The organism is Coleofasciculus sp., assembly GCF_046565525.1.
Lineage (GTDB): Bacteria > Cyanobacteriota > Cyanobacteriia > Cyanobacteriales > Coleofasciculaceae > Coleofasciculus.
The window spans coordinates 1-50,509 of sequence record NZ_JBKHUP010000061.1; the positions used below are offsets into that span (position 1 = coordinate 1).

At 44.3% G+C, this 50,509-nt stretch carries 51 protein-coding genes, 4 tRNA genes and 3 pseudogenes; 38 read left to right on the top strand and 20 right to left on the bottom strand.

Annotated elements, in window-relative coordinates:
• Positions 1 to 256: 256 nt before the first annotated feature.
• The gene (locus ACLGGO_RS21075; protein WP_446420782.1) at positions 257 to 526 is read left to right on the top strand and encodes a hypothetical protein; all 270 of its coding nucleotides are present in this window, start codon (positions 257 to 259) and stop codon (positions 524 to 526) included.
• Positions 527 to 617: 91 nt separating this feature from the next.
• Entirely contained in the window at positions 618 to 1,163 is a 546-nt protein-coding gene (locus ACLGGO_RS21080) for an EF-hand domain-containing protein (protein ID WP_446420783.1), read from the top strand.
• Positions 1,164 to 1,207: 44 nt separating this feature from the next.
• On the opposite strand, the gene ACLGGO_RS21085 is transcribed toward ACLGGO_RS21080, so the two are convergent.
• Positions 1,208 to 1,333 (bottom strand): hypothetical protein, encoded by a 126-nt coding sequence (locus ACLGGO_RS21085; protein ID WP_446335034.1) that lies wholly within the window; start codon positions 1,331 to 1,333, stop codon positions 1,208 to 1,210.
• Between the two features lie 112 nt (positions 1,334 to 1,445).
• Between ACLGGO_RS21085 and ACLGGO_RS21090 the strand changes: the two genes are divergently transcribed.
• The gene (locus ACLGGO_RS21090) at positions 1,446 to 2,426 is read left to right on the top strand and encodes an aldo/keto reductase (protein WP_446420784.1); all 981 of its coding nucleotides are present in this window, start codon (positions 1,446 to 1,448) and stop codon (positions 2,424 to 2,426) included.
• Positions 2,427 to 2,743: 317 nt separating this feature from the next.
• Here ACLGGO_RS21090 and ACLGGO_RS21095 read toward each other — a convergent pair whose 3' ends face one another.
• The 6 genes from ACLGGO_RS21095 to ACLGGO_RS21120 form a co-directional block, all read right to left on the bottom strand.
• Positions 2,744 to 3,088: a slr1659 superfamily regulator gene (locus tag ACLGGO_RS21095; RefSeq protein WP_446335036.1), complete on the bottom strand. Its 345-nt coding sequence runs from the start codon at positions 3,086 to 3,088 to the stop codon at positions 2,744 to 2,746.
• A 251-nt stretch (positions 3,089 to 3,339) separates the two neighbouring features.
• Positions 3,340 to 3,921 carry a slr1658 superfamily regulator gene (locus ACLGGO_RS21100; RefSeq protein ID WP_446420785.1) on the bottom strand — a complete coding sequence of 194 codons (582 nt, stop codon included), beginning with the start codon at positions 3,919 to 3,921 and terminating at the stop codon, positions 3,340 to 3,342.
• Between the two features lie 94 nt (positions 3,922 to 4,015).
• The gene (locus ACLGGO_RS21105) at positions 4,016 to 4,162 is read right to left on the bottom strand and encodes a hypothetical protein (RefSeq protein ID WP_446420786.1); all 147 of its coding nucleotides are present in this window, start codon (positions 4,160 to 4,162) and stop codon (positions 4,016 to 4,018) included.
• Positions 4,163 to 4,241: 79 nt separating this feature from the next.
• Complete coding sequence (locus ACLGGO_RS21110) at positions 4,242 to 6,062, bottom strand: SpoIIE family protein phosphatase (RefSeq protein ID WP_446420787.1); 1,821 nt, start codon at positions 6,060 to 6,062, stop codon at positions 4,242 to 4,244.
• Positions 6,063 to 6,228: 166 nt separating this feature from the next.
• Positions 6,229 to 8,736 carry an ammonium transporter gene (gene amt / locus ACLGGO_RS21115; RefSeq protein WP_446420788.1) on the bottom strand — a complete coding sequence of 836 codons (2,508 nt, stop codon included), beginning with the start codon at positions 8,734 to 8,736 and terminating at the stop codon, positions 6,229 to 6,231.
• Positions 8,737 to 8,901: 165 nt separating this feature from the next.
• A complete protein-coding gene (locus tag ACLGGO_RS21120) occupies positions 8,902 to 11,631 on the bottom strand; it encodes a hypothetical protein (protein ID WP_446420789.1) in 2,730 nt (909 codons plus the stop codon).
• A gap of 166 nt (positions 11,632 to 11,797) precedes the next feature.
• On the opposite strand from ACLGGO_RS21120, the gene ACLGGO_RS21125 reads away from it, so the two are divergent.
• From ACLGGO_RS21125 to ACLGGO_RS21155, 7 genes are all read left to right on the top strand, one after another.
• Positions 11,798 to 13,033, top strand: a complete 1,236-nt coding sequence (locus ACLGGO_RS21125; RefSeq protein ID WP_446420790.1) for a hypothetical protein — start codon at positions 11,798 to 11,800, stop codon at positions 13,031 to 13,033.
• A gap of 525 nt (positions 13,034 to 13,558) precedes the next feature.
• On the top strand, positions 13,559 to 13,789 hold the full coding sequence (locus tag ACLGGO_RS21130) for a hypothetical protein (RefSeq protein ID WP_446355510.1): 231 nt from the start codon (positions 13,559 to 13,561) through the stop codon (positions 13,787 to 13,789).
• The gene (locus ACLGGO_RS21135) at positions 13,786 to 14,055 is read left to right on the top strand and encodes a type II toxin-antitoxin system RelE family toxin (RefSeq protein ID WP_446420791.1); all 270 of its coding nucleotides are present in this window, start codon (positions 13,786 to 13,788) and stop codon (positions 14,053 to 14,055) included. The genes ACLGGO_RS21130 and ACLGGO_RS21135 overlap by 4 nt, the downstream gene beginning before the upstream one ends.
• Positions 14,056 to 14,386: 331 nt before the next feature.
• Positions 14,387 to 15,076, top strand: a complete 690-nt coding sequence (locus ACLGGO_RS21140) for a DUF488 domain-containing protein (RefSeq protein WP_446420792.1) — start codon at positions 14,387 to 14,389, stop codon at positions 15,074 to 15,076.
• A complete protein-coding gene (locus ACLGGO_RS21145) occupies positions 15,012 to 15,458 on the top strand; it encodes a DUF488 domain-containing protein (RefSeq protein ID WP_446420793.1) in 447 nt (148 codons plus the stop codon). Before ACLGGO_RS21140 ends, ACLGGO_RS21145 begins: the two co-directional genes overlap by 65 nt.
• Entirely contained in the window at positions 15,455 to 15,607 is a 153-nt protein-coding gene (locus ACLGGO_RS21150; protein WP_446420819.1) for a dual OB domain-containing protein, read from the top strand. Before ACLGGO_RS21145 ends, ACLGGO_RS21150 begins: the two co-directional genes overlap by 4 nt.
• Positions 15,555 to 16,106, top strand: a complete 552-nt coding sequence (locus ACLGGO_RS21155) for a dual OB domain-containing protein (RefSeq protein WP_446420794.1) — start codon at positions 15,555 to 15,557, stop codon at positions 16,104 to 16,106. Before ACLGGO_RS21150 ends, ACLGGO_RS21155 begins: the two co-directional genes overlap by 53 nt.
• A 109-nt stretch (positions 16,107 to 16,215) precedes the next feature.
• On the opposite strand, the gene hcp is transcribed toward ACLGGO_RS21155, so the two are convergent.
• On the bottom strand, positions 16,216 to 17,865 hold the full coding sequence (gene hcp, locus ACLGGO_RS21160) for a hydroxylamine reductase (RefSeq protein WP_446420795.1): 1,650 nt from the start codon (positions 17,863 to 17,865) through the stop codon (positions 16,216 to 16,218).
• Positions 17,866 to 18,078: 213 nt separating this feature from the next.
• Positions 18,079 to 18,258, bottom strand: a complete 180-nt coding sequence (locus ACLGGO_RS21165) for a hypothetical protein (protein ID WP_446420796.1) — start codon at positions 18,256 to 18,258, stop codon at positions 18,079 to 18,081.
• A gap of 152 nt (positions 18,259 to 18,410) precedes the next feature.
• Between ACLGGO_RS21165 and ACLGGO_RS21170 the strand changes: the two genes are divergently transcribed.
• From ACLGGO_RS21170 to ACLGGO_RS21180, 3 genes are all read left to right on the top strand, one after another.
• Positions 18,411 to 18,686: a hypothetical protein gene (locus tag ACLGGO_RS21170; RefSeq protein WP_446420797.1), complete on the top strand. Its 276-nt coding sequence runs from the start codon at positions 18,411 to 18,413 to the stop codon at positions 18,684 to 18,686.
• Positions 18,687 to 18,767: 81 nt separating this feature from the next.
• Positions 18,768 to 19,010 (top strand): hypothetical protein, encoded by a 243-nt coding sequence (locus tag ACLGGO_RS21175; RefSeq protein ID WP_446420798.1) that lies wholly within the window; start codon positions 18,768 to 18,770, stop codon positions 19,008 to 19,010.
• On the top strand, positions 19,007 to 19,456 hold the full coding sequence (locus tag ACLGGO_RS21180) for a type II toxin-antitoxin system VapC family toxin (protein WP_446420799.1): 450 nt from the start codon (positions 19,007 to 19,009) through the stop codon (positions 19,454 to 19,456). The genes ACLGGO_RS21175 and ACLGGO_RS21180 overlap by 4 nt, the downstream gene beginning before the upstream one ends.
• A 162-nt stretch (positions 19,457 to 19,618) precedes the next feature.
• Here the strand turns inward: ACLGGO_RS21180 and ACLGGO_RS21185 are convergent.
• Together ACLGGO_RS21185 and ACLGGO_RS21190 are read right to left on the bottom strand one after the other, a co-directional pair.
• Positions 19,619 to 20,647 (bottom strand): annotated as a pseudogene (locus ACLGGO_RS21185) (cysteine desulfurase family protein); the annotation flags it as partial.
• Between the two features lie 114 nt (positions 20,648 to 20,761).
• On the bottom strand, positions 20,762 to 21,304 hold the full coding sequence (locus ACLGGO_RS21190) for a helix-turn-helix domain-containing protein (RefSeq protein ID WP_446420800.1): 543 nt from the start codon (positions 21,302 to 21,304) through the stop codon (positions 20,762 to 20,764).
• Between the two features lie 88 nt (positions 21,305 to 21,392).
• Between ACLGGO_RS21190 and ACLGGO_RS21195 the strand changes: the two genes are divergently transcribed.
• Both ACLGGO_RS21195 and ACLGGO_RS21200 read left to right on the top strand, forming a co-directional pair.
• A complete protein-coding gene (locus ACLGGO_RS21195; protein ID WP_446420801.1) occupies positions 21,393 to 21,731 on the top strand; it encodes a hypothetical protein in 339 nt (112 codons plus the stop codon).
• Positions 21,732 to 21,749: 18 nt separating this feature from the next.
• Positions 21,750 to 22,349: a hypothetical protein gene (locus tag ACLGGO_RS21200; protein WP_446420802.1), complete on the top strand. Its 600-nt coding sequence runs from the start codon at positions 21,750 to 21,752 to the stop codon at positions 22,347 to 22,349.
• Between the two features lie 7 nt (positions 22,350 to 22,356).
• Here ACLGGO_RS21200 and ACLGGO_RS21205 read toward each other — a convergent pair whose 3' ends face one another.
• Both ACLGGO_RS21205 and ACLGGO_RS21210 read right to left on the bottom strand, forming a co-directional pair.
• The gene (locus ACLGGO_RS21205; protein ID WP_446420803.1) at positions 22,357 to 25,779 is read right to left on the bottom strand and encodes a hypothetical protein; all 3,423 of its coding nucleotides are present in this window, start codon (positions 25,777 to 25,779) and stop codon (positions 22,357 to 22,359) included.
• Positions 25,776 to 26,690 (bottom strand): DUF4007 family protein, encoded by a 915-nt coding sequence (locus tag ACLGGO_RS21210; protein ID WP_446420804.1) that lies wholly within the window; start codon positions 26,688 to 26,690, stop codon positions 25,776 to 25,778. Before ACLGGO_RS21210 ends, ACLGGO_RS21205 begins: the two co-directional genes overlap by 4 nt.
• A 417-nt stretch (positions 26,691 to 27,107) precedes the next feature.
• Between ACLGGO_RS21210 and ACLGGO_RS21215 the strand changes: the two genes are divergently transcribed.
• Complete coding sequence (locus tag ACLGGO_RS21215) at positions 27,108 to 28,079, top strand: GNAT family N-acetyltransferase (RefSeq protein ID WP_446420805.1); 972 nt, start codon at positions 27,108 to 27,110, stop codon at positions 28,077 to 28,079.
• 59 nt (positions 28,080 to 28,138) lie between these two features.
• Here the strand turns inward: ACLGGO_RS21215 and ACLGGO_RS21220 are convergent, their stop codons facing one another.
• Positions 28,139 to 28,276, bottom strand: coding sequence for a hypothetical protein (locus ACLGGO_RS21220; RefSeq protein WP_446420806.1), 138 nt, complete (start codon positions 28,274 to 28,276; stop codon positions 28,139 to 28,141).
• 241 nt (positions 28,277 to 28,517) lie between these two features.
• Here ACLGGO_RS21220 and ACLGGO_RS21225 point away from each other — a divergent pair, with 241 nt between their 5' ends.
• The 10 genes and pseudogenes from ACLGGO_RS21225 (at position 28,518) to ACLGGO_RS21270 (ending at position 35,194) form a co-directional block, all read left to right on the top strand.
• A complete protein-coding gene (locus tag ACLGGO_RS21225) occupies positions 28,518 to 28,718 on the top strand; it encodes a hypothetical protein (RefSeq protein ID WP_446420807.1) in 201 nt (66 codons plus the stop codon).
• A gap of 116 nt (positions 28,719 to 28,834) precedes the next feature.
• Positions 28,835 to 29,035 (top strand): hypothetical protein, encoded by a 201-nt coding sequence (locus tag ACLGGO_RS21230; protein WP_446335055.1) that lies wholly within the window; start codon positions 28,835 to 28,837, stop codon positions 29,033 to 29,035.
• Between the two features lie 41 nt (positions 29,036 to 29,076).
• Positions 29,077 to 29,144, top strand: a tRNA-Leu gene (locus ACLGGO_RS21235).
• Positions 29,145 to 29,236: 92 nt separating this feature from the next.
• Positions 29,237 to 29,304: transfer RNA gene (locus ACLGGO_RS21240), tRNA-Leu, on the top strand.
• A 497-nt stretch (positions 29,305 to 29,801) separates the two neighbouring features.
• A tRNA-Tyr gene (locus ACLGGO_RS21245) sits at positions 29,802 to 29,875 on the top strand.
• A gap of 50 nt (positions 29,876 to 29,925) precedes the next feature.
• Positions 29,926 to 30,315 carry a 50S ribosomal protein L7/L12 gene (gene rplL / locus ACLGGO_RS21250; RefSeq protein WP_446420808.1) on the top strand — a complete coding sequence of 130 codons (390 nt, stop codon included), beginning with the start codon at positions 29,926 to 29,928 and terminating at the stop codon, positions 30,313 to 30,315.
• Between the two features lie 396 nt (positions 30,316 to 30,711).
• Complete coding sequence (locus tag ACLGGO_RS21255; RefSeq protein WP_446420809.1) at positions 30,712 to 32,193, top strand: hypothetical protein; 1,482 nt, start codon at positions 30,712 to 30,714, stop codon at positions 32,191 to 32,193.
• A gap of 101 nt (positions 32,194 to 32,294) precedes the next feature.
• Positions 32,295 to 32,474: pseudogene (locus tag ACLGGO_RS21260) on the top strand (restriction endonuclease); the annotation flags it as partial.
• 830 nt (positions 32,475 to 33,304) lie between these two features.
• Complete coding sequence (locus tag ACLGGO_RS21265) at positions 33,305 to 34,249, top strand: ABC transporter ATP-binding protein (RefSeq protein WP_446335059.1); 945 nt, start codon at positions 33,305 to 33,307, stop codon at positions 34,247 to 34,249.
• Positions 34,250 to 34,414: 165 nt separating this feature from the next.
• On the top strand, positions 34,415 to 35,194 hold the full coding sequence (locus tag ACLGGO_RS21270; RefSeq protein ID WP_446335060.1) for an ABC transporter permease: 780 nt from the start codon (positions 34,415 to 34,417) through the stop codon (positions 35,192 to 35,194).
• Positions 35,195 to 35,309: 115 nt separating this feature from the next.
• Here ACLGGO_RS21270 and ACLGGO_RS21275 read toward each other — a convergent pair whose 3' ends face one another.
• Together ACLGGO_RS21275 and ACLGGO_RS21280 are read right to left on the bottom strand one after the other, a co-directional pair.
• Entirely contained in the window at positions 35,310 to 35,597 is a 288-nt protein-coding gene (locus tag ACLGGO_RS21275; RefSeq protein ID WP_446335061.1) for a small RNA NsiR4-regulated ssr1528 family protein, read from the bottom strand.
• Between the two features lie 64 nt (positions 35,598 to 35,661).
• Positions 35,662 to 35,733 (bottom strand) — tRNA-Lys (locus tag ACLGGO_RS21280).
• A gap of 201 nt (positions 35,734 to 35,934) precedes the next feature.
• Here ACLGGO_RS21280 and ACLGGO_RS21285 point away from each other — a divergent pair.
• The 11 genes and pseudogenes from ACLGGO_RS21285 to ACLGGO_RS21335 all read left to right on the top strand — a co-directional run bounded on the left by ACLGGO_RS21285 (position 35,935) and on the right by ACLGGO_RS21335 (position 45,098).
• Positions 35,935 to 36,351 carry a hypothetical protein gene (locus tag ACLGGO_RS21285; protein ID WP_446335062.1) on the top strand — a complete coding sequence of 139 codons (417 nt, stop codon included), beginning with the start codon at positions 35,935 to 35,937 and terminating at the stop codon, positions 36,349 to 36,351.
• A gap of 82 nt (positions 36,352 to 36,433) precedes the next feature.
• Positions 36,434 to 36,970, top strand: coding sequence for an RDD family protein (locus ACLGGO_RS21290; RefSeq protein ID WP_446420810.1), 537 nt, complete (start codon positions 36,434 to 36,436; stop codon positions 36,968 to 36,970).
• A gap of 54 nt (positions 36,971 to 37,024) precedes the next feature.
• Entirely contained in the window at positions 37,025 to 37,219 is a 195-nt protein-coding gene (gene rpmG / locus ACLGGO_RS21295) for a 50S ribosomal protein L33 (protein WP_446335064.1), read from the top strand.
• 63 nt (positions 37,220 to 37,282) lie between these two features.
• Positions 37,283 to 37,498: a 30S ribosomal protein S18 gene (gene rpsR, locus ACLGGO_RS21300; RefSeq protein WP_446335065.1), complete on the top strand. Its 216-nt coding sequence runs from the start codon at positions 37,283 to 37,285 to the stop codon at positions 37,496 to 37,498.
• A gap of 237 nt (positions 37,499 to 37,735) precedes the next feature.
• On the top strand, positions 37,736 to 39,751 hold the full coding sequence (locus ACLGGO_RS21305) for a ribonuclease catalytic domain-containing protein (protein ID WP_446335066.1): 2,016 nt from the start codon (positions 37,736 to 37,738) through the stop codon (positions 39,749 to 39,751).
• Between the two features lie 151 nt (positions 39,752 to 39,902).
• Positions 39,903 to 40,514 carry a ribosome maturation factor RimM gene (rimM, locus tag ACLGGO_RS21310; RefSeq protein WP_446420811.1) on the top strand — a complete coding sequence of 204 codons (612 nt, stop codon included), beginning with the start codon at positions 39,903 to 39,905 and terminating at the stop codon, positions 40,512 to 40,514.
• Positions 40,515 to 40,691: 177 nt separating this feature from the next.
• Positions 40,692 to 41,462, top strand: a complete 771-nt coding sequence (locus tag ACLGGO_RS21315) for a Uma2 family endonuclease (RefSeq protein WP_446420812.1) — start codon at positions 40,692 to 40,694, stop codon at positions 41,460 to 41,462.
• Positions 41,463 to 41,897: 435 nt separating this feature from the next.
• Positions 41,898 to 43,811 (top strand): filamentous hemagglutinin N-terminal domain-containing protein, encoded by a 1,914-nt coding sequence (locus ACLGGO_RS21320; RefSeq protein ID WP_446420813.1) that lies wholly within the window; start codon positions 41,898 to 41,900, stop codon positions 43,809 to 43,811.
• A gap of 267 nt (positions 43,812 to 44,078) precedes the next feature.
• Positions 44,079 to 44,528 (top strand): Spy/CpxP family protein refolding chaperone, encoded by a 450-nt coding sequence (locus tag ACLGGO_RS21325; protein ID WP_446420814.1) that lies wholly within the window; start codon positions 44,079 to 44,081, stop codon positions 44,526 to 44,528.
• A gap of 168 nt (positions 44,529 to 44,696) precedes the next feature.
• Positions 44,697 to 44,795 (top strand): annotated as a pseudogene (locus tag ACLGGO_RS21330) (POTRA domain-containing protein); the annotation flags it as partial.
• Between the two features lie 3 nt (positions 44,796 to 44,798).
• Entirely contained in the window at positions 44,799 to 45,098 is a 300-nt protein-coding gene (locus tag ACLGGO_RS21335) for a POTRA domain-containing protein (protein ID WP_446420820.1), read from the top strand.
• A gap of 449 nt (positions 45,099 to 45,547) precedes the next feature.
• Here ACLGGO_RS21335 and ACLGGO_RS21340 read toward each other — a convergent pair whose 3' ends face one another.
• On the bottom strand, positions 45,548 to 46,951 hold the full coding sequence (locus ACLGGO_RS21340; RefSeq protein ID WP_446420815.1) for an L-lactate MFS transporter: 1,404 nt from the start codon (positions 46,949 to 46,951) through the stop codon (positions 45,548 to 45,550).
• A gap of 313 nt (positions 46,952 to 47,264) precedes the next feature.
• Between ACLGGO_RS21340 and ACLGGO_RS21345 the strand changes: the two genes are divergently transcribed.
• The gene (locus ACLGGO_RS21345) at positions 47,265 to 49,250 is read left to right on the top strand and encodes an AMP-binding protein (protein WP_446420816.1); all 1,986 of its coding nucleotides are present in this window, start codon (positions 47,265 to 47,267) and stop codon (positions 49,248 to 49,250) included.
• On the opposite strand, the gene ACLGGO_RS21350 is transcribed toward ACLGGO_RS21345, so the two are convergent.
• From ACLGGO_RS21350 to ACLGGO_RS21360, 3 genes are all read right to left on the bottom strand, one after another.
• Positions 49,235 to 49,423, bottom strand: a complete 189-nt coding sequence (locus ACLGGO_RS21350) for a hypothetical protein (RefSeq protein ID WP_446420817.1) — start codon at positions 49,421 to 49,423, stop codon at positions 49,235 to 49,237. The genes ACLGGO_RS21345 and ACLGGO_RS21350 overlap by 16 nt on opposite strands.
• Before the next feature lie 69 nt (positions 49,424 to 49,492).
• A complete protein-coding gene (locus ACLGGO_RS21355; RefSeq protein WP_446371389.1) occupies positions 49,493 to 49,696 on the bottom strand; it encodes a dodecin family protein in 204 nt (67 codons plus the stop codon).
• Between the two features lie 136 nt (positions 49,697 to 49,832).
• Positions 49,833 to 50,509 (bottom strand): AI-2E family transporter (locus ACLGGO_RS21360; RefSeq protein ID WP_446420818.1); only part of this gene is annotated, 677 nt, incomplete at its 5' end.

Sequence of the window (50,509 nt, forward strand, 5' to 3'; positions counted from 1 at the left end):
CCCCCATTGCTTGTGGTGGGCGGCGTCAGTTTTGTAAAAGAGACGGGGCTGGGCGGGTGTGTGGGGGCGGTTTTAACTATTATCTTTTTTTCTTTTTTTCCCCCCCCCAGATGTCACTAAACCCGCCCCGACCGAGTTTTGAATCTTAAGTTTTGTAAAGTTTCCAGCCTCCTTCCATTCCCGTATATTGACGACTCAAATAGGAGTGCTAGTGGTCAATTTTATTGTGTTTTAGGGGTCAATTTCGGCTATTCTGATGTTTACGCCAAGATCTTGTACCATTAACCCCGATATCATCCTAGCGAGTGGAGATGCCAAGTTCATCGGAGCGAATGGTGATGAACTCCAGGCTGAAATCAAGGATAGTGAATTAGGCACCACGACGGGAATCGCTACGGGGACATTTCTGTTTGTCGGTGGGACTGGACGTTTCGATCAAGCACAAGGTAGCGCCGACTTTACGGTGACCCAGGATCTCAATTCAGGAACGTTTGACGTGGTGGCTCAAGGTCGCATCGATTATTAACGGTTCAGACTACCCATAAGTCTCTGTGACGTGGGGAAATGATATTGTAGAGACGTTGCCTGTAATGTCTCTACTCTCACAGGGGAAACTTATGCTGACTGAACTACAAACGCGCAAACTGACTAAATTTTTCAGTATGCACGATGCTAAATTTGATGGCGCTTTAGCTTATCAAGATTTTGAAAATATTATAAAAAAATTGGCGGCGTTAAGACACTGGGGTTCGCGCTCTCCTAGGTATCAGATTTTACTGAATAATTGTAATCGTAACTGGGAAGAATTGAAACGAGATGCCGATACAACCCACAACAAAAAAGTGAGCTTGGAAGAATGGTTGGTCTATTATGATATCATTTTGAGTGATGAGAAAAAATACCTGCACAATATCCATTTTTTCATGGAATTGGTTTTTGAGGTGTTTGATGGAGATGAGGATGGGAAAATGAGCCAAGCGGAGTGGGCAGGGCTTTTAAGTGTTTACAATGTGTCGCCTGTTTACGCTCCACGAGTATTTCCTAAATTAGATACCAATCAGGATGGTTTTTTAAGTAAAGAGGAAGTATTGCAACTGATTCGTGACTTTTTCTACAGCGACAATCCGGAAGCGCTAGCTAACGAAATGTTTGGACCTTATTGATTTAGAGGTGTGGGGGTGCAGGGAAGATAAGGGAGATAAGGGAATTATACTGTCTTCTTAGAGCGTCCGTCGAGTAACTCAATCTCCACCGAAGCCTTAACCCAAGTGCCAGATTTTCGCGCCAACAGAGGATCACGTCGTCCTCTGTTGTTGCTTTTGTTGCTGGTCATTAACAGTGATAAGTAAGCTGAAATCCAAATCCTAGTTTAAACTCCAGTATGAATCAGTTTTGAGATAAATCGCCGACTTCGGTAAACTTTATCATATTTACTGTTAAGGACTATGCAGACTAGCCAAAAACTTTCCCTTCCCACCATGGGCTGTGGAACTTGGGCGTGGGGAAACCGACTACTCTGGGGATACGATGAAAGCATGGACGATGAGTTGCAAGCTGTTTTTAATCTGTGTGTGAGCAACGGCGTCACCTTATTTGATACCGGTGATTCTTATGGAACAGGCAGACTGAATGGACGCAGTGAGCAACTTCTGGGACGATTCTCTAGCGACTATTTTGGTATAAACCAAGAGAACATTTGCATTGCCACCAAGCTAGCCGCCTATCCCTGGCGATTAACACGCGGCTCAATGGTATCCGCCTGTCAAGCCTCTGGGCGACGATTGGGGCGAAATGTTGATTTGGCACAGATGCATTGGTCTACTGCTAATTATGCACCGTGGCAAGAAGAACGGCTTTTGGATGGTTTGGCTGATCTCTACGAAAAGGGACTGGTTAAGGGAGTTGGACTGTCTAATTATGGACCCAAGCGACTCCAAGAAATTTATCCTAAGTTTAAAGAGCGAGGGGTTCCGATTGCTACGTTACAAGTCCAATATTCACTCTTGTCTACTTATCCTGTTACCGAATTGGGTATCAAAGAGGTTTGTGATCAATTGGGAATTCAACTGATTGCCTATAGTCCTCTTGCTTTAGGACTGTTGACGGGAAAATATTCTGAGAAAAGTCCATTCCCGAAAGGGTTACGCCGTTTGTTATTTAAGCAGCTATTACCCGGAATCCAGCCGCTTTTGGCATGTTTACGAGAAATAGCGTCCTCCAGAGAGAAAACCATGGCGCAAGTGGCGATTAATTGGTGTATTTGTAAAGGCACAATTCCGATCCCTGGCGCTAAAACGATGAAACAGGCACAGGAGAATATTGGTGCGCTGGGATGGCAGTTGAGTTTGGGCGAGATTACTGAATTGGATCAAGTGGCGGCAAGTTTAGATAAGGCGATGGTTCAAAATATCTTTCAAACCCGATAACTTCTATTGGTGATTGGGGAAGAGGGTAAATTTTGACCTGGGTATCAATTCGCGATCGCACCGACAACCATCCGTGTCAACTTAAGCCAAATCAGTTAGTGAGCAGGCTTCCAGGCACACTCTCGTTCCCAGGCTAAGCCTGGGAATGCCTCTGTTGAGGCTCCGCCTCCTTTGACAAGCGGCTGGAGGCGCTTAAGGAGCATTTCCAGCAATTAGGCTGGAAACGAGAATGGGTAAGGGTTGTGACTTAAGTTGACACCAAGGACTGACGACGTGCGCCCTGATTAAGGAATGTTATGGTATCATTTCCCTATACACTACTCGACTTCTAGAGTCAAACTTGGCATTAGCCGCTGTAAGTTTTTTAATGACTTACCTTGCCACGGAATATTCTGAGAGCCTTTCACAATCATTTTAATCGTCTTTTTCTGTCGAACTTTAATCGCAAATTTCGACAACATACTAATTCCCGAACTGTTGAGAAATTGCAGATCTCGTAAGTTTAGCGTCAGGATAGAGGGCTGACTGTCTATGGCTTGATCGAGTAAATCGATAATCGGCGCATATTCTTCAGAGCCACTTAGCCGCAGGGAACCTTTCCAATAAACGGTCGAATTTTCTGTATCATAAAACACACTATACGTGTCGCTTTTAACTTCCATTTTTCCCATCCTTGACAAAATTATGACTTTCTTAAAAACTTAGCAAATCAGTAAAATTAGTTATAGACTTTTCGGGAAATTAAAATTGACTTTCTGTTTGCCAATGGCTTCAAATAAATTATCGCAGATGTTAATGGCGTGATTCAAAACAACGAACCGTCAGCTCTAAAATATAGGGCATTTTAATCTTATTCTTTAACTTTTAACTTTTTAAATCGATCTTTATTTTCTCTATTATGGACAAAGGAATACTATACCATCAATCGCACCATTGTGGTGACGGTAGTAACAGGTGGTGTCTTTGCCAGGGTTTCAAACTTCCAGCCGAGGGTTGCCATGTAGTCATTGATCATGGTTAAAAATCCTAAGCGAGAAGCCGTGTTGGTTTCGTCTGCCGCATTTTGTTCTAACTGATGAATATACAACTCTTGGGGGTCTGATGTCGTCAATTGCTGGAGATACGCCTGAAAATCACCCAGGATTTGGGGAGGAACCGTATTTTTTGTTAAGAAGACTAAGCTGTTGCTATACAGGTGTAGAGCAATGCTAATGGGTTGCGGTGAGGTATCATCGTTAAACTTCATGGCGTTCTCTAACAGCTCATTGGCAATGTAACTCACGGCACTCTTAATTTCCAATTGTTGAGCTGTAACATCTGTATCCTCTTGGTTGGTCGGAAAAAATGTTACCACATAGTCAGCCATGAAATCGGCGGATAACCCATTATTCCGCCAGCGGTGCTTTAACGGAATCGAACTGGGTGAAAATTGGATAATCAGGTATTCCTCACTGGGAGGTAGCTGCTCATTGAAATCTCCAAAGATCTGAGTCATATCGCGTTTGTCGGTAGTCTGTTTGAGGAGTGCCAAAGAAAACAATAATAACTTGTTAAAGTCAGCCGTAACCTTTTTCCCAGTTCCCTATTCCCTAACCATCCTGTTTAATTGGTGCGATGCCGGAGCGATCGCGCAGTAAAGATGGTTTGGGTTTAATCACTAACAGCGTTATATCATCATAAACCTTTTGTGACCCAATATGTCGCCGCACATCATCACACAGGCTGACTGTCGCCAATTGTCACGGAGAATCCACAATAGGCTGTTATAGGAGGCGGAGCCTGGAAAGTGAAGGTGAAGTAAAACCCGCCCCTCTATCAAATTTTTCTTTGTTTAATCACAAGTAACGTGATATCATCGTAAATTTGTTGTGCCTGAATATGCTGCCGTAGGTCATCAATAACGGCTTGCCGAATTTCAACAGCAGATCGTTGCCAATTCTGACTGAGAATCTGACACAGACGTTCAATCCCATATTGTACGCCTTGGGGATTTTCGGCTTCGGGAATTCCATCGGTGTAGAGAACCACCACATCTCCAGGATTTAACTGGATTTCCGCATCGGCGACAAAATCGCTAATATCGGCGACTAAACCCACGGGAAAGCCTAAATCGATGGTATCAATCCGCTCAATTCTACCACCAGAACGCACGACTATCATCTCTTCATGTTGTCCACTCAAGCGCAGTTTATCTTGGTGATAGTCTAGGAGAGAGAGGGTGAGATTTTTATCGGATTTCATTCGCTGGATGTTGTGATAAATTGTCCGATTGAGGACACTTAAAAATTGCTTAGAATCCGTTTTCGCTCCTTCTAACAAGGTTCTCACAGCGGTTTGCACCATAATCATCAAGACGCCACTTTCTAACCCATGTCCCGTGACATCACCAATGCCAATTGTCACATGACCATTGTTTTGGAGAACATCATAATAGTCACCACCGACTTCAGTTGCGGGTTCCATAAAGCCAGCGATTTCTAATTCAGCAATCTGGTTCAGTTCCTCCTCTTTAGGTAACATCATCTGTTGCAGGCGACGTGTTACCTCAACCTCAGCACTCAACCGCAGATTTTCTGCTTTCAAGCGACTATTGAGCAGGGTAATTTCCTGATTCGCTTGAGCCAATTGAGCCGTGCGTTCTTCCACTCTCGTTTCTAATTCTTCATTCACTTTTTGGAGTGCTTCTTGACTCCGACGCAATGCGATAGTCGCTCGTTGTACCGCTTTTTGCAGTCGCACTGGCTCACTGACTAATATGTAAACTAATACCCCAGCTAATAGTGCTGATAATCCGCCCCCTATCCACAACCATTTGGAAATGGGCGCCGTTGATGACCATCTGTTGGCGGGAATCGCCGCTAATTGCCATGATCCGTTAGGCAACGTTACCTCTAAACGGACAGGATTTTGTTGAAAAATACTCCCATCGCCGAAAAATAATTCTCCTGTTTCACCCAATCCATCTTTACCACGAATTGCATACTGGAGTTGAGTGGAAGGATTGAGTAATCCGGCTTCTTTAAATAGAGTATTTTGGTCAAAACCAATACCCACTAGACCCCAATAGCGACCACTTTGGGGGGGTTTATTTAGGGGGGTGAGAAATATGGGAGTTCGACTAATAAATCCCCAATTCCCTTTGGGTTCTAACTTCAACGGACCGGCAAAAACGGTTTGTCGATTTTGAATGGCTCTCTCAATGGCTTCTCGTTCTTCAGGAATATTCATCGGGTTAAACCCAATCGCGGCTTCATTGCCTGCTAATGGATAGATATGACTGACGATGTTATCTTTATATAAACCTAAGAATTCAATTCCCTGTTGCTCTTCGATGAGGACGCTGGAGAGACGCTCAAATTCGTTTTGGTTAATGTCCGGGTTGATCGTGGACACATAAGCGATTAGCCCCCGTGTGAGAAAAAGTCGCTGGTTTAAGGCGGCTTCTAAGCGGGCTCTAGCTGCACTCAGTTGATTGAGGACATCTGAACGTTGTTGTTCCGAAAACCGTTGGCGTTCGGCTCGTTCAAAGCCCCAAACTACAGTTAGCAGAATGACTACCGTTAATGAGGCGGCAAAATAAGGAAAAATACGAGTTTTTAGGGGAGAACGGATCGCAAGCCATCGGTTATTTGTCATTGGTTAGGGAATTGCTTAAGAGGGAACAGGTACTAGGCAATAAATAGGTAATAGCCTGTTAGGGGAGGCAGAGCCTCCGGAATAGCATTCCCAGGCGGAGCCTGGGAACGAGGAGACGAGGAGTGAATGCGGAGCCGGGGAATGAGGTGAATAGTGAAACCCGCCCCTACATAACATTTCTTCTTTGTTTAATGACAAGTAAGGTGATATCATCGTAGAGTTGTTGTGCTTCAATATGCTGCCGTAGGTCATCAATAACGGCTTGCCGAATTTCGACAGCAGATCGTTGCCAATTCTGACTGAGAATCTGACACAGGCGTTCAATGCCATATTGTACACCTTGGGCATTTTCTGCTTCGGGAATCCCATCGGTGTAGAGAACAACAGTATCTCCAGGATTTAACTGAACTTGAATATGTGCCACGAAATCAGCAATATCAGCATCTAAACCAATGGGAAATCCTAAATCAATGGTATCAATTCGCTCAATATGACCTCCCATCCGCACGACAATCATCTCTTCATGTTGTCCGCTCAAATTGAGGATGCCTTTTTCATAATCCACCAAAGCTAGAGTCAGATTTTTGTCGGAGTTCATCCGCTGGACGTTTTGATAAATCGTGCGATTAAGTATATCTAAAAATTGCTTTGGATCAGTTTGGTTACTTTCCAATAGCGTTCGGACGGCGGTTTGTACCATTAAGCTTAATACCCCGCTTTCTAAGCCATGTCCGGTTACATCACCAATACTAATTTTGACGCGATCGCGATACGGTAATATATCGTAATAATCTCCACCCACTTCCGTCGCCGGTTCCATAAAACTAGAAATCTCTAAGTCAGTAATTTGATTCAATTCTGCCTCTTTAGGAAGTAGCATCTGTTGCAGGCGACGGGTAATCTCAAGTTCAGCACTCAATCGCAGATTTTCTGCCTTGAGACGTTCATTGAGCAGGGTAATTTCCTGATTTGCCCGAAACAAATCGGCTTGGGCTTGTTTGCGTTCGGAGATGTCACGAAATGTACCGGTATAAAAACAATATTGACCCGATTTCGCTTCGACAACTGTTACTTCTAGGGGAAAGCGAGACCCATCTACCCGACACCCAATAATCTCATGTCTGCCAACTTTTAATAACCGTTCCATTCCTGTATCTGTATCATCGGCTACAGGTGTTGACCAATCCAATAGCTGATGAATATCCATACTGATGAATTCGTTGATGGAATACCCAAAGATCTCTTTCGCACTCGGATTAGCGGTAACAATTTTTAGTTCGGGTTTGGTGAAGGTAATAATCGCATCCATTGCCGTTCTCACAATGGCATCGGTGCGCGTTAAAGCCTCTTCTAACGCATCCATTACCTGGTTATAGCGCTGGGCAATTTGACCGACTTGGGTAAAGGGTTCGACCGGAACTCGTAAGCTTAAATCTTGGGTCTGGGCTTGGGCTTCCATTACCTGAAACAGGTCATAAATTTCAGTTTTGGCGCGATGTTCGGACACATTTAAACCCATCTGTTCCGCCTCAACACTCACCCGCAGGGGTAAGTAACGATTGGTGATGAATAGTAGGAGATAGGTTAAACCAAATGCCCAGATGCCACAACTGACAATTCCGAGCACCTGCACACCAAGTTGAAGCACTGGATTCAAACCCGTATCCACTAATTCGGGTTGACCAAACAACGCCACCGCTAATGTTCCCCAAATCCCTCCACCCAAATGCACGGGTATGGCATCTACCGCATCATCAATCCGCCACCGTTGCAACCAATTCGACATCCAGATAGCAATAACGCCCCCAACCGCCCCAATAATCACGGATGCGGGAGAGGTGACGACATGACAAGAGGCGGTAATCGAGACGAGTCCCGCTAAAGAACCATTGATTAGGGATTCGACTTCCGGAAGTTGACACCGATACCAACTAAGCATTCCGGCTGCCATCATTCCCGCAGTACCCGCTAGCACAGTATGCACGATAATGCTAGGAACTTGCTCATTTAAGCTCAATGTGCTGCCCCCATTGAACCCCAACCAGCCAATCCACAATAGCATGGCACCTAAAACCGAAAGGGGTAAATTAGAACCGTGGATTTTTCGTGGGGGTAGATGATCGGGAAATCGCCCGGTGCGTGAGCCGATAATCATCAGACTGGCGAGGGATACCCAGCCACCGAGACTATGTACGACTGTAGAACCCGCAAAATCGACAAAGCCAAGCTGTTCTAACCAACCGACTGATTGAGCTAAATCAACCCCGTTCCACGCCCAATGTCCAAACAGGGGATAAATCAGACCGGAAACCAAACCCGCTAAGATCAGGTAAGCTCTAAACTGCATCCGTTCTGCCACCGCCCCTGAGACAATGGTGGTGGCTGTGCTGCAAAACATGGCTTGGAATAAAAAGAACGCCGCCAGCCGGGGTGTGGCTTCAACGTGAACGAAGAAATCAGTTGAGCCAATCCACCCCAGCACTGAAGTGCCAAACATAAAGGCATATCCGAACGCCCAAAATAAGGCGATAGATATGCCCAAGTCAGCTAAGTTTTTGATGGCAACATTGATACTATTTTTCGAGCGCGTCAGCCCTGACTCCAGGCACATAAACCCGGGTTGCATCAGGAATACCAAGCCAGAACAGACGAGGAGCCACAGAATATCAATCACTTATATCTGCCCCTTGTTTTTGGCATATAAATATATATCATCCTTACAGATATGCCAGGTCTAATTCCAGAACCTTGAGGATAGGTACAGCTATTTTCTGGGCGCAAGGATGGTGCCCCTACCATCTTCTCCTAGGCGTTGGTTTAATGCATGATCATCTATGTCCTACCATCCCCCTTGTTGCTGGATAATCCCGGCTAGGGCTTGTTGTTTAGTCTGTTCGTTCTCAATGTTAGAGGCTATCTGTCTGGCTTGGGATAAGGTTTCTAGGGCTTTGGGCTGATTATCTGCGATCGCGTAGTGTTGAGCCAGTTGCCGCAGTAGGCTGGTTTTATATGTTGCATCCGTTAATCCATTCGCCACTTGTTTGACAAAATCATCACGTTTCTTGCTCAATGCCGCATCAATTGTTTCCCAAAGTTGAGTTTGCCATTGTCGGGGCTGCTCAATCTGCTTAGCCGCTTCCAGTGCAGCCGTTACGGTTTTCCCGGCGGCTAAACTATCACCTGCATTAGCATACTTTAGCGCAAGTTTAATTAAAATTGTCGCTTTGGTTTCAGGATTGGTAATCCCTTGGGCAATATCTGTGGCAAAATCATAGCGCCAGGTTTCATCCTGATAAATGTGATTCAAATCATTTAAATTTGCCAGGGGTGCGGCTGTATTTACGAGTAATTCATCCCGCTGTTGCTCGTCCCGAATTGTATTCGCAACCGTTAAAGCTTGGCTGAGTTGCTCGGAGGCGATAGATAGATTACCTTGTGCCGCAGATGTTTGAACCAAGGTTAAGATCATGCGGGTTTTATCGAGTTGATTCGGAACCCTTTCAATAATCTTTAGCGCCCGGTTCTGAGATTTATCCTGAGCCAAGACTGTGGCTAAATTGGTTAAGTGATTGGACTGTTCATACTCAGAATTCAACCCCTGAATCATCTCTAAGGTTTGACGAGTTAACGGGTCAACATCTTCTCCCAGGTTTAGATCAATTCCAATTTTGGAGATCATTAATGAAATTTTTTCAGCATCGCTTTCCAATGTCCCAATGGCAGAACTTGCCGTATTTAACAGTTCAACTCCTTTGGCTGTATTTCCCCACTGAATCAATTGATTGGCAATTTTCATTAACAGGGATAGTTTTTCATATTTCTGTTCGACTGTTTCCACTAAGGGCAGAGTCTTCTCAATAATCTCAAGTCCGGGCTGAGGATTTCCTAATTCGGCATAAGCTGTGGCAATAGCTAAGGATTCTTGGATGATGTCACGATTACTGGTTAGGCTGGGTACCTCTGCGAGTGCGATCGCGAGAAGATCGGCGGCTTGCTCCGGATTCCCTAGTTCTCTATACCTTGCCGCAATCTGGCGCAGGGCTTGACTTTTTGTCCAAACGGGTATATCAAAAGCATATTGAGTTTCAAAGTTTTGCACCGATTGTGTGGCTAATTCCAGAGTTTCGCGGGCAGCTTGCTTTTGTTCTAAGGCGATATAATCATCGGCAATAGGGATGAGAAGACTAGCATTCGGTTCCGTCCAAAATAGACTCCGTTCTGGAACCACAGAAATGGATTCAATCGTTTTGGCAATAGAAAGCGCTTGATTGAGAAAGGAAACCGCTTGATTTTTTTGACCCATTCTTGCCCCATGACGAGCAATCGTTTGTAACGTTTTTACCTGATCTTCCTGATTCGTTAGGGTTAGGGCAACCTCCTGAGCAAAGTCATATTGCCCAGCTTCTAGTGCTTGCTGAATAATCGAGTCAAATAGCTCAACTTTAGGATCTTTATATTCGGCGAGGGGTAATAAGATCCGATCTGGAATCGGTTTGGCATACTTAAACACCTCCCTATATTGTCCCTGACTCAGATAAGCATTCGCCAGCAAAAACCGATTGTATGCGGTTTGGTAATCCTTTGCCCCTGTCAGATTATTCAGAATTATATTAACTTGGTTTTGCTGTCCGGTGGCTAGAAAATCTTTAACCCAATCAAATAATAAGAATTCATCAGTTTTTTTACTCAGTTCAAAGGCTTGGGAAACAATTGACGCCGCTTTTTCCTGCTGTCCCACGGCTACCAGCGCTTGGGCTAAATTTCTTAAGGTTGTGACTTTTAGGGAGAGATTAGTAATGATTTGACCACTTTCTAAAGCAATATCATAGCGTCCGGAACGCCACGCCGCCTCAGCTAGCGATCGCGCGATGCTATCTTGATTTTCACTATTAGGTATTCCCTGAACAAATCCTAACGCTGATTCGTATTGATGGCGCTGGATATATTCCGCTAAAATAGCAGATTGAGCCAGGTATTGCTGATAGCTATCGGCTTCCAGGGCTTGGCTGAGGGGAATTACCGTTTCAAATTGTCCTTGATGGGCATATCCGGCTATAATTTCTACCAAGGCTCTATGTTTAGCGGCATCAAGTTCTAAGTTCTGAGCATAGTCCAACGCTTGTGAGTAGTTTTGCTCATTGATATAGGCTTGAGTCAGCAACACCTCCCCTTGCATCCGGACTGAATAGCCTTGATTATCCGGTAGTAGTTCATCATAGCTAATTCTTGAGAGTCGTGCGATCGCGTCTGGGTAAGCGCCAATTTTGCTATACTCTGCGATAATCTTGACTAAAAGCGGGTTGCGGATAGTTTGTTCCTCTAGGGTTTGCGCCAGTTCAAAGGCTTGTGATAAGAATCGGGTAGCCTGAGCCAACTGATTCACCTTAGCTGAAGCACGAGCGTTTTCAATCAACTCCCAAACCTGATCAAGTTTAAGAGTTGAGTTTTGAGTGAGAGCGTAGAGGTGATTCTCGTTTCTCTTATCTAGCGATGGATTAGCTAAAGCCATTTCCAACGCCGTTACGCTACCCAAACAACCGACTATTATCAGCACAATCCATCGTTTCATAACCTTATAACTCCTTAACCGCAGATTTATGCGGCAATGAATTCTGTCGTTGTACAGAGGTTGACTGGGAATCCGGCAAATTTGTGTCTGGAGAGGAAGGGTAGATTTTGTATCCCATGTACACAGCTAACCAATCATCAAATACCGAAAATTAGGAAAAAACACTATGCTTACCCAAATACGCCGTCTGTTGAATCGGTTTTTTAGAAGATCAAGGACAATCAACGATGAACCTCTGAACAAGATAAGTTTGATTGTCATTATTTTGATTGATATTTTTATTTTAGTCAATGTTTTTACCGGACTGAATGATATTAGCCAATGGTATATTAGCCCTTCCTCGGCTTATCCCTGTTATTCTGAGTGGAAAAATTACCAAACCCAAACAACTTCAGATAAAGATTATGAGATTATCCAGTCCTCAGTTATTTCTGCAAGAAACTATCAATCTACTTTCCAGCAAACCTATCAACAAGCAGCGGTAGGACATCTAGGTACTGTTTCTCCAACCTGCCTAGAGTACGGCAGTTATAAAGATAAACTCAATAATCCAGAAAATCAGCAAATCATAGCGGCTATTGATCAGAAACAAGAACAAATAAGTCAGCTTGAACAAACGAATCGCAGTATTCGTGAGCAGTATGACTCAACTCTATTGGAAAAAATAGCAGGTCAGTCTCGTGATCAGTCCATTAATAGAGTGGGTGCAGAGCAAGCCAAACAGCAACTTGAACAAAATAACCGCAATATCGCTAGGCTTAAACAGGAAATTGCTGAGCTTAAAAATCAACTGACGGCAAAACCCGAAAGTTTAGTTTTTATCAATTTCCTTAAGGATGACGGAACATTTCAGTCCATTGAAAATGCCTACCAGCGGGCATCCTTTTGGTATCCGAGCATCCAATTCAGCTTTCAATCGCTTTTCCTGTTGCCACTGATTTTCCTTTCTTTATCAGTTTATAATTTTGCTCAACGAAAAGGATATGGACTTATTGCCCTAATTAGCTGGCATTTGTCAGTCGTCTTTTTTGTGCCACTCATCTTTAAGCTCTTTGAGTTTCTGCAATTTGGTGCAATCGTTCAATTTCTCGTTGATATCATTAGTACTCTTTTAGGCGGACTGGTTTTTCTGATCAGTTATGCTTATATCTTACTAATTCCTCTGATTGGGTTTGGCATTATCAAGTTTTTCCAAAAAATTGTCTTTAATCCCAAAGTACAAGCAGCTAGTCGAGTTCAAAAATCACGATGTATCCGGTGTGCTAATAAAATTCCGACCCATGATGCTTACTGTCCCCACTGTGGTTTTTATCAATACGCTGAATGTCATAATTGTCACGGGATGACTTATAAGTATTTACCGTATTGTAAACAATGTGGACAGTCTCAAGATTCCAATTAATAGTAGATTCGTTGTTACGCTGTCTTCGTCATAAGCACTCGCGATCGCGTACCACAAACGCTTAAGCTGTAGGTTTAGTTGACGCCAGAAGGTTTATCCTTACAAACAAACAAGACATTTCTTACTAGATGGCTACAAGTGCTATAATTTGTTGAGTGGTTAAAGCAAAATGTCAACGCTATATAACATCAGGTTACATTAGAAAATGAGTGCGATCGCATCCTTGAGGTTAATTTAAATTGGGTATGAGTAGCGAGCAAGATGCTCGCACTACGGCAAGGATTTCGCCATGAGTAACATTAAGGTTTAAATGCCGAACGGCTTAAGCATTTGGGTATCACCGAAACCCTTGATCTACCGTAGGGTGGGCATTGCCCACCAGCCTCATCTGAACGTACCATTTAAGTTAAGTTAATATACCGGACACAAGCCAGTGCGATCGCGCCACAGTCGTTAGCATTTTAACCAGACGTTTACAGCGTACTGCTATGATGCTTTGTAGAGGACTATCTACAGTTAGGAAAGATGACTGAATTACTTCAGCGCGTTATTGCACAGCTTGAGAAATTGCCAGAAGAAGAGCAAGATGCGATCGCTACTCGTCTTTTAGCAGAATTAGAAGATGAACGGGCGTGGAAAATTCGTTTTGAATCCACGACCAACGAGCAATGGGATAAGCTAGCCCAAATGGTTCGTCAGGAAATTGCGGCTGGCGATATCACTCCACTTGATCAGGTTTTCCCGCCTAAGACATGAAATCGAGTATAACAAAAGCATTTCGCAAGCAGCTAGGTCAGCTACCAGAATCACTTCGGGAACAGGCTCGTAAAGCATACGCCCTCTGGCGATCTGATCCTTATCACAACAGCCTTCAGTTTAAACGGGTTAGTCAACGTCAACCAATCTACTCAGCTCGTATTGGATTGAACTACCGAGTTTTAGGTTTACTGGAGAAAGACCATATTTATTGGTTTTGGATTGGTAGCCATGCAGAGTATGATGAGCTGCTTCAAAGGTTGTAGTGCGATCGCGTCTCAGATGCTGGAACTTGTCCCATCGCACCGTAGACGGTCTGCCAAGCTATTATGGTGGTGACTAGCCCTTAGTTCGTGTCACCCATGTCTATCTCTCAGCCTTTAGCTATTCCACCTGGATTCGAGCAGTTAAGCAAGGAGCAGCAAATTGATGAGGAAGATGTAACATTTGTAACACTTGGAAATTTAGCACCTGTCGAGATCAGAGGTTTGATAGTATCTGCAAAAATTGCGTCTTTCTCTCCAGTGCGCTTGTCATACTCTAATAGATGTAGGTAAGATACAATTGATAGACTAACCTTCTGAGGAGCAAGTATTGATGGAGTTGTTCACTATTGGTCACTCTAACCACACAATAGAAGGTTTTATATCTTTGCTACAGCAACATGGTGTCACTGCTATGGCTGATGTGCGTTCGCATCCATACAGCCGTTTCTTGTCACACTTCAAACGCAAAGAGTTGAAAGAAGCTTTATCAAAGGAAAAAATTGACTATCTATTCTTGGGACAAGAACTAGGCGCAAGACCCAACAACCCACAGTGCTATGTTAATGGAAAAGCTGTTTACGAGAAGATTGCTGCAACTGAGACATTCCAAGAAGGAATTCAAAAAGTTTTAAAGAAGTTAGAGAAACACAGAATTGCGTTAATGTGTGCAGAACAAGATCCTTTAACCTGTCACAGAGCAATCTTAGTTTGTCAACATTTACGGAACTCTAATTTGCAGATTAATCACATTTTGAAGAATGGTGATATAGAGTCTCATTTTGACCTAGAAGATAGAATGCTAAAGAAGCATGGTTTTATGGTTAAGGGACAACCTATTCAACTTTCTCTATTTGACAATGAATTAAGTAACTTGCTAACAAGAGAGGCATGTTTGGAAAAATCCTATAAACTTCAAGGTGATGAAATTGCATACGTAGAGAAAAGGAATGATGACCATGAGCGATCAAATCAATCTTTTCACAATCGGGTTTACTCAAAAGAGTGCTCAAAAATTCTTTGATACGCTTAAACAAGCAGGGATCAAGACAGTTATAGATACTCGTCTAAATAATATTTCTCAGCTAGCCGGATTTACAAAAAAGAAAGATTTGGAGTATTTTTTAAAGACAATTTCAGATATCGACTATGTTCATCTTTTAGATTTAGCGCCAACTAAAGATATTTTGGATGAGTATAAGAAGAAGAAAAGGGATTGGGAAACATACGAACAAAAGTTCTTGCAGCTTATAGCTGATCGTCAAATTGAAAAAAAAGTCTCTCCGGATCTGATGGATGGCGCTTGTTTGCTCTGTAGTGAAGCCAAGCCTCATCGATGTCACCGTCGGTTAGTTGCTGAGTATCTCAACGGAAAGTGGGGCAACGTTAGTATATGCCATCTATGAAGAAAATTATTTGCCTTGCCAATTCACGGAAACTAGATGAACGTTGCATTGCTGGAATTGATCTCAATACTGGTAAATGGGTTCGCCCTGTTTGCGATGATCGATATCCTGAAAGATGGTCGAATTCCAAAATCTATTCGACTTGTTGAAGGTAGAGAACCAAAACTACTTGATATCCTAGAAATTCCACTGTCTGATACTGGCAAAGATTTTGGGTTTGAATGCGAGAACCTATCAGTTTTAGATGGTGACTGGAAATGTGTAGGTAGAATACAACCAACTAATTTACTCAGGTATTGTGGAAACAGCCAAATACTCCATAATTCGTGGAAATACGTTAATCCTTCTTACTTGCAGTCTCTACCATTTGAACAACGTCGTACTCTTCAGTTAGTTCGCGTTGTCAGCTTTTCTGCTCAAAACAGTGGGTATAATAAGTGGCGAGGTACTTTTCAAACTACTAATGGTCAATCTTTGGAAGATGTAAAGATCACAGATCCTGTTTTTGTTGATAAACTGAACGCAGGATATCAACCTAAAAACAACTGTTTGTTAACAGTGAGCCTCAGCATGCCTTATACACCTTATTCTGAGTGGGAGGGTGAAGCTCCATGCTGGAAATTAATATCAGGTGTAATAGAGCTATAATATACACTTGAATGTGACTGCCCATCCCCATAGCTCGAACTAAAACCAGCCAACCCAACACCTAGACAAAAGGGGCGCGACAAAAGCCACACCCCCTCACTTAACTAACTCAACCCAAACAAGCCGCCAAATCCTCATCCGGTGTTGTAATCGCCTTCAACTGATACTTCTCCGACAGCAATTTAAAAACATTCGGAGAAATAAACGCGGGTAACGTCGGACCTAAACGAATATCCTTAATTCCCAGATACAGCAGCGTCAACAACACAGCAACCGCCTTCTGTTCATACCAAGACAGAATCATCGACAAAGGCAATTGATTCACATCCATATCAAACGCCTTGGCTAATCCCAACGCAATTTGAATCGCGGAATAGGCATCATTACATTGTCCCACATCCATCAACCGAGGCAGAGAACCAATTTCTCCCAACTGCTTGTCAAAGAAACGGAACTTACCACAAGCTAGAGTGAGAACAATACAATCTTCCGGTACTTTTTCCACAAATTCAGTGTAGTAATTGCGCTCTGGTTTCGCGCCATCACAGCCGCCAACTAGGAAGAAGTGACGAATCTTACCTTGTTTAACCCCATCAATTACTTGATCCGCCACATTTAACACCGCATTCCGAGCAAATCCTGCCATTACCTGACGCGGGGGTTGCTCTTCCACAAACCCAGGCATATCTAAGGATTTTTGAATTGCTGGGCTAAAGTCGGGGATGTTACCCTCCTCCGCCGGAATATAGTTGATGCCGGCAAACCCAACAGGACCAATCGTAAACAGTTTCTCATCATAGGTGTCATGGGGCGGCATCAAACAATTGGTAGTGACAATAATCGCCCCCGGAAACTTAGCAAACTCTTTAGTTTGATTCTGCCAAGCTGTACCATAATGCCCATACAGATGGGGATAGTTCTGTTTGAGTAAAGGATAACCGTGAGCGGGTAAAAGTTCACCGTGGGTGTAAACAGTAATCCCTGTATCCGCCGTCTGTTTCAGGATAGCTTCCAGTTGTCTGATATCATGTCCAGAGACAAGGATAGCTTTGCCTTTTCGGGGATTCAGGGGAACAGGGGTTGGCGTGGGATGTCCGTATGTATTGGTATGTCCCGCATCCAATAATTCCATCGCCCGCAGGTTCATTTCTCCCACCTTTAAGGCTAAATTTACCCAATCATCCAACGTGAAATCTTGATGATTCAGGGCATCTAAGGCTTCTTGAATGAAGTGATACACCTGCTCATCTTCTTGTCCCAATTCTTGGGCATGAAAGGTGTAGGAAGCAGCACCCTTAATCCCATAGAGAACCGTGAGTTTCAGGGAGAAGATATCAACATCCCGCGCCGATTCACTAATGAAGCCTAATGCCAAATCTTGACCCTGTTCGACTAAACTCTCATTAAAGTCAGGATGATACCCAGACACTCTTGTCCATTTGACGGGTTCTGGGCTAACTTCTTTGACTTTAGCTTTTAAATTATCTCGCTTCTCGATACAGTCACGGACATACTGAGTAAAGCGTTTCCGGTCAAAATTGACATTCGTCATCGTGGCGAATAAGGATTCGCAGGTAAAGACATCCTCATCGTGAGTAGAAATGCCTAACTGATGGGCTTTAATAACCACTGGCGCAAGTCCGCGCAAGCAGTAGACTAATAAATCTTGAACGGCGTTAAGTTGAGGGCTTTTGCCACATGCGCCCCATTGATGACAGCCATTACCACTGGCGGTTTGTTCACACTGTTCGCAAAACATGAGTTACTTTTTCCTATATCAGTCTCTATGTCTCTACTCTAGGAAATTTTTGGCAGATAACGCTTTGACTTAAGTCAATTTTTGTAATTTCCGGCAGTTTGTAAAGAAGTTTTACAGCTTCATGCCAGTTTTTTGGGCGCAAGCCTTGCGCCCCTACAAATACAAGGCTAATGGATCAAAATTACCTCTATCTTTAGGTAGAAATTCAAGTTTTCAACTGTTTAGCCCAGGTTTAATATCTTTCCAGCGTCTAGCTTTAATATGATGCTGTTTGAGCAATCGGTTAAAGTCTTCGGTATCCGTTGTGGCAATAATTACGTCTATTCCTATAAACCATGCGCCCGATTCTTTCCGGGGCGCGGCGGTTATACGAATCGGTGAGTTTCCAGACAACACACACTTAAATCGCTTGATATTTAACGATGAGTATTATTACCAGACGTCCCTACTGTGGGGAAGCAGACTTAGACGCGATCGCACCCTTCCTGAAAACCTGTGCCGCCGTTGATCCGCCCGACGAGTAGTCTCCAGTATCTGACATATTAATGCAATTTGATGCGCCGTTAGTGGATCAGCAACGGGATATTCGCTTGTGGGAAGATGGGGATGGTCAATTAATCGCATTGGCGGGGTTGATGATTCCCGCAGAGGGCGATGTCTTTGATGGTGTTCTCTGGTTCCGTGTTTATCCCAAGAAGTTGACTCTCTCTACAGGCAAATTACGGCTTGGGCAGAATCACGAATGCCAGACTCAAGAACGTCGTCTGGCGGTAAAATTGCTCTCTGATGCAGGCGTTGAACAAGGCGAAGCTATAGCTTGACTAGAAAGCTGCGATTTCACACCTAGATTTTCCCTCAGTAAGGTATCTTAGTTTACAGAGGTTATCACACTCAACAAAGCAATGGTTACACGGCGAGAAACCCTGAAAAATGCAATAGACAAGCTGAGCGAGGAGCAACTAGAAGTCGTCGCTGCTTTCATTAACTATCAGCTTGGGCGAGTCAGCTTATCAACTCCTATTTGGGAAAGATTCACACCAACGGAACGGGCGAGATATTTTCGGGAATGGGTATCACAACTACCTAAAAATAGTCCAAGTTTATCAATAGAAGCGATTAGTCGAGATAGCATTTATGAGGAATGACGCGATACCTGCTAGATACTAATATCGTCCTACGCTTGTGTAATCGTTCGGATTTAGATCACACTCTAGCTGTAGATGCCGTTAATCAATTGCTGAACCAGGGTGACGAGTGTTTTCTTACAGCACAAGTCCTGATTGAATTTTGGGTAGTTGCTACCCGCCCAGTTGAGGTCAATGGTTTAGGATGGACAACAGAGCCAGTCCATGACATAATCCAACAACTTCTGCTTCAATTTCCTTTATTGGAAGAGTCTCCAGACATTTTCCCCAACTGGTTACGTTTAGTCAGTGCCAACAAAGTAATGGGTAAACGTACCCATGATGCTCGAATTGTTGCCGTCATGTTAGCCCACGCAATTACACATCTGCTGACGTTTAATCCCAAAGATTTTACAGTCACACAGAACATCACTATTGTACATCCTCAAGAATTAATCAATCCTTAACGTACAAGTTGATTAGTAGCCAATTTGTTGGGGGACAGAAACCTCTTCAGATTGGGCGGTGAATGTCTTGGAACCATTGTCGGGTATACCTTCCAGATTAATGCAGCCAACCCTAATTATTTCTCAATCCCGTAGCCATGTTGAGACTTCAGTTTAGGCGTTCTAGGCGAGTAAACGAGAAATATCTTTAACTGTACTCGCTAAAATATCCGCCGCTTGATCAATTTCAGCTTCTGTCGTAAATTTCCCGATTCCGATTCGTAATGCTCCCTCAATAACATCTTCAGGAAGATTCATCGCACGCAAGACATGAGAAGGGGCTTCTACGCCTGATGAACAAGCTGATCCCCTGGAAATGGCTAATTTTCGACGTACTCTGGCGATCATGGCACTGTTGGGAATACCTGGAATAGAGATATGCAGGTTTCCAGCCAGACGGGAGTTAATATCTCCATTAATTAGAAGTTCGGGAATTTTTTCTGCTAATTGGGCTTGCAGGCGATCGCGTTTAGTAGTGATCGCGCTCTCATCTTGTACCATCTCCAACTGTCGCAACCGACAAGCTTCCCCTAAACCGACAATTCCAGGCAGATTCAGCGTACCGGATCTTAATCCTTTTTGATGTCCTCCCCCAAATAGGATTGGCTCTAGGGTATAACCTCGTTTGAGTACCAAAGCGCCAATGCCTTGAGGAGCATAAAATTTATGTCCTGACACAGCTAAATAGGTGATTCCCCATTCAGCAACGTTAATCGGAATTTTACCTACGGCTTGGGAACCGTCGCATAAGAAAGGAACATTATGGTTCTGGGCAATACGACCAATTTTTTCAATGGGATAGATGTTCCCAATTTCGTTATTAGCTGCCATAACGCAGAGCAAGGAAACCCCATCCCGACAGGTTTGTTCAAGGTGGTTTAAATCTAACCTGCCTTGGGAATCAACGCGAAGGTAAATAATTTCTGCCTGTCTTTTTTTCTCTAATGCTTTACAGGTGTCTAAAACCGCTTGGTGTTCTACAGGAGAGATGGCAATGCGGGGTGAAGAGTCATGACTGGCGGCGATAGTCCCTTGAATTGCAAGATTAATACTTTCGGTTGCCCCCGATGTAAAGATAATTTCTTTCGGGGATGCGCCCACTAATTGAGCTAGATATTGAGCAGCTTGGGAAACGGCTTGGGCAGCGCGATCGCGTCTTCAATGCCATACTCTTCTAAAGTACGGCGGAGGGCTTGGATCAACATTTTGCCTAGGTCAGCTTGGACTTCTCCACTAATACAAATAACAGTGCTATTGAACTTTAAATCAGTGATATGACCAATCCGGGCTAAAGCCTTGAATAGTAGCTAAAGACATCAAAGGATTAATCGTTAGTTCGTATGCCTTCCTTAATTTTTCGATGTCGAGTAGATCTTCAGCATCGCTCATCTTTAACTCAGAAATATGGAATTCAACGGCTTTTAACCATTTTTGATGACTCAGGACTAGAAGAGACAGGAAAAAGAGGTATTTATAAGATGTGGTGGTGTTTGAAAATAGGCGAGATAGTGCAACTACATCAACTTGATCTGATTCGGGTAGCTGTCCAGAGTCAAGTCTGATCAAGTTCATAGGTGCGTTGGTTGTCAGATGACCTAAGTAAAGCTCAACAAACTCTCTAGAGGCTTCTGGATCAATGATTTGAATAGCTCTGACAATCTCCGCGACGGTTTCAGCAGTGGGATCTGTCTGCTCATGAAACCAACGAAAGACAATAGGACGCTCAACCCCCAACTCTGTAGCCAGTTGGCTTTGGCTGATGTCGTAAGACGTTAAGACTTGTTTGAGTGCTTGACCTGCTTTTCCCATAGTTTCAATTATGGCAGAGCCAAGCTAACCTTTAGTTAGCATTTATGATAACATTTGATGTTATCAAGTAAAACAACAAAGAACAAAAATGCAAACACCTTTTAACTGTGCTGTCTGTGGACAGCTTGTAGCTCCTCGCTTGGCTCATCCTGCTTGTAGCAAAACTTGCGGGAGCGAACAATGCAAAGCAACGTACTACAGACAATGTATAAGAGTATTCGATCAACATCGCCAACAGCAACGGATCAAAGAGTTTCAACAACGAGGTTTTGATATGGTGACTTGTGCTGTATGTAACCGACAATTTGAAATGATTGGCTATAAACATCTAAAGACGCATGGTTTAACGGTTCAAGAGTATGCAGAACTTTATCCAGATCTGCCAAGGCTTAACTCTCGTATGAAACAACAACGGGGTAGAGAGTAAAAAAAGAGATCTCGATATTTGCAGTATAACGGGAAAAAGATTGATCAGAAGTTTCATGAGTTTATAACGGGTTGTCTGTTGGGGGATGGTTCACTTGAAAGACAATCTAAGAGACGTAATGCTCGTTATGCTGAAGGGGGAAGCAATCAGAAATATTTGGAATGGAAGCATAATTTCCTCAAACAATATTTTCCTTGTTCTTTTGATGAGCGTTTGTCGTCACCCCACACCAAGACGGGAAAACGATATCAAGGTTGGTGGTTAAAGACAACGGTACATCCTGAGATTACTAAACTTCATTCACAGTGGTACAGTTCACAAAAAGTTATCCCAACAGATATCATCCAAAAATATTTAACTGATTTTGCGCTTACAGTTTGGTTTTGTGATGATGGCTGTTCAACCGAGGGAATCTTCTTTTATACGTTTGGTTTTTCTGAGCTAGAGGTAAAATTATTAGCTGATATTCTTAAATCAAGGTTTGGTTTATCATCTAGCATTCTGGAAAATCAGCGAAACCAGTTTATGATCCGCTTGGATGCTGAATCAAAAAAGCGATTCAGGAAAATTACTTCTAAGTTTGAAATTCCTGGGATGCAATACAAACTTATTTTTTGAGGAAGTGTCAATTTAAAACTAAGGTTTTGTTGAGTTGAGAATTATCCTGCAAAATCTCCTCCTGCAACACTTTCTCGACTAACTGATCCAGCTTCTGGGATTGATCATGCTCAACCCACACCAAACGGTGAGTTTCTTGTCCATCCGGTTGGGTTACCGTAATACGACGCGCATCAAACCCATCCCCCTTCCGAGTTTCGTGATTTAACGCTTCCAGATTCTTAAACCGCCGCGCTAAATCTGATAGTTTAATTTCAAACCCCGTGACATTTTCATCCGTCCATGACTCCACTGGCTTATCGGCGAAAATCGTTACCAAGGCTGCTAACCACTCCCCGTCTGTCTTCTCCTCATCCACCGCCCTTTTGGTAAACAGATCCAGTGTTCCCCTCACACATTTTCCCACCAAAGGACGCGATCGCACCCGCAATTCTTCCCGTAGCTTTTGTTCCCGACTACTGACCCCAAAAGCATTGTGCAGTAAGCGTTGACATTCACTCAACAAGCCTTCGTAAGCCGTATTAATCTCCCGTAGTACCTGCACCAGTTGCGAACGCAAGCTTTTGGCAATAGTCCCATCATCCCCGGCGTCTGTCTCAATCGGCGGTAAATTGAAGGACTTGGGTAACTGGGTAAACAACAACTCATCGGGTTCAGTTGTATCCTTGAGTGCAGTCAAAACCCTCTGCGCTTCCTGACTAATTCGCTTGGTTTGCTTCGTATAAGCCGGAAGCCGATTAACAAATTGATATAAAGGAGTCACAACCGTTAACAGCGTAGCATTGCGGATTTTCCCTTTCTTAAGCTTCGATTGGCGTAAAATCGCTTCGAGTTCCTTAAACACCTGCGATCGCAACCCCACAACTTCAAAATACTTCACCGCGTACCGCGAGGGATCTTTGACCAATAACTCAAAATGTTCTGAACCCAAAATCGGAATATACGTCCCATCTCGATAAACCCCCAGATCATCAACATGGTGTAGCAAAACCGCCGCTAACATCACCGGAATCGCCCCAGGTTTGATACCGTAGGGTGCAGCCGCTAAACGCTGATAAATTTGGTCAAGGGTTTTGGGTTTCTCTTTAGCGGATAAACAAAACTCCTCAATCGCTTGCCAAAAGGAACCCACTTTAGACCCTTCCGAGGGTGGGTAAAAGTCCCACTCCCCCTCCTCCTGGCGGTGAATACCAGTTTCCCCTAACAGGGAATAGTACATACTCACTTCCGGACCATAGCCTTCTAGCCCTAACTTTTCCTGATTCCCCCGTTCAACCATTGCTGTAATCAGTTCCCGTCTAGCTTTTGCGCCTTGGGAGGTGAGATCCCGGCGGTTAATCAGTTCATTCCAGAGAATCGGACTTTGATCATAGACGCGATCGCACAGGTCGGACAGCTTGGCATTAAAATCCGTAATGTGACCAATCCGTTCTGCTTCCCCCTGTACCCAACATTGCTGGTCATTCCCGGTCATCTCAAAGGCTTGCGCCAGGGTTTCATCCAAAAGCTGTTCGGCTTGAACCACCCGAAATCGTACTTCTTTGCGGGCTACCCCATCCGATTGTAATTCTGATGCTGTATCTTGAATCGCTTTCAAAGCCGCATATTCTCGGCTACGTAAGCGAAGAACATCTAGTTTGGCTGCACCCAGTAAAACCAAAGGTTTGCCATCGTCAGTCACGGCGGGAACCTGAGTTGGTGATTCATCATCCACCCAATATCCCACATAACCATCCGCATCAGCACTGTCGCAGCACAGTTGCGTTAAATCCGATGTGGTATCCAGATAATGCCGTTCAAAATAGCGTAATGTCCCTGTTTTATAACTGTGCCGTTGTACTACAATTGGTGGCAATGAACGTAGGGATGATAGCAAATTGACCAAGGAAGAACGGTCTTTTTCCAGATACTGCGAGAGTTCCTGATCAACATTAAAATCAGACCCCTGCCAAATTCGCAGTTCATCCATTGTGCGACGATGGGTAATCACTCCCCTTCGCAAAAGACCCTCAATCACCGTTTCCCAATAGGCAATTTGATCCTCGTTATTGGGAAAGTCACACATTGCCAACGTGACTAACCGCTTTGTCGCCCGAGTCGCCCCAGTTGTTGTCACCAGATTCAAAATACCAATCGCTTTCAGCACCTTGAGATAATCGGGTTCTAAATACCTCGCATCAGCAATCAAATCTTGAATTTCCACCCATCGTTGTAGATTAGGACGAGATGCCAGTCCCATCCCCGCCGCTTCAATGAAATAGTCATAAATCCAATCTAATTTCAGAGTCGGTAAACTTAAACTCTCCCCGTCAAGACTGACCGTTTGGAGAAAGTTTCTCAAGCCATAAGGTTCAGCACTGGTGAGGAAGGTAAATAAGGAACGGTCATTTTGGGCATAACGATGGCAGAGTGTCGGTAACACCAAGGCGGATAGAGGATGTAGGGGATAAACGCCCTTAAAGATATTAGTTGGCAGTTCCTCTCCTGTCAAAACCGATGCTAATCCCTCTGACCACTCGTTGCCATAATTATGCAAACCACAGGCAATTTTATCAGAGCCTTCAAAGTTAATCACTTTCTCGATTAACCGCATCATTTGTCCGGCAGATTCAGTAAACGGAATATCCTCAAATCGCCCCTGAATCTTCGCCCATTCATTCCGCTGAACTGTAGCTAATCGTTGTCCATACTCGGCAAAGGCTTGATGGAGAATACCTAAAATATAAATCGGAGTTTTGCTATCTCCAGGAAGTTCCGCTAATTGTTGTAAGACATAGAGGTCTTCTGTCCCTTGATTATAAGCAGCATATTCCAGATTTTTACCTAATTCGTCAATAACCAGAAATACCCCTGTATTCGCTGCTTTAGCAACATCCTGGACTAACTCAAGAATTTCCCGATGTTTAATGATTTCTCCTGACTCAATGTCGGTTACCAAGTCCACCAACTTAGAAAACACAGGAATTTGATTCCGCTGTGCAGGAGAACTCCAAAACGTCTCTGCTCCTCGCAGCAATCCCCGCACAATTGTATGACTCATCGGTTCTCTTGCGGCTGTTGCTACAGCTCGAAATAAACCCTTTTCCGGAAGTTTGGTTAACGCTTGATAGTCACTACTTTCTGCATCTAATGTATGCCGAGCAATTTCTAAAGCAGAGGAACGCATCTGACTCTGAGCAGGGGCGCAAACAGAGGTAAGATAATGGGTAAACGCAGACTTTCCGGTGCCATAAACACTGGTTAACGTCCAAGCATGATTGGCTTCAGCCGTGGTTAAGCCTTTTAAAATTCGTCGCAAAGCCTCCACTGCTCGTTCCGTCAAAACATAACCCTTTAAAGCGTCTGGTCGAGTTAAATCTCGCTCTAAGTTCACTGAACGAGAGTAACGACGGTTGAGACTAAAATATTGTTCAAGCGTTTGACGATTCATTGATGACCTCTCGTTCGGTAATACTGATTTAATATCTCTTCTGTAAGTACAGTTGCGTCTTGAGTAAACGAAAATTGGACTAATCCAGCGGTATCAGAAAGGGCAAGTCCTTTCCTGCTACGAGATGTTTTCTCAATTGCTTCGGCAATCGCACTTTCGGGGAGTTTAAAGACAACCCCAGGACTCCCCGTGTCGTAAGTCAGACTAGAAACTGAAATGGTTTTTGAACTGCCACAACTTTGAGCATAATCTAAACAAGCTGTAACAATAATCTCAGCCGGAAGATTGACTTTTTGTCCAATACGGAAGGTATAGTATTTAGCGTCTACTGTCATCCGGATAATTCCTAGTTCGGCAAAAGGGCAGTCAATTGAGTCTTCTATTAATTTCGTTTTCCCTTCTGGCTGACTATACATACGGAGAATACAGGTGACATCTTTCTTGAGAGACGATTCAGCGGTACGAGTTCCTAATTCAGTTCTATAGTTTTTGAGTCCTCTGAGCAAATCGTCAGCAGTAAATTCAACGTGACGGAATACATTAAAGGCGTAGTACCAAGCAGCGGCTTCACAAGGCGGTTTAAGCAGAGACCAATGAAGTAACCATAATGAAGCTGGATCTTCGAGGAATGGATCATAACCCCTATCATCGAGAAGTTTCCACCCGAAATCAGTCGGATTGTCTTCTTCTAGAACCTTAAACGCTTGACACCAGTAGCGAATAGAACGTACCATGTTTTTCCCCACCCCTAAAATAACGGGGGCATCGTCTTTTAGAAATACGCTGGAGTCTTGACGAGCCGCATCAAATCCTTTTTTGAGCCAACTAAACCTTGGGTGGAAGGTTTCGTGGCGGGCAAAAATAGGGGCAACTTCTTTTGGTGAAGTCTCTGCTGGGGATGTTCGGGTCACTGTAACTATTTCTTGATCAATTATACGGTTTAGTACAAATATACCCTGTCAAGGCTTTTTTGTAAACCCCGAATAAACTTTATTTTTTCGTCTTTAATTTTTTTAGGAAATATCCGAAATAACTATCCCAATTAAAAAATGAATAACATTATTCCCATATAATTTATTCATTGATAATACTTTTATGAAAAAGGCTAGAAAAATAAATTTTAATAAATATAGCGGTTTTTAGTAGTCAATTGATTGGGGGACAGAAACCTCTTCAGATTGGGCGACGAGTTCACCCGATTGGGTGAATCGACAGGATGAAGTGCTATTCTTGCTCCAACTTGTAGTATACATGTAGTAAATTACGTATGGAGTTGCACAAATTGCAGCAACACACAGTCAAATTGCTTATGTTAAGGATATTTAACGATGAGTACTATTACCAGGCGTCCCTATCAGGGGGAAGCAGACTTAGACGCGATCGCGCATCTGATCAATACCTGTGAAACCGTTGATCAGCTTGAAGAAGGCACATCTGTCACGGAACTCAAGCAATCCTTTGATGACCCCTGTATTGATAAAGAACGGGATCTCTTTCTTTGGCAGGATGCCGATGATCAGCTTATTGGTTTTGGTCGGCTGTGGATTATTCCTACTGATACTCTGATTGATGGATTTCTAGGGTTTCGGGTTCATCCGACAGCACGAAGCGGTGATTTAGAGGAACAGATTATCGCCTGGGCTGAGGAACGCTTGCGCCAGGTGAGTCGAGAACGAGGTTTACCTGTAAAAGTGCGCTGTGGTTCTCGCGCCGATAAAACGGATCGGATTGCCATTTTAGAACGTTGTGGTTTTAAGCGCGATCGCTACTTCTTTAGCATGGTGCGAAGTCTCCAGGAACCCATCCCAGAACCCCGATTTCCAGAAGGCTTCACCCTGGGTTACAGCAAAGGAGAACAGGATGCTGAGGCGTATGTAGAACTGTACAACCAGACGTTTATCGATCACTGGAATCATCATGAGTTAACCGTTGAGCGAGTGCTACATGAATTACAAAGCCCATACTACAAACCGGAATTTAGTCTAATTGCGATAGCTCCAGATGGGACGTATGCGGCGTTCTGCTATTGTCGTATTAATCCTGAAGAGAATCAACGCAACGGACGCAGTGAAGGTGAGATTGCGGTTCTAGGAACCAGGCGAGGCTTTCGGAAGCAAGGATTAGCACGAGCCATGTTATTGGCTGGGATGCAACAACTCAAGGCGGCTGGTGTGGAGACAGCCAAACTGGGCGTTGATGCGAAAAACGTGTTGGGGGCGCTGCGGCTTTATGAATCCGTTGGCTTTAGTACCGTAAAGACTCATATTAGCTTAGTGAAAGAGTTGTCAGTAGTCGGCTGACAGTTAACGGTGAGGCTCGTCATTCGTCATTTGTTGATTGGGGAAAACTCTTCGCTTCGCTAATCGGGCGTAGTACCTGTGTAGGGGCGGGTTTTACTCTTATCGTTTCTAGCTTTACCCATAAGTGACTCGCGCCCGCCCCGACTAACGTGTTCCAGACGTTCCACCGCCCGACCAATATGTTCCAGACGTTCCACCGGAACGTCTCTACAGGCTTACCCCGCCCCCTGCATCTTTACCCCAGGAACTCCCCAAAAAAAAATTTTGTCCAGTCTATTGACAAATATGTAGTATTTATGTAGTATAAATATATGACAGAGAGATGAGAGACAAAACTCTCTACCTCAAAAGCCCAGTCTGAACCTTGAAAATTGAATAAAACGTCGGAAATCTTCACGAACGTCAATCAGGATGTTTTGAAATCAAAATCGGTTCATTATGTTACTCCTGTATACCCCGCTGGTTCGTCAGGTTCTCACTCCTTTAGAGTGGGATACTAAACCAAATCAGCGTAATTTAGACCCATCTATGACGGAAAAAGAGCGTTTAGCTTCCAATTATATCAGTCAAAATCAAATGACTGATAAAATCCGTCACAGCCAAACGGTCTATTCTTTAGAGCGGCGTTTCTTAATCTAAAAAATATCAGTGTTTGTGAATCAAAATCAATGCTGGTAGTTTGAGGAAAATGAATGCGTTTGCTCCTGAGATAGATTGATAAACACCAATCGAATCAATTTTTAGGAGGTGCCAGCATGGTTCACATTCGCTTTGAAGGTCGTTCCTATGATATTCCAGAAAATCAGCTTGGTGTCGAAGTTGAGATGAAGGATAATGCTGTCAAGGAACGCATTGCTCAGTATTTTGATGTCGGACGCGATCGCTTAACTGCTTATGTTGTAGATCGGCGTCCCAGCGGCGACCTAATTATCCGTCCAGAAGCCGTTTACGGTTAAATAAGACAGCATCAGCAATGATCGGAATTCGCGCCCCAACTGGAGAAGCCTACAAACTGGTAACATCTGACTTAACCTCAGATAGTAGGTTCAATTCCTGCCCTCTCCGCCTCTTGGAGAGGTGTAAAAAAAGCTTCTTTGACTTGCGCGAATTCCGACTCAATACATAGCGAGATTTATGGGTGCGATCGCGCCCCAACTGGAGAAGCCTACAAACTGGTAACATCTGACTTAACCTCAGATAGTAGGTTCAATTCCTACCCTCTCCGCCTCTTGGAGAGGTGTAAAAAAAGCTTCTTTGACTTGCGCGATCGCACCCATCCACTCAGATTTTGGATGATTACAGATAACGGTAAATTTACCGAATTCCCTTCAATCCAAAATCTAAAATTTAGAATTCAATATCCCGCGCCCTTACTTGTGAAGCTTACATACTGTTCCGCCTACGAAGCGGGAGGTTGTAGGTTCAAGTCCTACTAGCTGCACTCAATGCAGCTATAGCTCAAATGGATAGAGCGCCAAGTAATACGGCTTTACTAACTTGCGCGGGATATCTCTTATTTGCAAGTGTTAAAATCAACTTCGCGCCCTGATCCAAAAAGCTTACATACTAGCCATAGGAAAAGGCGCTTGATTTAAGCTCAAGATTATGCAGGTTCAAATCCTGCGTATGAATAACGGCTTTTTAAACTTGTGCGAAGTGATTCATCCATTCAATTTTGCCCAAAGAAATAAAGAGCGCTAACGCGCCCAAACTGAAAAAGCTTACATACTAGCTCACTGGTAGAGCAATCGACGGTAAATCGGTGTGTTGCGGGTTCGATTCCCGTGTATGAACCAACAGCTTTTTTGACTTGCGCGTTAGCTTGAACATTATGGGGGAAACGTCGATGTCAGTCAAAACGTTTGAAATTCTCGAACAACTTAAATCATTAACCCTGCTGGAAACCTCTGAACTGGTTAAGCAAATTGAAGTCACATTTGACGTCGATGCTTCCCCAAAAACCATGTTCTATAACAGCGTAGTTTCTCCAGTCCCTATATGCTCATACTCTCCACCACAACCTACTGAAGTTAATGTGATTTTAGATCATGTTCCGGCAGAGAAGAAAATTTCGATTCTCAAAGTGGTACGGACGCTAATGGGATTGGGGTTAAAGGAAGCCAAGGATTTTGTTGAGTCAGCACCACAAGTGGTGAAGGAAGCGATTACGCCAGAAACCGCAGAAGAAATCAAGCAACAGTTAGAACTTGCTGGGGCTGGGGTTTCTGTTCAGTAGGAGATTTTGAGTAGGCGCGATCGCATAAACAAATCCTGGACATTCCTAGAGATAGAACCTGTGATTCAAGTATTTGAAAATGTCACCTTTGGTTCGGATTTAGGGGCGACCCCCTTGCACTCACTAAAAACTCCCGAAACAGGGCTCTTTTACAAAAATTACCAGTTTTGAAGAGCATGTTATCGGTAAAACCCACCCCTACAGACGATCGGGTCGCCCTTTACTCAACCCCATCTTTACAAAAATAAATGGCAGTTGTCGCCGCGCCCTAACCGGGAAAGCTTACATCCTTACCCTGTCACGGTAAACCTAACAGCTTTCTGAACTTGTGCGGCACTATTTTTTAGTCAAAACGTGCGACATTTGCCTCCATTCTTTTCATTAAAGGAGGTTGTCATGAATACCGCAGAACGCGACTTGCGTTTGGAAATGCTCAACAGTCTGTTAACCACACCTCACCGAGAGTTGAACAAGGTTGCAGACTTGCACAAAATGATGGTGGAACTTGACCCCATTTTCTATGGACACCTCGGTGTATGGTATCAAAATGAAGGGGATGTTCGTGATCACAAAGAAGTGTTTGTGGGGAATCTGTTGACCAGTCAGTTAACAGAACACCGAGAAGCCGGATTCATGTTGCTGCAAACTTTTCCACCTTACCAAGTGGCGCGAATTGTGGACTTCATGAAACAGCACCAGCAAAAGGTTCCCCGTTCAGCTCGAACAGCAGTACGGCGTTATTTGCAAAAGCGGGAAAAACAGCCCCCATTCTTTGATCGGGCTGCATTGCGGGGACGCAAGTCAATGAAGCACCTCTACGCCAGCTTGCATATTAAGCCCAATGAGCGTGCTAATGCCATCCTGTTTAAGGATGCGCCTCCTGAGGATAGCCTTGCTTTTGCGCTCAAGCAATTGGCAAAAGCAGCGACTCCTACCGAACAAGCGCGGCAGATTGTGGCACATAATATTCCCTATACGATTGCCATTGGTGCGGTTAAGCAAATCACGCCCACTGTATTAGTCGCCCTGATTAATTCCATGACACCCCAAGAGGTGATTAATAACCTCAAGTCTCTCAAAGCGCGGGGAGCCATGGATCACCCCCAGGTGAAGGCGTTGATTGATGAAAAGCTGATTGCGGCTCAATCCGATAGCCGCGTATCCGCCCTCAAGGGACGAGTTGCAGCCGAAGCAGCGGGGTTAGATCTCGCCACTACTGCTCAGTTAGAGCGCGTCATGGATGAGCAGGTGAAGAAGCGGGGCAAAATCGCCAAACCGACGGCGCTGTTGGTGGATAAGTCTGGCTCCATGCATCAAGCCTTGGAGGTGGGTAAGCACCTGGCTGCTTTGATTTCGGGCATTACGGAAGCGGAGTTGTTTGTCTATGCCTTTGACACAATGCCCTACCCGGTTAAGGCAAGCCTGAGTCGAGATACCCGATTGGGCGATATCTTGGCGAATAATCTGCCGCAGGAGCATCTCTACAGCCACTGGGAGCGTGCATTTCAGCACATCCAGGCGGGGGGTGGTACTAGCATCGGCTGTAGCGTCGAGGCGATGCGTCGGCGTAAGCAGTTGGTGGAGCAGTTTATCTTGGTAACTGATCAAGGGGAAAACACGGCGCCCTATTTTGGTAACGCTTTTGATGCCTATTGTCAGGAGTTGAATGTGCTACCAAATGTGATCATCGTCAAGGTAGGGAGTTCCTATGACTGGATTGAACAAAAGTTGCGGGAACGGCAAGTGCAAGTAGATACGTTTACCTTTGCGGGTGACTACTACTCACTGCCAAACCTGATTCCGCTTTTGTCTCGCCCTTCCCGGTTGGAGTTGTTGATGGAAATTCTGGAGACTCCGTTGCCTGTAAGGGATGATTAATTGTAGGGTGGGCATTGCCCACCTTACTAGCGTGGCACAGCTACAATAGTGCGGTATATTTTAGGGAGTTTCTGGGCGCAAACCTTGGGTCTCTACAAGGACTTGAGATTCTCAAGAATGATAGTAATACAGATGACTTAATTGCTTTCATGCAAGACAGAAATCTACCTGTTGATGATATTGAAGCTTTAAACATTGCGGAGGATATTTTGAGTAATCCACCTGTTCAGGGTTATCTCACTATATCCAATGCTTTACAGTGGAGGCTTCAATCAGGTAAAAGTAACTTTGATATCTCAGAGTGGATGCTGATTCAGCATCTTGAATGGTTGAAAGGACGTACTGGCATCATTGCCATGTTATGTAAAACCGCTGTAGCTCGAAAAGTATTAGTTTATGCTTGGAAACATGCTCTCTCTCTTCAAGAAGCCCGACTTTATAAAATTGATAGTTCAAAATATTTTCATGCCGCAGTAGATGCTTGCTTATTTGTCCTTGACATTGGAGACATAATACCATCCGAGTTTAACCGCAAGAGTTCAGTTTATAAAAAACGTCCACCGTTTTCGATTTTTGGGGTAGGATCTTATACTTTCTCTCCGTGGAAAATAGCTATATCTGGTTTTTACAAAAAACTCAATTTTAAATTAGTTAGACCTATTGGTGGTAAGCCAGTTGTCTTAGATGATACCGTTTACTTTTTGCCCTGTTGGTTTGAGCAAGAAGCACAGTTTATTACTGAACTCCTTAACTCAAATTTCGCCACTCTGTTTCTTGAGTCCATGATTTTCTGGAGCGATAAGCGACCGATCACGATTGATGTACTCAAACGTCTTAATATTCAGGCGCTTGCTCGTGAGCTGAATCGAGAGGATGAGTATATTTTCTATGTTAAACAAAGAATGAATGAAGGTGGTAACGGATTAGATAATGGATGACAAATGACAAATAACCTGATTGGGTGAGGTGAAGTTTTCACCGCCTGTGATAGCTTGACTTAAGGTTGTATTACAATATAATACAATATCTGAAACTTACCCTAGGGCTTTTCAAGGTGACTCTATTCTCTTGACAATAAAGCAAACAATCGGCGGTGTAATCATCATTACCTATGACTCTGACAACAGCTCAACCTCAAACCCAGTCCGTGGTACTCACAGCTTATGAGTTGTGGAAATCTTACGGTTCAAACCATGTTGTTCAAGGTGTTAATTTTACCCTAAATTCGGGAGAAATTTTGGGTCTGCTTGGTCCCAATGGTGCAGGAAAAACCACGACAGTAGGAATGCTCTATGGTTCAGTAATTCCCAGTCGGGGTTTTGTGCAACTCGGACAGTATCAAATCCAATCTCAAGGGCGTTTGGCGCGTTCCTCGATGGGTATAGTGACTCAAGAAGATAATCTTGACCCCGATTTTAGTGTCTTCGATAACTTGATTTTCTTTGCCCATCACTACCGAATTGTCGGCAAAGCGGCTCGGAAACGGGCAGGGGAGTTACTGGCACAAGTGGGGTTGCAAGACTATGCTAAACATCGGGTTGATGAACTCTCTGGCGGTATGAAGCGGCGTCTGGTGTTAGCACGGGCGTTGATTAATCAGCCACAAGTGGTGTTTCTGGATGAACCGACAACTGGGCTTGACCCCCATGCGCGGCAAGATTTTTGGAAGTTAGTCAGTCAGCTTAAACAAAAGGGCTGTGGCGTGCTATTGACAACCCACTATATGGATGAAGCGCAACGATTGTGCGATCGCCTTATTTTACTCCAACAGGGTAAAATGATTGACCAAGGCACTCCTGAGGAACTGATTGAGCGTACTGTTGGCACAGAGGTGGTAGAAATTGAGGGCATTTCAGCAGAAATCCTCCAACAACTCGCCCATCAGTATCAAACGTGGTATCGCTCTTTTGGCAATGGTTACCTGATTGGCTTACCAGCAGACAATCCCCACCCTCTTTGGGAATGTCTGGATGCTACCAATCCTTTTAGCTTAACCCGTCGCCATACCAATTTAGACGATGTATTTTTGCACCTGACAGGTACATCACTTGAATAATGCGTCATTCGTCAAAGAATTCTCCCATTTCGTCTGGGCGGGTTTATTAGCATCTGAGTGGCAACAAAGGATTGGAGTCAAACCCGCCCCTACAGTCATCTGTTAGCTAATGGAGCTGCCACAAAGGATTCATTCAAAACAAAATCTTTGAAATCGCAAATAAAAATGAAAGGTATTTCTGTTACCCCTTGGGGAGTTTACTCAGTCTGGCATCGTCATGCCAGGGTTTATCAGAAAACTTGGCTGGTAAATAGCTTACCTCCGCTTTCTGAACCGATCATTTATCTCGTCGCTTTTGGCTATGGGCTTAGTCCCTTAGTCGGCGATGTCACCTACAACGGTGAAACGGTTTCCTACTTAAAGTTTATTGCCCCTGGTATGATTGCCATTGGTGTGCTATTCCAATCCTTTTTTGAGGGCGCTTTTGGCAGTTTTATTCGCCTGAAATTCCAAAAAACCTGGCAAGCTCTACTCACAGCGCCGTTGAGCTTCACAGAAGTGTTTTTGGGGGACTGGCTATGGGCAACCACCAAAGGCATCATCGCGGGTAGCTTGACGGGATTAGTTGCGGTGGTGTGGGGACTCTACTCAGGCTGGCATTTACTGATATCATTACCCCTGATTATTTTGGGGAGTATGCTATTTGGCGTTATGGGACTGTTCACGGCGGGAATCATGCGAACAATTGACCAAATTAACGTGCCACTTTTCTTATTTATCGTCCCTATGTTTACCTTCTGTGGGACTTACTTTCCGCGTGAAACGTTACCGCCTATACTGGGAAATATTGCCAATCTATTGCCCCTTGCTGCTCTGGTTGACCTATTGCGCTGGCCCCTAGGCTTATCCAATTTCTGGTTTGTGAAGTTAATCGGGCTACTCTTAGGAATGGGTCTTTTTGCTGGGTTGGCTTGGCGAAAGATTTATCCCCAGTTGTTTCGTTGATTCTATCTGTATCTGTTCTAATGGGAAGCACTCTTTAAAATCTAGTCCGCACAGGCGGACTAGATTTGCGTGGTTCCGCGATTTTAATCGCCAAAGTCCAAAAGGGGGTTACTTGCTATTTTCCCCCGTAATAAAAAGCAATTTCTTTCTCTTTAAGGGGGGCAAAGTCAGCATCGATAAGCATTTGATTGAGTTCGTCTTGGGAAATATGTTTTGCTCCAATCCGGACAATCCGCGATCGCATCGTGTTTGATACCCCGCTACGCTGTCGGTTGGCTTCGAGTGCCATCACTTGGTTGTAGAGTTCCAGTTTAGCGGCGGGAATGGGACTTCCGTCCAAGTCCACTCCCTTCGCGATCGCGTGATCAACCGCATCTGCACCTAAGTTGGTTTCTGGGGACATGTTTAGAGGATTCTAAGTGTTGTATTGAGGTATATTATCAAAAGCCAGTATTTGAGTCTGGGAATGGGCGACCAGGGATTCGAACCCTGAACCACCGGATTAAGAGTCCGCTGCTCTACCGTTGAGCTAGTCGCCCTTCGTTCGCTTTAGATTACTATAGCAAAATTTAAACTTAGTAGAGCTTGTCTATGGATCTTCTCGTGACATCATCCCACAGCCAATCAAAGATTATGCTGTGGGACTTATAGCTCCCCAAACCCCTCACCCCTTAAGATCACATCTGATCCTTTAAACTCGATTCCCGGCTGTCTTGGTTTGAATCTAGAGAGGTTATTGTATGCAACTAGGTCCTGGTTTTTGGGCAACGTTCTATTATTACTTCACAGGGATGACCCTAATTGTTGCTCTTTTAGCCTCCCAAGTTCTGGGGCTAAGTTTAACCCAACCCCTTCCTTATCGTTATGGTATTACTCTCGGTCTAGTCGCCGGATTACTGGGTGCTTACTTTAATCGCAGCGTGACTCTCTCTCTAGAATTCAAGAATAAAAAAGTATTTACTCAAACTCTCAACATTACCCTAGCTGAGATGGGTTTTGAACCTCAAGCAGAAATCAATAATTTTCTAGTTTACCAACGTCCGGCTTTGCGTAACGTTTTTTCGGGTAAAGTCTTTGTGCAAATTGAGAAGGGTATGGCTACAATCGTTAGCCGCGCCAGTACAATTAAAAGATTGCGTCAAAAAATTGAATCTTAGCCGAAATTATAGCGGGCTACGTCTGGAACTTCAATTCCAGTTACCATAGAATGAATAGAGATTGCATAGCCCTACCCTAACCATGTATGAACTTGAACCCATTCACAAGCGCTTTCCTCAAGTGCCAATAGAGCGGCGGGTGTGTGCCTTCCTCATCGATTTTGTCGCCGTTTGGCTGGTTAGTTCGATGGCGGGTGGAAATGCTTTTTTGCAAATGCTAGTATTTATGGCGCTTTGGTTAGGGCTGCGGGTGGTATTGGTATCGAGCAATCAGGGTCAGAGTTTGGGGCGCTGGGCATTGGATATGAAAGTGCTCGATGCTAAATACGGCAAACTTCCAGGGCTATTGACGCTAAGCAAACGAGAAGGCATTCTGGGCTTTTGTGCGCTCTTAGCCATGATTGGCTTAAATATCGGTTTGGCGAATGGTATCTCCTTGCTGCTGTTAATTGCGCCCTTAGGAGTCGATTGTGGCATAGCTTTATCGGAACCGGAAACTCAGCAAGCCTTTCATGATCGTATCGCCAAAACCATCGTGATTCAAACCCGTCGCGGGTTTTCCCTCGATCTGCGTCTGAAGCGATGGGTTGCCCAAATTCGGCGTCGTATGCAAAAATAAGAGATTGTGTTTAAATTCACTCACACCCTGATTTAATTTCTTAGAAGTAAGACTATGGCAAGTAAGAAAGGAGTCCGACTCGTTATAACCTTAGAATGCACCGACTGTCGCACTAACCCAGACAAGCGATCAAACGGTGTCTCTCGCTATACGACAATGAAAAACCGTCGCAATACCACAGGGCGTCTAGAACTGAAAAAGTTCTGCACTCACTGCAATAAGCATACGGTGCATAAAGAAATAAAATAGCCATGAACGATGGCAATGCACTCTAAACTAAACTTGATGACCACAAATCCCTAAGAACTGCCCATGACCTACTTTCGCAAACGTCTTTCTCCGATCAAGCCTGGAGATCCGATTGACTACAAGGATGTGGAATTACTCCGCAAATTCATTACCGAACGGGGTAAAATTCTGCCTCGTCGGATTACAGGTCTTACGTCTCAACAGCAACGAGCTTTGACGCGATCCATTAAACGCGCTCGCATCTTAGCATTATTACCTTTCGTCAATAAAGAGGGATAATGCGGCTTAAAAGAGCTTAGGGTGAGGTGCGGTGAGACAACCGATCTCTGATTAGACGGTGGTGTCAAATGATTGAATCCTTTGATGCCCCGTCTAACCCTTTTGGGATTACCCCATCACCCGTTAGACTAGGTAGAGAGTCTGATAACTCCACACACTGACTCTGAGGAGTACAGTGGGGGCTTCTAGAGGAGCCTTTCTAAACATAAAGATAAACGACCGGGATTAGCGAAGCTGGTGGAAAAAGGAACACTTATAGAATTTCGTGTGCAAGGAGATCGTCATCTAGCGATCGTAGACCGTCCAGATGGCAAAACGCGCTGGACGGTTATTGACGAACGTGGTCAATCTCACACGCTTCATCCCCGGCAAGTTACCTACGAAGTCCAGGGTGGTAAATTTGACGTATCAGAAATTTCCGACTTTCTCAGTCAAGTAGAACCTTATCTCGATCCATCCAGCCTAGAAGTGGCTTGGGAATTGCTGGTGGAAGAGGGAGAAGCTGTAACCTGTGCACAAATGGCACAGCTTTTGTTTTCTGACCAAAGCCCACCCCTATGTTATGCCGCTCATTGCTTGCTATCGGAAGACAAACTCTACTTTAAACAAAAAGCCGATAGCTACGAACCCCGTCCAGCAACTAAGGTAGCTGAAATTAAACATCAGCAATTAGCCACCGAATCGAAGCAGCGAGAGCAAGAGGAATTTTTAAAGCGCACTCAGCACAAACTCAACGGCGAAGCGGTAGACTGGCAAGAGAGCGATCGCACTCGCTTTGATCTGCTCGAACGGTTTGTCCTGTATCCAGAAAATGCGTCTCGTGTAGCCCAAGATCTATTAGCTACCCTAGATCGCCCGCAAACTCCCCAAGCGGCGTTCGATCTGTTGGTAGACTTAGGGATTTGGACTCCTCACGAGAATCTGTTTTTGCGGCGCTCATCTTACCCTGTTCACTTTCGTCGTGAGGTGCTTGACTTGGTGCAACAATACTTGGATTCTCCGCCTCCCGACCCTGATCAAGACCGTTTAGACTTAACTTATTTGAAGGTATACACCGTTGATGATGAGAGTACCTCAGAAATCGACGATGGGTTGAGTTTAGAACAACTCGAAGAGGGTAGAGAGCGTCTGTGGATTCATATTGCTGATCCAACCCGCTTGGTTAGACCCGAAGACGAACTGGATAAAGAAGCCCGACGGCGCAGTACCACTCTCTATTTACCGACGGGCATGATTTCCATGTTTCCTGCGGAACTGGCAACCGGTCCAATGAGTTTAGTGGAGGGTCAAGTCTGTCCATCCCTGAGTTTTGGCGTGATCTTGGATGAAGATGGCAGTATTGAAGAGTACCAGATTCACCCCAGCCTGATTAAACCCACCTATCGCCTCACCTACGAAGATGTGGATGAAATGCTGGAACTGGGGGTGAAGGCAGAACCGGAAATTGCCGCGATCGCGAAATGGGCAAAGCGTCGCCAAGAATGGCGATCGAGTCAGGGTGCGATTAGTATCCACATGCCAGAAGCGGTGATTAAAGTCCGGAATCAAGATGAGATCATCATTCAGGTTTTAGAGGATTCCCAGGCGCGGCTAATGGTCGCAGAAATGATGATTCTAGCCGGGGAAGTCGCTGGACGCTATGGTCAAAGCCATCAAATTCCCCTCCCCTTTCGCGGACAACCCCAGCCGGAACTTCCCTCTGATGAAGAATTGCTGGTATTGCCCCCAGGTCCAGTGCGCTTCTGTGCTATGCGCCGCTGTATGCCTCGCAGCGAAATGAGTATTACTCCCCTGCGTCATGCAGGTTTGGGTTTGGAAACTTATACCCAAGTTACCTCTCCTATCCGCCGTTATACCGATTTGCTGAATCATTTTCAACTAAAAGCCCACCTGCGCGGTGATCCTTTACCCTTTTCGGCTCAATACCTGCAAGAAACCATGCAGAGCGTGACTACAGCCGCATCAGAAGCCGCGATGGTGGAACGCCAAACCAATCGCTATTGGGGATTGGAATATTTACGGCGTCACCCGGATCAAGTGTGGCAAGCGTTAATGCTGCGTTGGTTACGCGAACACGACAACTTGGGCTTGATTCTGTTGGAAGATTTAGGGTTAGAGTTAGTCATGCGGTTTAAGCGGTCCGTTAGACTGGGCGATCGCTTAGATGTTCAGGTAACTCATGCTGATCCACGTCAAGATGTGATTCAGTTTCGAGAACTGATGGATCAAGCAGTTGAACCTGCGGCTACATAGATTGTCAGTTGGTGTAAAAAGTCGTAGGGGAGAAGCATTCGCGTCCAGATGTCTCGGTTTTCTACCAAAGTCCCGGCGCGAATGCTTCGCCCAGACCCAAGTCAACCAGACGTTCCCCATTCCCTGTTCCCCGTTCCCTGTTCCCTGACACATGACAAATGACGACTGGCTAGAAATTGGTAAAATTATTGCTCCTCAAGGGTTAAAAGGAGAATTGCGCGTCTATCCTAATTCTGATTTTCCCGAACGCTTCGAGAAACCGGGACAACGTTGGTTAAAGCAATCTCATGATAGCCAACCGCAACCTGTGGAATTATTAGGGGGACGTTACGTTCAGGGTAAAGGGATCTATGTGGTAAAACTTACTGGCGTAGACAACCGGGAAAAAGCCGAAGCTTTACGGGATGCAACCCTATTAGTTCCCCAGAGCGATCGCCCGGAGTTGGGGGAGAATGAATACCATGTCCTAGATGTGCTGGATTTAGAGGTTTTCCACCAGTTAACTGGGGAATTGGTTGGTGTCGTGGTGGATGTGATTCCGGCGGGAAATATGCTTTTAGAGGTTAAACTCCACCAGCAACCTGAACCAACGCCAGCTAAACCAGAAGCGCCACTCCCGAATAGAATTAGTAAGCAACGTAAAGCTAGGAAAAAACCATCTAAGCCAGTAACGGTTTTAATTCCTTTTGTTGATGAAATTGTCCCAGTAGTAGACCTTCAAAATCGTCGGATTGAGATTACACCGCCTCAGGGTTTGCTATGATTTTTTTTACTGAAGTATTTCTTTGAATAGAACCCCATCAATACTTTGGAGCAAACTTATCGATTCAATGGGAGAGCAAAACCCAACAATATCCCCTCTTTCTCCTGTATTTGTTGGGTTTATCTACGTCAACCCAACCTACAATAATGACAAAAAGGCGAAGTTAGCATCAAAACCATGAAAGCCACATCTGAATTCCCCACAACTTTACCCGATCACACCCAACTCCCAGAATCGGATGGCACGTTTGTGAAAAATTTCCAAGAACATCCTCAAAGTATTCTGTTAACCGAGTCCATCGAGCCGATTCTCCAACAACTGCACCCTGACGAGCGCTACTGTATCGGTCAAGACAGCGGTATCTATTGGCGCTTAACTGACCCACCTGAACGCGGAGCCGAAGCCCCTGACTGGTTTTATGTTCCCAACGTACCACCGACTCTTGAGGGTCAAATGCGGCGCTCCTACGTGCTGTGGCAGGAAATCGTTTCTCCCCTCATCGTATTAGAATTTGTCTCTGGTAACGGTCAGGACGAACGCGATCGCACTCCCTACGAAGGGAAATTCTGGGTTTACGAACAAGCCATTCACGTCCCTTTCTACGGCATTTACGAAGTAACCCGATCCAGCGTAGAAGTCTATCATCTGGTCGAGGGGCGCTACCATTTACTACCAGCCAACGAGCGCGGACACTACTCGATTTCACCACTGGGAGTAGAACTTGGCATTTGGCAAGGACGCTACAAAAACGCCGAACTTCCCTGGTTGCGGTGGTGGGATAGCGAGGGAAATTTGCTGTTGACAGGGGAGGAACGAGCCGAACAAGAACGCCAACGAGCCAACCAAGAACGCCAACGAGCCGAACAAGAACGCCAACGAGCCAACCAAGCCGAGCAAGAAAATGCACGTCTGCGAGAACAACTCAGGGCTTTAGGCATAGAGCCGTAAACGCTGTAAGTAGGTGGACACAATAAAAGCTAACGGTTCGTTATTTGTCATTTGTCTTTTGTACCTATCCATATCGCCATGTCCAAGACCAGAATTTTGCAAGAAGGACAATCTTATAGTCAGCTTAAGTAGTGAAGCAGCACGGCGGGAAGCTTTAGTCTTTCCAGTATTGCTACTCACATACTTGTGGGAATTGTCGCTGGCGAGTTGTCTGATGAATGAATGACCAATCTAGTTAATCAAGCCTTTTAATTAGGTGTCCGCTGTAACCCAATATCAAGGGTTTCGGCAATCCCAAAATGTTTATTAGCCGTGCCATTTTTATTAAGTATAAACCAGACCAAATTTTCTGAGGTGAAAACAGTTATAGCAAGTCGCTCAGCTTATGCTACTCTTAAATAAATAGAATTAAATAGAATTATTGAGGAATGCAGGATGTCAAGCCTCAAACCCATCGGATTTTCCATCGCGATCGCTACAGCGTTACTGTCTCTGGGCGCTGATAGTAAACCGATTCAAGCTCAATCCATAACACCTGCGGCTGATGGAACAGGTACTGTAATTACTAGCGATGGCAATCGTATCGATATCCAGGGCGGTACACTTTCCCCAGATGGGAGCAATCTCTTCCACAGGCTTGATAAATTTGGCTTGAGTCAAGGAGAAATTGCCAACTTCCTCTCTAATCCGCAAATTCGCAACATTTTGGCGGGAGTTGTTGGTGGGGAAGCGTCCCTAATTAATGGGTTGATTCAGGTTACAGGGGGAAATTATAACCTATTTTTAATGAATCCGGCTGGAATTGTTTTTGGCACTCAGGCGAGTTTAAATGTTCCGGCTGCTTTTACCGCCACGACAGCCAGCAGTATTGGGTTTGACAGTGGTCAGTTTAATGCCGTGGGTGACAATAATTATGCAGGGATAATGGGTTCACCCAATCAGTTTTCCTTTACTATGGAACAGCCAGGAAGCATTATTAATGCAGGTGATTTGGCAGTGGGTGAGGGGCAAAAGCTGACGGTTATTGCGGGAAAGGTGATTAATACAGGAACCTTCTGGGCACCTGGGGGAACAATCAGCATTGCGACTGTACCGGGAACCAGTCAGGTGGTGATTAATCAAGACAATATGGCATTGGGTTTAAGGCTAGATGTGACCGATTTAAATGATAATGGGATTGGTGATATCTCTCCTGCAAGTCTGGCGCAGTTAGTCACAGGTGGAACTCTCATTCCAGCCACAGAAATTCAAGTTGATGATCAGGGTCAAGTCTGGTTAGCCGCTTCAAATCAGCCAATTCCGACAGAAACGGGAACGGCTGTTGTTTCTGGAATGCTTGATGCTTCTGATAGTGGAACAGGGGGAACGGTTCAGCTTATCGGGCAACAATTAGACTTACATGATGCAGAAATTAAGAGTGGCACAGTATTGCTTGAGGCGATAGGGGATATCTCTCTTGTTTCTGGAACTATTGATGCTTCTGATACTATTACCTTTTCTGACGTTGGTGGCAACATAACGGCTACCACGACCAATGGAGGAGTTGCTCAGGGGAACATTTATATGGATGATGAAAGTATAGCTTTTTGGGTTAGTGATACTCAGGTAATTTTTGGGGACAATATTGTTAATAATCAGACCGATTATGACCAAGGTGGTAGTATAACTATTACCGCTACTGATGACATAACTCCTAACGGGAATGATTCGAGCGATGGTGGCAGCATAACTATTACCAGTGATGGAGGAATTACCAACGGGAACGGTTCTAGTAGTGAGGAAACTCCTGGCGGAAATTCTGGAGGGACAATTGTTCTTGATCCCGGAATCAATACAGAGATTCCAGACACTGATTCTAATACTTCTGAAGAGACTCTGAAAACGGATACTGAAACCGTTGGCATCAATAGGGTCAACTCTGAAATAGATCCAAAAACAATTGAAGATGATATCGATTCCTCAGATTTACCAATTAGTCCAGTTGTCAATAATGTTGTTGATGCAGCGATACAATCGGTTAATAGAACCTCGCCAAGTCTACCACTGACACTTCAACCAAGCGAAGTTGACCCGATACTTGAATGGACAGGTAATATCGTACAAGATTCACTAAGGGCAAATAACTTCAACAGAAATAGAGGACTAGAAGCGCTGGTAAACACTCAACGCCACTGGGATAATTTCCTGGAAGCGGTGAAGACTAAGGATGCTATTGGTATAACACACCAACGAATATCTGATGCAGTCATTAATCAGATGCAAAATGATATAGGACAAGAAATTAATCAAAGATATTGTTCTAGCGCCAGAAATGGGGTTGATTGCGAAGAAGAAAAAGTAAATCCCTGATGTTTTGTGGTAAATTGATTTCTTCTAGAGTATTGATCAATAAAAAATCAATTTATTGTAGGGTGGGTTAGGCGGATACTTCATCAGGAAGATAAATTTTTAATCGGGTGTCCGCCGTAACCCACCAATACTATCATTTACCCACAATTAAGTAGAATAGTGCTGACATTTTGGCTGGTGGGCAATGCCCACCCTACGGTATATTAAGGGTTTTGGCATTCCAATTAAGTATAAGCCAGCCATAATTTTCTGAGGTAAAAAATAATTATGTGGCTACGTCATATTTCGGCAATCACAATCTTAGCTTTTATCCTAACTCCGGCTAACGCTTTAGCTGAATTCAACCCTATTCCGCCCCAGTCGCAAGCCCAAAGGATAGAGACGTACACGCCGCCTGATCTCTCGCAAATTGTAGAAGAATTAGGATTAACTGAGGAACAAATTGCTCAACTTAATCAAATCCGCCGCCAATTTACTCCCTTAATTGAACCTCTATACGAGGAATGGAACGAAGCACAACAAGAACTAGAAACATTAATCGTCAGCGCCGACGCCTCAGAAACTCAGGTGCGCCAAAAGTACGATGATGTTGAAGGGTTAAGATCGCAAATTTCTCAGTTGCAATTTGAGCGGAGAATGGCGATACGAGAGATATTAAAACCTGAGCAACGTCTTCCTTTTGAGGAATATATACAACGATTTGCGGATAATTCGTAAAAGAAAAGCAAAAAAGTTCAACCACCCCCTTCTGAACCAACCGAAACGACAATTAATATTAGCAATATCGAAATCGTTGGCAGTACTGTTTTTGGTGCACAGGAGTTAAATCCGATTATTCAACCCTTAGAAGGACGCACTGTTACCATCCAATAACTTCAGAATGCCACGGATGCGATCGCACAACTTTATCGTGATGCTGGATACTTTACCTCAACGGCGATTTTACCGCAACAGAATGTAACCGATGGTGTTGTCACGATTCAGGTTATTGAAGGGCGTTTAGCAGACATTCAGATAGAAGGAACCGAAGGACTGAAGCCAAGCTACATCCGTAAACGGATTCAATCAGCCACCAGTACCCCCCTGCGTATTGATACACTCGAAGAGCAATTGCGACTGCTGAGAACCAATCCCCTCTTTGACACCCTAAACGCCACCTTAGAAGCGGGTGATGAAGTCGGTGAAAGTATTCTCGTGGTACAAGTTGAAGAGGCAATGGGATTCCTTTTGTGGATTTGGATGATCAAAGAGAAAACGCTCAAGATGAGGGATTTCATTTTAGTGTAAGCTATCAATTTTAATCGTTATCCAAAAGTTAGCCTAAACTCAGCCGAGAACTCAAGTTCTGGCTAAAAGATCAAACCTGTTAAAACTGGTTCATATCATCTACCTTTCGCGGTTTCAGGCTTTTTAAAGTCGGGGTGATTTGAGGTACATTATATAATACTAAATCGGGGTTTTCTACCTCCGTTATCATCAGTCCGCGCAGGCGGACTTGGTTTGTGTAGCAGCGATTTCAATCGCCATGGCAAAAGTCTTAAACCCGTTTAAACGGGTTTATATCATCTACCTTTCGCGGTTTCAGGCTTTTTAAAGTCGGGGTAATTTGAGGTACAATATATCATACTAAATCGGGGTTTTCTACCTCCGTTATCATTCAGTCCGCGCAGGCGGACTTGGTTTGTGTAGCAGCGATTTCAATCGCCATGGCTGTCATGGGGTTCTTTTAGTTCTAATTAAAAAGATCGCGGTTTGGGAGTGGACAAAACCAACAGAAATTCCACCAACGACAGTAGTAGGGGACTAATTGGACGAATCACCCATTTAAATAAGATATCCGCGATCGCAGTTTTCCGAGGACGATCGAGTAAGAATGTCGCCACAATAATTGCCGCGATCGCAGCGAGGCTAGTCACCCAGAAGAAGGGGGCAAAACTGCCAAAAATGGCTCTTAATCCCCCGGCGGTAAAAATACCTGCCAATCCTCCAATACCAAACGCCGTAAACATTAGTCCATAGTTACTGGGGTAATTATCCAGATGGAAAAAACTTAAAGTTGCGGCTGGGGCGACGGCTAACCAAGCCCCTAAACAAAACCAAAATAGAGAAAATGCGACTAAAAAATTGACTTGCTCACCCTGACTGGTATTCAGCATGATAATTGAGGCAATCAAAATCAGCACATTAATTAAGATAATCGTTAACTTCGGCTTAAGCCGATCATTTAACCACCCAAATAAAGGACGCCCAATACCATTAAATACGGCAAATAAGGGAACGGCTAAGGTGAGAGCTTCCGGTTCGAGTCCGGCGATTTCCAGCCCAATTTGAGCTGTGGTAGCAATGGCTGTTAGTCCAACAAATGTACCGATAATATAGCAACTCCAAAGCCCATAAAACGTCTGGGTTTGCACCATCGGCAAATTGAGGATGCGATCGCGTTCACCATCACCCCCTGTTCCGGTTTCAGGTGGCGTCCAACCCGCAGGTTTCCAACGCGGTGGTGGCATTTTCAGAGTTGTAGATATTGCCAAAATAATTGCCGTAAACGCAATCCCTAAGATAATAAACGTGGTACGAATCCCCAAGGAGGGAATCCCAAGCTGGGGGTTTCCCCGAATCAGATTAAAAGCTAAGGGGGCGGTTAGCAACGGCGAAAGACCAAAACCCACCACCGTCATCCCCACAGCAAACCCTTTGCGATCGGGAAACCAGCGGGCGGCGACAACAAGGGGGACTCCATAAGTCATCCCCACGCCAATTCCGGTAATTAAACCATAGCTAATCACCAACAGGGGTAAATTAGTAACTTGACTGGACAAAAGATAACCAATTCCCACAATAATTCCGCCGATACCCGTGAGAATGCGGGGACTACAGCGATTCATATACAATCCAGTGATTGGCATAACGATTGTAAACGTTACCCCTAATACTAGAAAAGGAAGCAGAATGGCTCCGGGTTGGGTGTTCAACTCCTCCTCAAAAGGACCGCTGAAGATACTCCAAGAATAGACTGTTCCCAAACAAAGTAATACGATTAACCCCAGAGGAATGAACAGCCACCTACCTAATTTCGGTTGCAGTCCGTAGGGTTTAGCCTCGTCCGGGAATTCAAAGAAATTAATTCTGTCCATCATAAAAATTCAACGGCACGTCTGTCATCAAATGAATGATTTAGTGGTTTTTTATCAGGCTATCCGGCAATAAATAAATTAAGTTTAGCCGCAGGAGATGATGTTTAAACAAATAGAACAATTGAAAAATCCAATCATTACGATAAGAAAATCCATGGTTATACTTAAATTTTGACCCTAACTTCTGTGCAGACGGCAAAATCGCCCCCTTTAGTTAAACCTTCTCAGCCCAATCTCTGTCATGATAGTTCAATCATCCTCAAGTTCCGCGAAGAACCGCGATTAACTTTGATAACTGGCAAAGGAGATTTGACTCATGAGAAATTACTCGTTTACTGATACAGAACGTTACCAGATGACGGGACTCGTCGATTATGCCAACTTATATTCACTTCCCGAACTGTGGCAGAAAACCGCTATCCTTTTTAAAGACATTGTGGCACTTAGCGATCCTCATGCCAAGCCCAGCTTCACTTTAACTTATCAGCAGTTATATCAAAAAATTCAGCAATTTGCTATAGGAATTCAACGATTAGGAATCCCCCAGGATGAGACAGAAAACATCCCTTGTCGTGTCGCATTATTTGCCGATAATAGTCCACGTTGGCTAATTGCCGATCAAGGAATTATGCTTGCTGGTGCGGCAAATGCTGTGCGATCAGCTACCGCCGATCGCGAAGAATTGTTATATATCCTCAAACACAGTGGTAGCATCGGCTTGGTAGTAGAAAATCTGAAAACCTATCATCAGCTTTGCCCAGAATTATATCAATTTTCTCTGCAATGGGTTGTGTTGTTATCTGATGAAACTGTCGATACCACATTGCCTTTTAAACAACTGAACTTTGGTCAACTCATGACCCTCGCCTCAAAGCATCAGTTACAATCCATCCCCGCCAATCACCAAACCCTAGCCACCTTAATTTACACATCAGGAACAACGGGTCAACCTAAAGGAGTGATGCTGACTCATGGTAATTTAATTCATCAACTGGTTGCTGCATCAGCGATTATTCAGCCCTCAGTCGGCGATCGCACGTTGAGCATTCTGCCAACCTGGCACAGTTTTGGACGTATTGGCGAATACTTTACCCTCAGCCAAGGTTGCACGCAAATTTATACCAATCGCCGCTATCTTAAGCAAGACTTACAAGCATTTACACCCCAATATATGGTCGGAGTCCCTCGTTTATGGGAATCTATTTATGAAGGTATCCAAAAGTCTTTCCGGGATAAACCTCCCCGGATGCAAAAATTAATTACTAACTTTTTGGCTATCAGTCAACAGTATATTAAAGCAGTTCGCCTCTGTAAAGGATTGGATTTACAAAATTTAAATCCTTCACGTTCCGAATTATTTAAGGCGTGGGTTAAAACAATATTACTATCCCCCCTGCACTTTTTAGGCGAGATGATTGTTTACAAAAAAATCCAGCAAGCAACGGGCGGGAAGGTGAAACAATTAATCTGCGGTGGCGGTTCTTTGGCGCAACATTTAGAAGACTTCTTTGAAATTGTGGGAATTGAAATATTAGTGGGTTACGGATTGACCGAAACCTCCCCTGTACTCACGGCGCGGCGTCAGCATAAAAATCTGCGGGGGACTTCAGGATTACCTTTAACTAACACGGAAATCAAAATCGTTGAATTGGAGAATCGAAAGACTTTACCCCCAGGAAAACCCGGTTTAGTCATGGCGAAAGGACCCCAAATCATGCAGGGATATTACTTAAATCCCCAAGCCACGAAAAACGCGATCGATAAGGATGGGTGGTTTGATACGGGTGACATTGGTTGGTTAACGCCAGATAATCAGCTTGTGTTAACTGGACGAGCAAAAGATACAATTGTTTTGACTAATGGGGAAAATAAAGAACCTCAACCCATCGAAGATGCTTGTCTACGGAGTCCTTATATTGACCAAATTATGCTAGTGGGTCAAGATCACAAATCCCTGGGTGCTTTGATTGTCCCCAACTTAGAGGCGTTGGAACAGGAGTTAGTCAATACGGGTTTAGGCGACTTACAGACAACGGTTCCCAAAAATGAGTCCCCAACCAATCAAGCGGTTGAGGGAACAATTGATTTGAATAGTCCAATCGTGCGAAATTTATTTCGCCAAGAGTTAAATCGACAAGTACGCGATCGCCCAGGTTATCGTTCAGATGATCAGATTACGCACTTTGAGCTAATTGAAGAACCATTTACCATAGAAAATGGTCTATTAACCCAAACGCTCAAAATTCGTCGTAATGTTGTGGCAGATCGTTATCGCGATCGGATTCATCAGATGTTTACTTGAGTGATTTTACTCAGTGTTAACTGATCTTCTTTCTTTGTGGGATCAATAGGTGTCGGTTGGGGTGGTGGTTGAACCGGAGGTGGAGGAGGTGGCGGTTCTACCGGAATGGCATCAGGTTTAGAGGGTTTAGGGGGTTTGGCTGGTGGAACGGGTGTTTGTGTAGATTCGATCATCAAAAAAAGCCTTGAGCATCTTGCAGAACGTATCTTTTCAGATATCCTAATAGTTCAGAGGATTGATGATTAACGCTGGACCTTGAAAGCGATATGCATCGTCACCTTGTAGCTCACGATCTTATCGTTTTCGACATCAGCCGTCCAATTAATAATTTCTATTCCGCTAATACCCTTTAGAGAAGTGGCTGTTTCGGCTAAACCTTGTTGTATGGCATCATCAAAACTTTTTGACGAGGAAGAAACAACTTCAATAACTTTGGCAACAGACATAAATCGTCTCCTATAGCTGTCTTCACTCAGAATACCGAGTTGGATTGGGCATTGAGCCTATCTGTGGGTAGAGATTTAAAATAAAAAATGGAGTGTGTAGCTGTATATCTTTTGCATATTATGACAAATAGCTACTTCAATTTTCTTTCAACTCTGGGTCATCAGTATCACCAAACAGGAGTGCGATCGCGCGTGTTGATTCAAACTCTTGGCTCAATACAATCACAGACATGGTCATGGGGATACCGAGTAGTGCGCCAGGAATACCCCACACCCAACCCCAGAATACAATCGACAATAGCGCCACAAAGGGTGAAAGCTTGAGGGTACGTCCCTGGAGGCGCGGATCAACGAAGTTGCCTAAAAACACTTGAATGACAGCCAAACCCACCAACGTGGCTACTCCCCGCCCAATTCCCAGAAAAATTAGCGCCAATAGAGTTGGCGGGATCACCGCGACAATCGAACCTAAAGTGGGGATGTAGTTGAGAACAAACGCAACCAATCCCCAAACCAAGGCAAAGTCTACCCCTAGCATCCAACACCATAAGCCAGTCAACACGCCCGTCAGGACACAGGTTAAGGACTGAATTAGAATATAGCCTCGCAGCTTATCGCTCATTTTAGCGACAGCATTGATCACCTTCGCACTGGTTTTGGACGCCAAACTCCGTTCAATTTTTTCTCGATACTGCCCAACTTCGAGTAAAAGTAATACGAGTAGCGAGACCATTAGATTGACACTCCCACGGCTCAAAGCGCGTGGGATTCTGTATTCAACGTCAAAACTTGCTCTACCAGGCTTGCGCCAAG

Excerpts from the sequence above, each read along its gene's own strand:
- ACLGGO_RS21075 (WP_446420782.1), top strand. The coding sequence starts at position 257 with ATGTTTACGCCAAGATCTTGTACCATTAACCCCGATATCATCCTAGCG.
- ACLGGO_RS21080 (WP_446420783.1), top strand. The coding sequence starts at position 618 with ATGCTGACTGAACTACAAACGCGCAAACTGACTAAATTTTTCAGTATG.
- ACLGGO_RS21085 (WP_446335034.1), bottom strand. The coding sequence starts at position 1,333 with ATGACCAGCAACAAAAGCAACAACAGAGGACGACGTGATCCTCTGTTG.
- ACLGGO_RS21090 (WP_446420784.1), top strand. The coding sequence starts at position 1,446 with ATGCAGACTAGCCAAAAACTTTCCCTTCCCACCATGGGCTGTGGAACT.
- ACLGGO_RS21095 (WP_446335036.1), bottom strand. The coding sequence starts at position 3,088 with ATGGAAGTTAAAAGCGACACGTATAGTGTGTTTTATGATACAGAAAAT.
- ACLGGO_RS21100 (WP_446420785.1), bottom strand. The coding sequence starts at position 3,921 with ATGACTCAGATCTTTGGAGATTTCAATGAGCAGCTACCTCCCAGTGAG.
- ACLGGO_RS21110 (WP_446420787.1), bottom strand. The coding sequence starts at position 6,062 with ATGACAAATAACCGATGGCTTGCGATCCGTTCTCCCCTAAAAACTCGT.
- ACLGGO_RS21120 (WP_446420789.1), bottom strand. The coding sequence starts at position 11,631 with ATGAAACGATGGATTGTGCTGATAATAGTCGGTTGTTTGGGTAGCGTA.
- ACLGGO_RS21125 (WP_446420790.1), top strand. The coding sequence starts at position 11,798 with ATGCTTACCCAAATACGCCGTCTGTTGAATCGGTTTTTTAGAAGATCA.
- ACLGGO_RS21130 (WP_446355510.1), top strand. The coding sequence starts at position 13,559 with ATGACTGAATTACTTCAGCGCGTTATTGCACAGCTTGAGAAATTGCCA.
- ACLGGO_RS21135 (WP_446420791.1), top strand. The coding sequence starts at position 13,786 with ATGAAATCGAGTATAACAAAAGCATTTCGCAAGCAGCTAGGTCAGCTA.
- ACLGGO_RS21140 (WP_446420792.1), top strand. The coding sequence starts at position 14,387 with ATGGAGTTGTTCACTATTGGTCACTCTAACCACACAATAGAAGGTTTT.
- ACLGGO_RS21145 (WP_446420793.1), top strand. The coding sequence starts at position 15,012 with ATGAGCGATCAAATCAATCTTTTCACAATCGGGTTTACTCAAAAGAGT.
- ACLGGO_RS21150 (WP_446420819.1), top strand. The coding sequence starts at position 15,455 with ATGAAGAAAATTATTTGCCTTGCCAATTCACGGAAACTAGATGAACGT.
- ACLGGO_RS21155 (WP_446420794.1), top strand. The coding sequence starts at position 15,555 with ATGATCGATATCCTGAAAGATGGTCGAATTCCAAAATCTATTCGACTT.
- hcp (WP_446420795.1), bottom strand. The coding sequence starts at position 17,865 with ATGTTTTGCGAACAGTGTGAACAAACCGCCAGTGGTAATGGCTGTCAT.
- ACLGGO_RS21170 (WP_446420797.1), top strand. The coding sequence starts at position 18,411 with ATGCAATTTGATGCGCCGTTAGTGGATCAGCAACGGGATATTCGCTTG.
- ACLGGO_RS21175 (WP_446420798.1), top strand. The coding sequence starts at position 18,768 with ATGGTTACACGGCGAGAAACCCTGAAAAATGCAATAGACAAGCTGAGC.
- ACLGGO_RS21180 (WP_446420799.1), top strand. The coding sequence starts at position 19,007 with ATGACGCGATACCTGCTAGATACTAATATCGTCCTACGCTTGTGTAAT.
- ACLGGO_RS21190 (WP_446420800.1), bottom strand. The coding sequence starts at position 21,304 with ATGGGAAAAGCAGGTCAAGCACTCAAACAAGTCTTAACGTCTTACGAC.
- ACLGGO_RS21195 (WP_446420801.1), top strand. The coding sequence starts at position 21,393 with ATGCAAACACCTTTTAACTGTGCTGTCTGTGGACAGCTTGTAGCTCCT.
- ACLGGO_RS21205 (WP_446420803.1), bottom strand. The coding sequence starts at position 25,779 with ATGAATCGTCAAACGCTTGAACAATATTTTAGTCTCAACCGTCGTTAC.
- ACLGGO_RS21215 (WP_446420805.1), top strand. The coding sequence starts at position 27,108 with ATGAGTACTATTACCAGGCGTCCCTATCAGGGGGAAGCAGACTTAGAC.
- ACLGGO_RS21225 (WP_446420807.1), top strand. The coding sequence starts at position 28,518 with ATGTTACTCCTGTATACCCCGCTGGTTCGTCAGGTTCTCACTCCTTTA.
- ACLGGO_RS21230 (WP_446335055.1), top strand. The coding sequence starts at position 28,835 with ATGGTTCACATTCGCTTTGAAGGTCGTTCCTATGATATTCCAGAAAAT.
- rplL (WP_446420808.1), top strand. The coding sequence starts at position 29,926 with ATGTCAGTCAAAACGTTTGAAATTCTCGAACAACTTAAATCATTAACC.
- ACLGGO_RS21255 (WP_446420809.1), top strand. The coding sequence starts at position 30,712 with ATGAATACCGCAGAACGCGACTTGCGTTTGGAAATGCTCAACAGTCTG.
- ACLGGO_RS21265 (WP_446335059.1), top strand. The coding sequence starts at position 33,305 with ATGACTCTGACAACAGCTCAACCTCAAACCCAGTCCGTGGTACTCACA.
- ACLGGO_RS21270 (WP_446335060.1), top strand. The coding sequence starts at position 34,415 with ATGAAAGGTATTTCTGTTACCCCTTGGGGAGTTTACTCAGTCTGGCAT.
- ACLGGO_RS21275 (WP_446335061.1), bottom strand. The coding sequence starts at position 35,597 with ATGTCCCCAGAAACCAACTTAGGTGCAGATGCGGTTGATCACGCGATC.
- ACLGGO_RS21285 (WP_446335062.1), top strand. The coding sequence starts at position 35,935 with ATGCAACTAGGTCCTGGTTTTTGGGCAACGTTCTATTATTACTTCACA.
- ACLGGO_RS21290 (WP_446420810.1), top strand. The coding sequence starts at position 36,434 with ATGTATGAACTTGAACCCATTCACAAGCGCTTTCCTCAAGTGCCAATA.
- rpmG (WP_446335064.1), top strand. The coding sequence starts at position 37,025 with ATGGCAAGTAAGAAAGGAGTCCGACTCGTTATAACCTTAGAATGCACC.
- rpsR (WP_446335065.1), top strand. The coding sequence starts at position 37,283 with ATGACCTACTTTCGCAAACGTCTTTCTCCGATCAAGCCTGGAGATCCG.
- rimM (WP_446420811.1), top strand. The coding sequence starts at position 39,903 with ATGACAAATGACGACTGGCTAGAAATTGGTAAAATTATTGCTCCTCAA.
- ACLGGO_RS21315 (WP_446420812.1), top strand. The coding sequence starts at position 40,692 with ATGAAAGCCACATCTGAATTCCCCACAACTTTACCCGATCACACCCAA.
- ACLGGO_RS21320 (WP_446420813.1), top strand. The coding sequence starts at position 41,898 with ATGTCAAGCCTCAAACCCATCGGATTTTCCATCGCGATCGCTACAGCG.
- ACLGGO_RS21325 (WP_446420814.1), top strand. The coding sequence starts at position 44,079 with ATGTGGCTACGTCATATTTCGGCAATCACAATCTTAGCTTTTATCCTA.
- ACLGGO_RS21340 (WP_446420815.1), bottom strand. The coding sequence starts at position 46,951 with ATGATGGACAGAATTAATTTCTTTGAATTCCCGGACGAGGCTAAACCC.
- ACLGGO_RS21345 (WP_446420816.1), top strand. The coding sequence starts at position 47,265 with ATGAGAAATTACTCGTTTACTGATACAGAACGTTACCAGATGACGGGA.
- ACLGGO_RS21350 (WP_446420817.1), bottom strand. The coding sequence starts at position 49,423 with ATGATCGAATCTACACAAACACCCGTTCCACCAGCCAAACCCCCTAAA.
- ACLGGO_RS21355 (WP_446371389.1), bottom strand. The coding sequence starts at position 49,696 with ATGTCTGTTGCCAAAGTTATTGAAGTTGTTTCTTCCTCGTCAAAAAGT.